The organism is Pseudoalteromonas sp. SS15, assembly GCF_049257195.1.
Classification (GTDB): Bacteria; Pseudomonadota; Gammaproteobacteria; order Enterobacterales; family Alteromonadaceae; genus Pseudoalteromonas.
In genome coordinates this window covers 57,672-102,440 of record NZ_JBMMUD010000012.1, presented here as the reverse complement: position 1 = coordinate 102,440, position 44,769 = coordinate 57,672, and the positions used below count along the sequence as shown (strand labels likewise).

Sequence of the window (44,769 nt, the reverse complement as noted above, 5' to 3'; positions counted from 1 at the left end):
TATCGGTGCAGCTATGAGAAAGCTTGCTCATATCTGCTTTGGTGTTGTGAAGAATCAAACTGAATATCAGTCTCAAGTTGTTTAAATCAAACTTGAGACTGGTTAGGAGAGATGGTATCTACACACAAAAAACTCAACTTATGCAAAAGTAACCTTGCTATGCAATGTTGCTTTTGCACTTCTCAAATCTTTCTTCTAAATCCCCCACATCACAAAACCCCAACGCCAAAGCAAAGGCTTCATTATTGTCATTCACATAAAACAACGCAGGAAAGCCGCTCACTCTAAGCTGTTGCACCAAACCCAAATGCTGCTGTAACTGACTTTCAGTTTCAGCCAATAACAGCACTTTTTCAAACTCTGCACCATCCAAACCTATGTCTACTGCACATTCAACAAGCGTTTGTTGTAAAGACGGGTTTTGTGCTTTTTGGTAATACGCAGATTGAATGGCTTTAACCATGAGCTCTGCACTGTTGGGGCTTAAGGTTTCTGCTGTAATCACAGCGCGACACGCAGGATAGGTAGAGCGATAAGGGGTGTTTAACTGCCAGTAGTCATGATTAAAGCTCACTTGCGTACGCTGCTCTATTTGCTGCCAATAGCCGGCGATTGCGGTGCGCAGGCTTTCATCCATTGGTTGGTCATTATCAGGGGCGAGACCGCCCATGATCCAGTCAACTTTAATCTCTGGGTGCTGCTTTAAAAATGCCGCAAGCTCAGGCGCAAAGCCATAACACCATGCGCACATGGGGTCGACCACATAAATAAACCGCATTGTTTTTACTTTCCTTTTAGCTTTTTATCTAGATTTTTAACTTAGAAGACAGTGTTCGAGTCGGTAAAGATTAAAACACTTTCTCAAAGCGTATCTTGTTGTCGAGTGACGTATCACCGGGCTCAATATCAATGATGTGGTAGTTGTTTTTCACTAACATGGCGAGCATGGCTCGAAAGCGGTTCATAGTTTTCACTTGCACCGCTTGATAGTTGTGCGCTTTTAACCAAGCTTCTTGCGCGTTGAGCATTTTCTGTGCAAGACCATGCCCTCTATGTTCAGGCATAACTGCACCTAACCAACTATAAAAAACCGTGTCACTCAGCGCATAACCCAATTTATATCCCACAGGTTGCTCGTTGTGATAAGCCACCAGCAGTAAATAGGTTTTATCTGCTAGCCTTTGGTTTATGACTTCTAGCGTTTTTGGTGTGCCAAACTCAGGGATATTGGTTTCGATAGCCAATATATCACTGAGTTGACCTTGTTTAATTTCGTACATATTTGCTCTTCGATTAAAGCCACAATCTTTAATTCTTATCTTTCGATTTGTCGTCTGATTTTGACGACGTGTCTGGGCGCTCAATTTTGCCACTTTTTACAAGTGCTAGATATAAGTCTTCTAATGGCTCTGGAATATCATCATGATATTCAGGTTTCTCTTTAAGTAGCTTAATTAATGCGCTTTGGGCGCCTGCTTCATCTTTGTTTTCTAGCTTTGCCAAAATATCTTTAAACATGGCGTTTGGCTCATTGTTTGGCTCAGACAAATTAATGCCATACATAACTGGTGAGACAGCCTGAACAGCTCGCGCTTTTTGCTCTGGCGCTGCGCGCTCAATTCTCGCGCCTGTGACTTCTATTCGTTCCATTTGCACGTCTTCAGCAAGTATCTCTACTCGCTCAATTTGAGGGGCACTTTCTTGTGCTTGCTTCGCTTTTGGCATCGCAGGCACTTCAGCTGATTCAACTGAAACTAACATAGGATCTTGGTAATACTGCCAAGGCGCTAACACGGCTACGGCGACGATGGCGGCTGCGAGTCCTGAGTATTGCCACCACCTGCTTGAGGTTTTTGTCGCTTTATTCGCTCGCCCTTTACTCTCTAAACCTTTGTTACCAGGTACTTTTTTATCAAAAATTCCATTTTCACCACTAACGGCATCTGCAGCACGCGCTAAAATAGCGTCATCGATATCTTTAGGCGGCATTGCGTCGTTATTTTGCTGATAAAGCTTGATGAGTTCGTTATCACTTAATTGCTTGCTCATGCTTGTCGTGCGCCTCCTGTTTCTGATGAATCTACTTTGCGTTGCAAACAATCTCTTAACTGTGACATGGCATAGCGTAATCTTGTTTTCACGGTTTCGGGTTTTGCCTCAACAATTTCACATACTTGGCTTGCACTAAATCCAGCTTCATGGCGCAGCAAAAATGCGTCTCTTTGCTGTGGTACCAGTAACTCTACACAGTGCTTAATGGCCCGTTGCAAGCAGTCATTATGTATCTCGCTTTCGTGATTGTCTTGGCTTGAACTAAGCACTACCGGTGATTCACTTTCATTATTATGCGCCTCATCAACCAGTACTAAATGCTCACCCCGAGATGTGTGTTTTCTGTGTTCATCAATCAACAAATTATGAGCGATGCGGTAAAGCCAAGTGCTGAACTTAGCCTCAACCGTATAACTGGCCCGATTGTCGATGACTCTAAGCCACACTTCTTGAAATAGCTCTTGAGCTTTAGCCTGCTGCTTTGCACCCAATTGACGACACACATAGCGATACATTGGCCCTTTATGTCGGCTGTACAACTCGGCAAAGGCGGCTTGGCTGCCTTTGCCATAGCTGAGCATCAGCGCTTCGTCCGTGTCTGATTGTAATTGCGCGATTCGAGTCATAAATAATATAGTTTCTATGCGTTACATTGAACTGGCCAGTTCGACCAAGTTAACAAATTCACCGCGATAGTTAAACGGATCATCCCCTCTATTTGCCCTCGCAATACTGGCAATATCTTGATAGTTCATGTCACCAAGGTACTGGCTTTGTTTAAGCTTTTGAGCAAATGCAGCCACCGAGGTTGCAAATTTAAAGTCGGAGCTTGCGCTATTAAAGTCTGGTAACACCTGCTGTTTATTGACCACTTGGCTGATCAGTTTACTCTCGGTGTCGCCCGGTAATTTATAGCGAATTTTCACATAAAGTAATTCATCACTGGTACTGACCATTTTCTTTTGCTGATAACGCAGCTCATCCACTTGCCCTTTATTACCTACTAAGGTCAGTTCGTATAGTGCAGTTACGGTATGGCCGACCCCAATTTCACCCGCATCGACTTTATCGTTATTAAAGTCTTCGTCTTTTAATAAACGATTTTGATAACCGATCAGACGATACTCTTTAACCTGAGCGGGGTTAAACTCGAGCTGAATTTTTACGTCGTTGGCGATGCTTTGCAGTGTGCCACTCATTTGTCTTAACAAGACTTTTTGTGCTTCATGTAGGGTATCAATATAAGCGTGATTACCATCACCTATGTTGGCTAATTGCTCCATCATGGCGTCGTTGTAATTGCCTCGCCCAAAGCCCAGAGTGGTTAACGAAATACCTTGCTTGCGCTGCTCTGCGATCAAGTCTTTTAACGCTTCTATGCTTGTGGTACCAACATTAAAGTCACCATCAGTCGCCAAAATCACTCGATTCACACCGCCCTTAATAAAGGCCTTTTTCGCTTCTTGATAAGCCATTTTGATACCACTCTCACCATAGGTGCCGCCCCCTGCTTTGAGTTCTTTTAAGGCATTTATGATGGTTTGCTTTTCTTTGCCTTTAGTAGGACTTAACACCACCTGCACATTACCGGCGTAAGTCACTAAACTCACGGTATCGCGGGCTGATAGCTGCTTTACCATCATAGTTAGGCTTTGCACCAATAAAGGCAGTTTATTTTTTTCGTGCATCGACCCCGATACATCGACTAAAAACACCAGATTCGATGGTTTTCTTTCACTTGCCGGTAAGTCATAACCTTGTAGGCCGATACGCAAAATGTGACGTTCATCATTCCAAGGAGATGGGGCCAACTCAGTGAAAGTCGCAAACGGCTGCGATTTGTCTTCTGGCACGCTGTAGTTGTAATCAAAGTAATTAATAAAGGCTTCTTCACGTACAGCATCGGTCGGTGGCATCTGCCCCATATTTAAATAGCTGCGAATATTGGCGTAACTGCCCGTGTCTACATCCACCGAAAAGGTCGATAATGGCGTTGTTGCGGCCTGAAATACCCCATTGCTGTCGCTCGGTAGGTAATTATCGCGATCCTCAGGATGAGCAAAAAACTCAGGGGCTGGCGGTGCAATTCTTTTTCGCATTGCAGGCGCGGCCATTAAAGGCTGTGGTTGACTAATCTGCATATATTCAACCGCAGTACCAATGGCTGAGCCATCAGCTTGCACCTTTTCAACACGACTGCCCGTCACCGTAATTTTTTCTACGGCTTCTTGGGCTGATTTACGTTCTTGTTGCGATTGTTCTTGGTTTTTTTGCGCTGTTTGTTCACTTTTGCTGTCTTGGTTCGAGCAGCCAGTGATTAACAAAGAGCTAAACAAGGTGCTAAGGGTTAATGCAATTAAGGTTTTGTTGGTTTTCATATTCTGTCTCTTTTTATAGAAGGTTTACTGCTATAAACGGACGACTATGAATTAGGGGGTGAAATATTTTTAAATTTTTTCACCCCAGTTATTTTTGTTTTGATTAAGCCTATAAAAACAGGGCTTTAACTTGCTCTACAAACCATCTATTGGCCTGATTACTGGCTTTTAAAGGGTGCCAATAAAGCTGTAAAAGATAGTCAGGCACCGTGATTGGTGGTGGAAGTCGTGTTAGTTTTTGCCCTTGCTGTACTTGTTTGGCAACTTGTGTCGGCAAGGTTAATAAATACTCGCTGCCTGCCACTAGGTGCGGGGCTACAAGTACACTGGTTTGCTGACACGCGACATGACGCGTATGACCTAAATTCGCCAATACTTGGTCGACAATACCTTGTGACTCTCCCCACGGTGCGATACGTATATGCTGCTCTTGTAAAAATTGCTCAAGAGACAAGGCATTTTTTATTCTCGGGTGCGCTTTACACACTAAGGTACTGTAACTGTCGCTGAACCAAGCAAGCTGCTCAACACCGGCTTGCGGGTGTTCGTCATGCTGAAAGCCTAGTACGAAATCTAAGTTTCGCTGCTCCAACTGTTCTTTAATTGGTAAAGGGCTGGCTGGCAAGATCTCAATCTGAATATACGGCGCTTGTTTGGCAAAGTGCCGAGTTAATTTAGGCAAAAAACAAAACTCAGTGTAATCGGTCGCGGCGATACGGAATGTTTTCTCACTGTGACTTGCGTCGAACCCGCTTGCTTGACCAAGCCCGAGCTCTAGTAACGGCAAGGCTTGCTTTACATACTGGGCTAATTGTTCAGCTCTTTCAGTCGCCTGCATTTGATTATTCACTCGAATAAATAAAGGGTCGTCTAGACGCTTTCTCAGCCTTGCTAAGCCATGACTAAACGCAGACTGACTTAAATATAACGACTCTGCGGCCTTTGAGACCGACCGATATTGATAAAGCTTATCGAACAGCAGTAATAAATTGAGGTCAAACTGTTTGAGATCCATAAACCTGCACCATATTCATTTAGCTATGAACATTATGCACTGGTTTCATTTTTTTGTTCGGTTAATATATTTAAAAAAGTAAATACCGAGCGAATACGCTCTAAGAGGAAGCGCTATGTCACAACTTACCATTCGAGCAGCAGAAGTCACCGACATCGACACTATTTTATATTTCATTAAAGAGCTCGCTATATATGAAAAAGCAGAGCACGAAGTCTTAGCCACACCTGAAACCATTAAGTCGAGCATGTTCGCAGAGCACAGTGGTGTGCATGGTTTAATTTGTGAGTTAGACGGTGAAGCCATTGGTTTCTCAGTGTATTTCTACAACTACTCAACTTGGCTAGCAAAACCTGGACTTTATCTTGAAGATTTATACGTGTCACCAGAACACCGAGGCAAAGGTGCTGGTATTGCACTACTCAAACGTTTAGCACAAATCGCCGTTGAAAAAGGCTGTGGCCGATTTGAATGGAGCTGTTTAGATTGGAATACGCCATCACGCGAGTTCTACGAATCATTAGGCGCAGAGCCACAACATGAGTGGATTGGTTATCGCATGAGTGGTGAAACGCTGGTTAATTTTGCACAGAAGTAATTAAACAAAATGAGGCATAAAGCCGCGCCTACAAGTTGAGATTGAGTAGGTTGCTGTTTTGTATGCGCGATTTTATTTCGCGCAGATTGGTGTTTGGCTCGTAACCACAAAACATGGAACCTGAAATAAATTCAGGGTGACAGGGATCGGGTATGTTTTTGTTAAGCGCGGCATAAAGCCACGCCTACAGGTTGAGATTGAGTATATTACAGCTTTGTAGGTGTGATTTTACATAGCGCAAAATAGATAAACTGGATGACTAAGTTGTGTCGCGCTAAAGCACGGCCTTCACGACAATAGAGCACGGTTTAAAACCGCCGCTACCAATTAAGTTACACGTAACAGCGGTTAAACTTGCTTATTTCACGTTGCGCAAAAGTAACCTTGCTGCGCAACGTGTATTTTGCACTTAGAACCCAAACGGGATGTTGAACGCGAAGAACGCGATTAATAAGCCAGTCCAGAATACTAAGAAGGTCAGTGAGTATGGGATCATCATGGTGATCACATCACCGAAACTCAGGTTTTTATTGTACTTACGCATAAACGCTAAAATAACACCCGCATATGTCATCATCGGAGTGATGATATTTGTTGATGAGTCTGCAACTCGATACGCTGCGGCGACAAGTTCTGGCGTCATGGCTGGGTTTACTGCATACAGCATAGGTACGAATATTGGACCCAATAGCATCCACTTTGACGTAAGACCACCAACGAATAAGTTAATCAGTGCTGTGGTTAATACAAAGCCGATAATCAACATAATTGGAGAATCTTGTAGCCCCATCGCAGATAAACCGCTTGCACCTAAATAAGTGATGTATGTACCTAAGCCTGAGTAACCTAAAATACCTAAGAAGTTATAACAGAAGAAGGTAAGGACTAAGATGTAGCCCATGGTATTCATTTGCGCGACCATGGCTTTTACCACGTCCATCAGGCTTTTGAATTTACCGGTTGCGACACCAAAAGCAGCACCTACTGAGGTAAAAATAAAGGTGATCAACAAGATCACATTATTTAGGTAAGGCGTCACGGTTTTGCCCGCGTCATTTTCGTATGGAGCTAGCGGCCCTAGCGCCAATAAAACCACCACGCCAATTGAAGCAAGCAGGCCCCAAAATGCAGCACGAAGACCTTTCTTCTCGTCTTCGGTCACTGAGAAATCAGACAAGTCCATACCCTCAGGTAAGTCATAAGGCATGTCTTTAAACTTAGGTTCGATGAACTTCTTGGTTACCCAAGCGCCTAAACCCACCAGCATGAAAGTCGAGACAAAAATAAAGTAGTAATGCATGGTTGCTGGCGTAAGCGCACTGCCATCTGCCGCTTGAAATGGAATGCCTTGAGACTCAGCAAAAATTTGTGCATTCAAACCAATAATCACATCCACTGGCGTTGCTGGGATTAAGTTGGCACTGAACCCCGCTGATACACCGGCAAATGCAGCAGCCATACCTATCATTGGGTTTTTACCAAGGCCGGCATATAAGAGACCTGCCAAAGGAATAAGAATAAGGTAGCCCGCATCGGTTGCGATTGAGCTCATGATCCCTAAAAAGATAAGCGCTGGCGCTAAGAACTTCTCGTTTAAACGTGTACCAATTTTCTTGATAAGGGCATTGAATAAGCCAGAGCTTTCAGCCACCCCTACACCTAGCATCACGATTAAGATAACCCCTAATACGCCGCCACCAAAACCGAGCCAGTTATTCAGCAGGGCATTATCAAATACCCAACGGACATGTTCGGCTTCTGTCATGTTTTTGATGGTATGGGTTATGGCGCTGCCATCGGCGCTTTGCGTTTCGAACGTTAAGCCGCCTATTAATGCGGTTAAGGCAAATACGAATACCAAGAACCACATAAAAATAATGATGGGATCGGGTATTTTTTTACCTGCCTTTTCTATAAATGCGATGACACCACCGCTGCTCGGCTGAGCTACTTCACTTGTCGACACTTTTTTACTTCCTATTTTGTTATTTTAATTATGCTCTTTGTTCAGCATTAACCCACTTAGAGCACTAATAGCGTAAATAGTTTAATGATTTTGTCACAAATCAGAAACAAACAAGATAAAACCACATAAAAGCGAGATAATGTAACAATTATACCAATCCTCTTAATTAAGCGATCTATTTTGAGGCAAGAAAAACTTGTCGGTAACGAGGCAAAAATTTTGCTATTTAGTTGTTCTAAATAAGGAATTTTTAACAAAGTTAGCGTCAGTTTTAGTCCCTCAAAATGATTGAGTATTATTGAGGATTGGTATTAACAGTTCATTTACTTGTAAATTGACTTACAACTTTGCAAAGAAAAGCGGCTATTTCCTGCGAAGTAGCCGCTTTAATTTACGATTTACGTAAAGTTAGATTTATGGTTTTACCGCTGGGGTTGAGTACTTAGGCGGCTTAATATTAAGTGGCGACTTGCCTTCAAGCTCTTTCATTAGCTCTGATACTGCGCGCTCTAGCTGAGGGTCTTTACCTTGCGAAAGCGAACGTGCATCTTGATACACCTTAATATCTGGCGCGATCCCTTTATTTTCACCTACCCACTCATTGTTGATAGGGTCAAACACAGCATTGTCTGGTGCTGTCAGTGCGCCACCATCAACAAGCGGATAATGCACCGATGACTTCACTACGCCACCCCAGGTAGTTGCACCAATCAGCTTGCCCACTTTTTGCTGTCTAAACGCCCATGGGAAGTAGTCACCACCCGAGCCGGCTAGTTCATTGATAAGCAGAGCTTTTGGCCCCTTTATACCCGCAGGTAATAGCATAGGTTTGCCGTTTGGTACTTCATTGGTTATCGCAGCACGCAGCTTGCGGTTCATTAAATCAACCATGTAGTCATCTAATAAACCACCGCCATTAAAGCGCTCATCGATCACCGCCCCCATTTTGTCCTGTTGCGCAAAGAAGTAACGGTTAAATGACGTAAAACCAGGTGTTGAAGTATTTGGTACCCACACATAAGCAAGTTTGCCGTCTGACAACTTATCAACTAAGCGACGGTTGTCTTCAACCCAAGCACGCTGACGAAGGCCATACTCACTTGAAATCGGCTCAACAATCACTTGATGCGCCCCTTCATAGTCTGGCTTGTCGTTTACTTTCAAGGTTGTTTGTTTACCCGCAGTGCCATCTAATAACGCATAAGGATTATCGTTTGCTGTAAGCGGCTGGCCATTAATCGAAACGATATATTGCTGCTCTGCCACTTTTAGATTTGGCTGATCTAGTGGACCTTTTAGTTTAGGGTTCCAGCTTTCTGAGGTATAAATTCGGTCGATTTTCCAATAACCGTTATCTTGAACTAAGTCTGCACCCAATAGGCCCGCTCGACGTTTTTCAACATCTGGCATATCACCACCGAATACAAAGCTGTGACCAACAGACAGCTCACCGTTAACCATATCAAGTAAGTAATTTAAGTCCGAGCGGTGTTTAACATGCTCAACCAAAGGCTCATAACGCGAAAACACTTCATCCCAATCACGACCATGCATATCAGGGTCGTAGAAGTAATCACGCTGATAACGCCATGCTTCAACAAACATCTGACGCCATTCTGCTTGACGGTCTAGACGCGTTTCTAAATCAACTTTAAGTGGCTTACCTAACTTTACAGATGGTTTAGTTGCATCGACCACATGCCAACTGCGACCTTTTTTAACTATGAGCTTTTTGGTATCAGCAGAAATGTTCACATCGCTGATACCGCTTACATATGGCTTTGCTTCACGTTTCTTAACGCTGTATTTATGCAGTGAGAACGACCAACCTTTGTCGGCACGTTTAGCAAAAAACACACTGCCTTTTGGACCATGTATCACACCGCTGTAAAGGCCTTCAGGCATAGGTAGTGGCATGATACGACGTTCAATGTTATCAAAATCTATGCTAACAGCGACGCCATCTTTCTTTTTGTCTTTGCCTTCTTTTTTCTCAGCCGCATCTTTTGGCTTATCTGAAGATTCAGCTTTTTCCGCTTTATCTGCCTTCTTATCTGCCTTCTTATCTGCATCTGCTTTACCTTCGTCAGGCTTAGCTTCTTTTTTCACCTTTTCTTCATCGCTACGCAGTGCAAAAGGTGAATCTAGATCTTTGGCAAGATTGATAATGTAAGGCGCATACTCATGATCTGCCGACATTGAGCTGGTATTTGCCCAACCACTGTCTAGGCCATAATCTGTGCTGGCTAAGAAGAATAAGTGTTTACCACTTTGATCCCATGCAGGTGAAACTGAGTTAGCCATGCGATTTGTAATGGCACGGCTTTGCCCTTCTTCTAACGACCAAATTTTGATTTGTTTAAAGCCATTATCTGCTTGCTTGGCATACGCTAGCCATTTTGAGTCGGGTGCCCAAGTTAAACCTGTGCGGCCACGTTCTAAATTGTTACCACCAACATCAATTGTCTTAATGGTTTCTGATTCTAAATCAACTAAACGGTAACGCACATCGTCATCAACAAAGGCAATGTACTTACCATCTGGTGACCATTGTGGTTCCCAGGCCATTTTAGACTCACCAATCGAAATGATTTTACGATCACCCATACCATCTTGGTTTTGTAACACTAATTTATAACCTTGCTCACCTTCATCAGAGAACCAAGCAATTTTATCGCCTTTTGGTGACCAGATAGGCGCTCTATCGGCTGAGCTATGATCTTTGGTTAAATTACGCGTTGAGCCATGTTCGACAGGCACTGTGAATATTTCACCACGCGATTCGAATAACGCGCGTTTGCCTGAAGGCGATAAAGAGGCATTTTTAGCGCTGCTAGCAACGTTTTGCCACTTAGTTTCTGCCCATGGGAAGTCGGCTTGAATGCTAATGTCGAGCTTTTTAGCACGTTTACGTTTTACATTATAAGTATACAAATAGCCGTCTTTTTCAAACGCTAATTGCTTACCATTGCTGGCGAGTTGCTTAATGTCACCACCTTTAAATTGGGTGATTTGTTTGGTCTTATTGCTTTTTGGGTCATATTCCCAAATATTCGATACCCAATCTCTATCTGACAAATAATACACTTTGCCTTTAAGCCATACCGGCTCAATATCTGTTGACGTCTCGAAGTGAGGTAGTTGTGTTTCTTCTTGTGTTTCTAAGTCAAGTAGCACAAGTGGGGTATTCTGACCGCCTTTGTAGTTACGCCACTCGCTATCCCAGCGACTCATACGGTCAATAATGAGTTTGTCTCCGTCTTTAGAAAATGCGCCATTAAAGCCCCATTGATGCGTGACAAGCTCTGGAGCTCCGCCATCGACAGACACGGTCCATAAACGTTCATAACGCTTTGGTGCGGTACCACGAGAAGAAGCAAATAACACCTTTTTGCCATCGGGCGTCCAGCCTCTTACATACGCGTTGTTTGCATGCCAAGTGAGGCGTTTTGGCTCTCCCCCCGCAACAGGCACAATATAGACAGATTGCTGACCGTTTCGATTAGAGCTAAATGCAATAGTCTCACCATCAGGTGATAAATGTGGTTCAGTCTCAACTGCTTGCGTACTGGTAATTCGCTTAAGGTTTTCACCTTTGAGGTCTGACACCCAGACATCTCCACCATAAACAAACCCGATATGAGAGTCGCTAAGCGTCGGTTGTCTTAAAAGTCGAGTTTCATCTGCCGCATTGGCTGAAAAAGCACTGATCACACCCAGTGCAACGGCTGAAATAATATTCTTCATTGTTATATTTCTCTATTTTCCTTATTGCTTGTTACCTAACAGAGTAAAAAATGATAATTTTTAGACAGTTAGCTACATATTGATGCTAACACAAAAACCCATACCAGGAACAAGCGGTATCAAATGCCAAATTATAAACAGGCACAAAATTAGAATTGAAAGGAAGCAATTGTAATAAATTGCTTCCTTAAGACCTGAGCCCACTTAATATTCTATGATTTCAGTCTTAGAAGTAGTTAGGCTTTCTGTGTTGAAAACTGCTCCCAGGGACCTGTAATAGCGAGGGTTTTGGTTGGGGAGTAAAGATTTACAAATAGCGTTTTCCCGTCATGAGAAAAGCACGCGCCTGCAGGCTCTGTTTGAATGTGAAGTTTTGCAAACGGATACACTGCGCCTTTTGGCGTCACCCCTCTTAAAAAGTTTCGGGTTACATCGGTGTATTGGTCTTCACATACTAATAGATGGCCTTGGGGTGTCACCGTTAAGTTGTCACCAAAGTTATACTGGCTACCATCAGTACTCTCAACAAATAGCTGTAATAAACCTGGGTGCTGAGATTCTTGCGCTGTGCCCTCAAAGGCTGATGGCTGGTATCGCATTACTTGACCAAATTGTTTTTGCCCCCCGTTAGTACAGCAGAAATACAATTCATTGCTGCCAAAATGAATGCCTTCACCGCGCGCAAACAGCGCTGCGCCCGCTTCATAACCTTGCTCACGTAAATCATCATTAGGACTTTCAGGATTTGAGAGCGTGATCCATTCAACTTCTAACCAATCACCCAATGCCATGCTGTTTTCAGCCCAGTTTCGAGTATCAAACTGTGGCTTTTGCTTAACGACAAGGGCTTGTAATGTTCCCCCTTCACTTAACTGGCCTTTTACTTTTGGAATAAAGCGATAAAGTAGACTATCTCCCCTGTCTTCTGTCAGATAAATAATGCCGGTTCTTGGGTCGACAGCCGCCGCTTCATGGTTGAAACGACCCATAGCGACTAATGGTTTGGGCTCTACCAACCCATTGGCCTCTGCGGGTACTTCAAAAATATAACCATGATCTTTCGAAATATTGCCATCGGGGCGATCGACTGACTCTTCACACGTTAGCCAAGTGCCCCAAGGGGTTGTACCGCCCGCACAATTTCTGATAGTGCCGATCAGGCTCATGTATTGTTTTTCTAATGCTTGCGTTTTTAGGTTGTAAACCAGTGTTGAAGTGCCGCCCGGTAAAGCTGTACCAGACTTTAAATTGTCGTAACTTTTATTCGATTGGAAAGATTGCCATGGCACAGCTGACTTTTTTATGTGCTTTTGAGCCAGCTCATGATTTCGCACCAAAGCAACACGGTCTTCATCTAATTTGATACACCCCATACCATCTGCATTGTCTGGTACTGGCATGCCATCATCCATTTTATCGCCGAGTTGTGAGATCACTCGATAGCTAAACCCTGGCGGCAAGTCTAAGATGTTATTTTTGTCGGACACTAAGTCGCCATACCCAGGTGACAGCGGCATGTCAGCCAAGGCATCAGAATTGCCATCTTTGCTGCGACAGCCCATCATGTTGACGGTTAACCCAGAAAAAGCCAGTGCCGCAGCACTGAATGTAAATTGTCTACGTGAGACCATTCCTTCCCCCCAAATTTAAATTCGTACAATTACTCTAACGCACATTGTGATAATGTAACAAAACCACTTTGTTATCAACATTGTTTTTACCTCTTAAATATAGGCGTTATATGCAAAGCATATGAAAATAATCGAATTTTATTTTGATATCGTCAGGTTAGATTTTATAGATGAGGTAGGAACATTGAGATAAAATTGCGTGGTCTGTGCTGTGTTCACTGTGCTCCACAATGAAACAACGCTTTATTATTCGTGCTTAATTTATTGAGGTCATCATGTTTACTGATACGCTTTTAACGATCCTCGTTATCTACTCTTTTGCTTTTTTCATTACTGGTATTTTGATGATTATTTTAGAACCTAAAGGTGATGAAAATCGCTACCAACAGAAGGTGACTGAATACACTATGTTGGCGATTGGATCGGTAGCTACTTTGTCATTTTCATTTTTTGGCCTGACAAGCTTTTAAATAAGTAAAAGTCTAAATGGGTTAGGGCGTACTAAAATTACTTAACCTGAGCTTTAGTTGCTCAAAGTTATCAATAATATACACGCCCTAATTTGTTATGCGCATTCAAGTTTCATCTCGACCAATGAAGGGGTAAAGCCTAGCTTTTGATAAGCATTGATGGCTGCTTGATTTTCGGCGTACACATCTAAGTAAAATATGTTTACACCATGTGCTCGCCCCCACCCCATTAACGCATCCATGACCAGTCTATTTAAGCCTCGACCACGAAAGTCTGGTGCAACATACATAAAGCCAAGGTAGCCATGTTGTTCATGAGACAGAGATTGCTTACTTGTTCTGATCTGAATATAGCCCGTCGCGATGATCTGATCTTTTTCTTCAAGTACGAGTACTTGGCTGTTTGTTTCACTTATCAACGCAGGTAAATCATAATATGTCGCGTTGTTCGCTTTAATATGACTGTTGTAAGGTCTTTCAGCCTCAACGACGGCTTGCTCTAGGTGTAATAAATCGTTTATATCGTCCTGAGTTGCGATTCTTAAATGCATCTGCTTACTTCTTACTTTTTAATTCTTAGTTAAATTGAGCCAAAAATTTATCAAATTGGCTGTAATCGCCAATGTTCTCATCAACCCACTGATCATCATGGTAAGTATTTAAATATCTTTCGCCGCTATCGCATAAAAGCGTCACGATTGCACCTGACTGCCCCTGCTGTTGCATCTCCAAGACCTTATTCAAGACGCCAAACATATTGGTCCCTGAGGAAGGTCCTACACGCTTACCTAGTTTTTTACTAAGCCAATGCATGGTGGCAATACTGGCGGCATCGGGTACTTTTTGCATCTCATCTACGACTCCAGCAATAAAAGAAGGTTCAACGCGCGGTCTGCCAATGCCTTCAATTCGACTGCCTCGACTGAGCGTGATGCTGTTGTCACGGGTTTGAAAATAGTCGAAAAATACTGAGTGCTCGGGGTCTACAACCAATAAATTTGTATCGTATTTTTGAAAACGTAAATAACGCCCAAGCGTCGCTGAAGTGCCTCCAGTACCTGGGCTCATGACTATCCAACTTGGTATAGGATGAGGCTCATCTTGCATTTGCTTAAAGATACTTTCTGCAATGTTATTATTACCGCGCCAATCAGTCGCACGCTCAGCATAAGTAAATTGGTCCATATAATGACCGTTTAACTCATCGGCTAAACGCTGCGACTCGCTGTAAATTTGATCTGTTTGTTCAACCAAATGACAGCGGCCACCATAAAATTCAATCTGTTTGATTTTTTCATGTGCCGTAGACTTTGGCACTACAGCAATAAAATCAAGACCGAGTAACTTTGCAAAATAGGCTTCCGAGACAGCTGTGCTGCCTGATGAAGACTCTATGATGGGAGTATTTTCTGTAATATGGCCGTTACATAAGGCATATAAAAATAGTGAGCGAGCAAGGCGGTGTTTTAAAGAGCCGGTTGGGTGTGTACTTTCATCTTTTAAATACAAAAGCACGTCAGGGTGAGACTTAAGATCTAAACGAATTAAATGTGTATCTGCAGAGCGCGTGTAATCTGCTTCAATGGTTTTAATTGCCCAATTAACCCAAGGTCTGTGCATACGATTTTACCTTTAGCTCATCAACTTTTATTACTTGCGTTCACTGTTTCGGAACGCACTATCACACAAGAGTGGTGCTTTAGCCAAGCACCACTCTTAGAAAAAGCTTAACAAAATATTACTGCTCTTCGAGTAGCCCCCGAGTTGGTGACTTTAACTGCCTGAGGGACATGACAATACCTGTGATTGCTATCATTGTTGCCATCACTAGAGCTTGCGTTAACACGGCAAAAAAGTTTGCTTGATAAGGCATGGCCAACTCATATTTGTAAAAACTAGCAATCGATAAGTAAACACACAAGGTGGCAACCAGTGCTGGCAACAAAGTAATAATTGCCCACTCATAAAATATCAGTAACTTTTGCTTTGTTTTATCTATACCAAATACAGTCAATAAACCATTACGGGCTTTATCTTGTTTTTGATGCACCGAAATTGCCGCCGCTAAAAGTAAGTTTGTAAGAAGTGCAATAAACACACTGTAAATCACCACTATCATGATTAAAAAGTTCATGTAAAAACGTATATCAGCCAGCATAGTATCCACCGACATCATGCGCATACTTGGATGTGCTTGCCAAACTTGACCAAGGTTTGCCAGCGCTTCATCACTCAGTTGTGCATCGCCCATATAAAATGTCTCAACGTCTTCAACCGCATCATTGCTATGTCTCACAAACCAAAACGTCGTATTACTGCCGCCCGAAACAAAGTCGTGTTTAGCAGCAACAAGTAACTCCACCGACTGCTCACCCATGCGCATTTGCAATACATCACCCAATTTAAATTGCATGTCTTCAAACACTTCACTTTCGATAGAAACCGGCCACTGATTTGCTTTAAGAACTTGGTCACTTTGCCAGCTGCCTAATACAACTTCATTGTTGCTTGGCACTTGCGCTTGCCAGTGCAGACGAATTGGTCGCTCTAAACGCGCTGATGACTCACTGGGTTGCAGCCCGGTCTCGTTAAGCTTTACTTGATTGATATGCGTTAGCTGCGCGTATTGAAAAGGTGCAATATGGTTAATTTGCCCTTGGTATTGGGTTAAAAACTTTTCTAATACTTGCTGCTCAGTTTTAGTTACCTGGCTTATCACCACATTACCTTGGTCTTTATAGGTAAGTTGCTCGAGTATATTGGTAACATCTTGCGTGATCCGCAGTGATAATAACAGTAAGGTCAGACTCAAACCTAAGGCAATGATCTGCGCGCCTTTTACATAAATGCGTTGCTGCATAAGGTAAAGTGCAAAACCAAATAGCTGAGCGCGCTTTGATAGCCCCCACTTACCCAAGCCAAGTACACACCAAGTCAACAAAACTAAACCGAATAGGCAAGCCGCCAGTGTGCCGACGACCATGACGGTTAAAGTCCAATTGTCTGAGTACCATACAATAAGTGCAATAATAGCGACGACAGGCATCATAATCGTGAGCCATTGCTTACGCTCTGGCGCTTGATAGCTCATAAGTAAACGCTTAACCGGTGAAGTGAGTACCGAATACCAAGCAGGCAGAGTGAGTGCAATATAAAGACTGAGTGCAATGACTATCACCTCTAACAGCACCGTCCACTGCCAATCAAGCGCAATCACAATGTGGTAATTTTCTAGCCATTGCACCGCAACATAAGTGGTCGCTGTTGCCAATAAAACACTTGGAACTAGGGTAATTGCAGTCGTAAATAAACACCCAAAAATAACCAACCATTTACTGGCCTGTTTTGCTAAACCATTCGCCATGCAAATAGCGCTGAAGGTTTGTAATGGTTTAATGACGTTTTGATTGCTCAATGCCAAAATGATACTCGCCAAAATGACCAATAACACAGACACTAACCCCATAAACTTTTCGACTCGCTGCCAGCTTTTAGCTAAAGGATGATTACCCAAGGTTTGACTGATGAGTGCCGCGCCATCAATGTCATCACTTGCTGAAACTAGGCTTTGTAATTGTGTTTCATCATGTGCCATTAAGTATCGATATGATTTGGCTTCAAGTGTATTGCCTTCTATTAGCTTTGCAAGGGAGGCTAAGTGCACCATGGCACGCATATCACTGTTATGCCCCTCACTTAATCTGTCAGGCTCTGAGATTAAATAATGAGTGAATCTCAAGGTTTGCCCAGCGATTTTAATTTCATCATTGATCTTAAGTGACAAAGCTGCGGCTAAGCGTGACTCTAACCAAATCTCATCTTGGCTTGGTCCTTTTGTATACTCTGTTGTAGTTAATCCTTGTTCCTCACTCACACCAAGCGTGCCAAGTACTGGATAATTATCGTCAACGGCTTTTAATCTCACTAATTGGGCCAAATGTTTATCTGCGACTTGATGAGTCAGCGTGACATTAAAGGTTTGGGTTTCGCTAAGCTCATGGCTATGTTGAATAAACGCCGAACGCTGTTCTTGATTTAAAGCTTGAAAGGTTTGTACTACCGAGTCTGCACCCAGCAGTTGCTGCAAGTTTTGTTTTAAATACCCTTGTACACCATTGCCAAGCAATGTTGTGAAACTCAAATAGAAGAATAAGATGAACAGCGTGAGTAGCTGAACTAAATTGACGCGTGAGCGAGTTTGCTGCCAATGAAATTGCCAAGAGAGCGCCCATAACGACTTAATAGAGTAGCGATTGCCTGACTCTGGCGCGCGTTTATCTATAAGATTTGAAAGTGCATTTACGAGCATAGCTGCAACCTCCCATGTTCTAGTTTATAAACTGTATCGAGCTGTTCAGCTAAAGCTTGGTTATGGGTAATTAACACTAAGGTTGCGTTAGTCTCGCGACAGCATTGCAACATCAATTGGCTGATATGCTCAGCGGTTTGCTCATCAAGATTACCCGTTGGCTCATCAGCAAAAATAAGTGCAGGCTCTGAGACAAAGGCCCGTGCGATAGCTACACGCTGCTGCTCCCCGCCACTGAGCTTACTGACCGAGAAGTCTGCACGCTCAGCAAGACCGACTTTAGACAACCAATTGCGCGCTTTTTCAAATGCCTGTTTATCGCCTTTTAATTTCAAAGGCAGTGCCACATTATTCAATGCATCTAACTCAGGAATTAAATGGAATTGTTGGAACACAAAACCACTATGCTGATTGATATCGCCTGAGCTAAGCGCTACCTGCTGTTTTATAAAAGACAGTTCACCACTTTGCAGCGGCTCAAGACCTGCCAAAATGCTCAACAAAGTCGTTTTACCACTACCGGATGCGCCCACTATGGCAACTTGTTCAGCTGCTTTAATTTGCAATGATGCGTCTTCAAGTAATGCTAAGTTTAAGTCCTTATTAACAGGAATATGGTGTGTCAGGTTCGTTAAGTTGATTGCGATGCCCACGGTGAACTCCGTTTATTTTTTATGTCTGGGCTTAGTATTGATGATTGGCTGTGAAAGGAATGTGAAGAAACTTTTTCACACCTTTGCTTACAATTTTAATTTGCAAGATTGCACAGACTACTTTTCATGTTCGCTGTTTTAAATTAAGTTACCCAATCAGAAACAAGGACTTGGGCGTTTAAAGTATGTTAAAAAAAATAAAATCAAATAAAAAATATTGGCTGTTAGGCAGTGCTTTACTCGCTGCGGTAGGGTTTTCAGGTTTTAAGGCCTATCAATATAACAAATACTATATGTCTGACTTTGAAGACCGCGTGATTGAGTCTCAGGTGCTCAATGAGTCTCGAAAAATATTTATCCGCCTGCCCGAAAATTATTCTGCTGATAAACAATATCCCCTCATTATTCGCTCTGACGGCAACTTTAATCTAGCCCGTTGGGACGCTGTACTGGACGAGTTTGCCGAGCAAAAAACTTACCCCGAAGCAATTTTAGTGTCTATTCCTAATCAGTTTTGGACCAATACCCGCAACCGAGATTTAGTGCCCCCTTATGCGCGTCGCGATGTAAATATCGAACCTCGCCCTGCAAGCGATAATGACCCTGAGATATTTGGCAAAGCTGACTTGTTTTTGTCATTCATAGAGACCGAAGTACTGCCCTATATGCATAAACATTATTCTCTCAGTGGCGAGCGTATTTTAAGTGGCTTTTCTGCTGGTGGCAGTTTTGTTATTTATACTATGGTCACCAAGCCCAACTTATTTAACGGTTACTTTGCTTTTAGTCCCGCAGCTTGGTATGACGACTCTGTAGTAGTTGAGCAATTTCGAAAAGACATTCAACAATTAGCTGGAAAACCTAAATTCTTTTATTTAAGCCTAGGGGCAGAAGAGAACAACATAATAACAGGGTCATTTAATGGCTTAGTGAACGCACTTGAGCAAGAAGGGCCTGCCAACCTCACTTGGCAGCATAGCTTTAGCCAAGGTGCAGGACATGGCGAGAATCCTGTTATGTCAGTCCCCAAAGCGCTGTCTGCCTATCAGGCTTTTAGAACCACACATTTATAAGTCGTTTATTGAGTATAGAGGAGCAAATATGTACGCCGTCATTTTTAAAGCCATCGCCAATCAACAAGATTCTGACTATTCGAAAATGGTCAAAGTAATGCGAGAACTTGCTTTTGAAAAGTACAACTGCCAAGACTTTTTAGCAGTACAAGAGGGGGAACAAGAAGTCGCGATTTCTTACTGGGTAAACGAAGATGACATAAAACGTTGGCACCAAGACAGCCAACATGCCGTTGCTCAGCAGTTAGGTCGAGATAAATGGTATAAATCTTATGTCGTCGAGGTTGTTGAGGTTAAAAGACGTTATAGCTTTGACTAAACTATAAACCTATTATCGAATGGGAATATCACTGAGCAAACACGCTTTGTGGTATTTCCAGCCTTGATGTAAATACACGCCTTTATCGATCAAGTAATCGGCTTGTGCTTGAGTTTCGACCCCTTCTGCCACGACATCTATCTTAAAGGTTTTTGCAAGCTCAATTAGGGCATCTAACATAGTCGCAAGTTGTGATTCAGTGCCAATGGCCGCCACATAACTTTGATCAATTTTGATAATATCTAACGGTAACGACTTTAAATATTGTAAGCCCGCATAGCCCGTCCCAAAGTCATCTATCGCCAATAAAATACCTTCGGCTTTAAAGTCTTGAATGGTTTGCATAATTTGCTGATTATCAAACTCTAGCAGCTCATTTTCGGTCAGCTCTAGTACTAATAAAGGAATAAGCTGATTTAACTCTAAAATAAGAGTTTTAAAATGCGCGTCTTTTAAATGCTCTCCTGTGATATTGATATTCACCTTTTTAATTTTATGCTGCTGAGTGAGCACTTCGGCGTCTTGTATCAGTGTTTTTATGATTTCATAGGTCATTTCTTTGAGGAGGTTATTGGCTTCAATATCTGCCAAAAACAAGTTGGGGGTTAATATGCCCTCAATCGGATCATTTAAGCGTACTAAGGTTTCTGCACCGATAAAACCACGGATTCTGGTATCCCAAATGAGCTGATAGAAATTAGTCACTTGCCCTTGTGCAATGGCATCTTTGAGCTGACTTTTACGGCTTTGATAATATTTTTGATAGTTTTTAACTAATAAAAACAGTAGTAGAAATGTCACCCCATAAATGACTAAGCTGATAGTAGATGGCTTATAGACTTTTTTATAAAGCGCATCTTCATTGATGGCTAACAACAACGACAAGGATGACAAATTCTCAAGTGGAGATGCCACCAGCACGTGCGACAGGCCATCATCAAATAAGCTACTTTCGAGCGTAATTGGCTCATTTATAGGAAATAGCTGATTGTCTACGGGCAAGCTGTAATCCCCTACTTTAAAAATCGGCACACCTGACTTTGAGTCAGCAATCACAATGTAGTTATAAGGTCTGTCTAAGTCATCTAAGTGGCGATTTAATATGGATTGCGGTAACAGTGCGTTTATCTCATAGCCGTCGCTGCGAGTTTTCGCGATAACCAGTGCAGCCTCGCCAATAAAGCTAGTGTGAATTGGCCCAAAGAAACGTAACTCTGCCGAACGAGCCGGTTTTGGCCCCGCGGTTTTAATAGGAGTACTTAGCTTGCTCCAACTGGTACAAATCAATTCACCATTAGGGTTCACAATGCCCATTTCGGCAATATTTGGGATTTTAAAGTGTGCACGGCGTAGCTCATATAAGGTTTGCTCAGTGCAAGCCGCGTCTAAGTCGTCATGCTCTATAAAGAAGTGATTAAGTTGTTCGAGCTGTTGGTTTAAATCTCGCAATAGCCAATTAAAGTCAGATTGTACCTGAGTGAGCAAAGCTTGCTTTTTATTGGCAATTTCTCTTGGGTAAAGTACTGCGATGACGATCAGCATCCCTGCCAGCGCAATACTGAATGCTTTGAATTTATATCTGAATTTCGGCACTTTACCCAACCTGACTTTGCCGCCACCTCAGCAAGTTTACTGATAACTTGCTATAACTTTGAAGGCACTGACATTACTACAGATTTATTTCAGATATATTACATTTAGGTACAGATATTCTCTTAAAGGATCAAAGTCATAAAACACGAATGCGGGTCAACCTCATAATCACCAAATGGCCCACATGGTTCAAAACCATTTTGACCATACAATTTGCGAGCAGGCACAAAGAAATCCATGGTGCCGGTTTCTAGACTCAAGCGTTTTACACCGTTGAGTTTGGCATACTTAATAACATGCTCAAGCAATTGACGACCCACTCCTGTACCTCTTGCTTTGTTGCTGGTGCGCATTGATTTTATTTCACAGTGATAAGGTGATAAATACTTGATCGCGACACATCCTACGGCTTCATCACCGCGCCATGCACTCCAAAATTTAATGGTGTCACTTTGTAGTCCATTAATATTTAGAGTATGCACGCACTCTTCTGGTGAGGTTGCATACATATCAATGATATGTTCTTTTAGTAGTTTGATAACTTGTCGCTCTTCAAGCCCACCTATGCGTATTTGAGCTGGTAAAAAATGCAGAGAAGCTGTGTTTTGGTAACATAATGCCGCTGTCATAATAAAGTCACTTTTAAAATTATCCGACAGCTTACAAGCAACTCCTAGACCATGTTTTTCGCTATGATTTTATTGAGAAAAATTCACTGCTATTTTTGTGTTGCACCAATTTAGTATTTTTAACTGGCTATAACAGTGCAATGGCTTTCAAAACCTTCATATATGCACTTTTCAGCCTGTCGGATTCTTTTGCTTTTTATATCACCTCACCTTTATCTTGGCGTTATCAAGAATAAAGGGACACTCTCATGAATAAATTATCTCTCGGCTTAGGCGCCATAATCTCTGTTGTTTTACTTGGCTGCCAAGTTACAGACTCAAGTAAACTGGATGAAACGCAATGGCGTTATGCAACCGATCCTCACGGTAGCCAAGCTATTTTGAATGGCTCACTCGTCACCACTGAGCGTGTAGAAATTGCTTTTAAACGAGTTCCTCGAGTAGACAAGCTGAACAACTCTTGGGTTGAGCTCATTTACGACCTCCCAAGCAAGCAGTTGCCTGAGCAGGCTAGTATTACTCTGACCTATCAAAGTGATAAAGATATGGTCATCAAGTTATCGCAAAAAGACTATGGGGGAGAAGGCGATAAAACATATGCTCATTACCAAACTGTTTTACCTGCAGCCAGTGCTTGGACGACTCAGACGGTCACCCTGAATGATTTTCAACGACCAAGTTGGACCCCCGCTTCTTCAATCGATAAAGGCATTATTACAAAGCATGTCTCTGCGCTGTATTTTGTCCCAGATTTGACTGATGCTAAAGGTGGTGAGGCTTACATTAAAATACAAAGTGTGAGTGTTAAATAATACATCAGGCAGCCTACTTCCACATTCTATTCAAAGTTTGGTGATAATTTATTAAAAAACGCGAATTAGGGTAAGAATGTGGAAGACCAAAAAAACTATTTAAGCCGAGGTACCTGGCTACTCGTTTTCTCAATCATCTTTGGTTATGCAGCTGATTATTGGTTCAATGTCACCTTAAGTCAGCACTTAGAAGCACATCAATATGGTGACTATAAAGTCGCATACAGTATCACTATGCTTGCATCAGTATTAGTTTTACTTGGTGGAGATAGGCTTGCCCCGCGAATTTTATCTAAGCATATCGCTAATAAAGATAACTCAGCGGTATCAGCGTATTTAGCATGCTATATAAAACGTGCGTTTATCATTTCAATTTTTATTATCTCATTGATTTGGTTTTTAAGTTATTTCCATGTCATCCACTTCGATGCTGATGGCCACCATGCCCTATCTTTAATGATTGTGGCAGTACCCATTATTGCGCTAGGCGCCCTACTAAGCCGAGTACTACAAAGTGCCAAACTACTGGCTTTTTCTAATTTACCATGGCGTGTTGCTCTCCCTCTTTTAAAAACATGCGCAGTCCTAGCGTTAGCGTACTTTTATATTGATATCAGTGTTGAGCTTGTCATTTTTGCGGGGATCATGATCGTGATTGTCATTGTGGTATGGCAAATATGGTTATTATTTCAAAAGAATATCATTACTCTCACGCCTTTTGAGCCCGCCACTCCTGACAAAACATTGCTAAAACAATCAATTCCTATGATGTTAGCTATGTTGGTAACGCTAATGTTAAATCAAACTGATTTATTAATGCTTGAATGGTTGGCAAATGAGCACGATGTTGGGCATTTTTCTGCAGCCAATACCCTTGCGCATATCATTCCTGTGACGCAGGTTACAATTGCCAGTTTATTTCTGCCACTCATTGGCAGACAACTTGATAATAATCCAGATTTAGCTAGCAAACTTTTTGGTAAAGCACGGTTTATTACTCTAGTCATGACCACTGTAGTCGGTTCATTACTTTGGTTTATCTCTGATGACTTATTGAAACTGTTCGGTACAGACTATTCTGATGCGAAAAATGCCCTACTGATTTTAATTCCAAGTTATGCGATAACGGCTGTTGCGGCGATCACTGCAACTTGGCTGCAATATACTGGGCAAGGTAAGCAAGTTGTGGAATTTGGTATGATTGCAGTTGCAATAAATGTGATTGCCAATATGTTGTTTATTCCTAAATTTGGTTTAACTGGTGCTGCGCTTGCCACGGCTCTCTCGTTATCGACATGGAGTTTGGCTATTCTTTTGCATCACCGCTTAGATAATAATAAATTGCTCAGTTCCGTTGAGAGCTAAACCAAAGAGAGCGCGGTTTTAATCTGCGCTCTCACTCTAATATTTCTGGTGCTTCGCTACTCTTTCTTGTCGGACTCTATCACATCATCAAGTACCGACCAGCGGGTTTCTTTTGACTGGGTGCCTTGCCCTAAAATCCAATAATTGTAGGCATTATCAATGCTGCCATTGGTTTGTTGAATAGCCAGCCAAGCATCGACATAACTCAATAAGTCTAGATTGCGTTTTGCAACGGCAAAACCAATCGGGTACTTTTGCATGCCGCCTTCAGGTACAACCACGCCATATTCAGGGTAGAACATACTCCATGCAAACCCAGCTTCAGCACTAATGACTAAGCCATCAAACTGCTCTGATGATTTAAAGTATTCTTGCAAAGTTGATAGCTGTTTAAACTGAATTGAGCTGGTGCGCTGGCTCACCTGCTTTAACAAAGGGCCATATTCCATATGCGCAAAGTTTAAATCACCTGAGCTTCTAATTTGCTCAATGCTTTTAAAACGCGCGAGTTCATAGTCTTTCGCTAAAATTGCCAATTGCAGTTCTAACACCTTGTGGCTGAAACGCACTTTTGTTAAGTCGGCTACATTTATCTCGAGGCCCGACATCGCAATATCGAAATAGCCTTTATTAAGGTATTCGCTCAATTGATACTTTTTGAATGGAATAAATTCGACTTCAACATCTAAGTCACTGGCTAATTTATGGGCCAGGCTAATGTCAAAGCCTACAAGTTCATTTTTCTGATTGAAATAGCTAAACGGTACATTATCGACTACATAGCCAATACGCAGTAAGTTACGTCTCTTAATAACGTCAATATTTGTTAAAGACAATTCACCGCTTTGATAAGCTTTTGGCACATGGTTTAACACATGTGCTGGCACTTTGTCTGACACCACCATGTTCGCTATAACTTCATTCGCTGCTTTGCTGCTCGCAGCCAGTTGAGTGTTAAGGATAAAACTGGCCAGCATAAAAGCAGGCAATAGCGCCGATGGCAAAATAACATAATAAGCCGCTCTTAACCTTTTAAAATGCAGCTGTTTTCGACAATAAAAAATACTCAATAGTACAAAGGCAAAGATATACACCACAGTGGTTGGCGAGACAACTTTGGCACTCAATACCGACATAGATAGATAAAGCTGGTAGCTGTCGGCTGGAATGCGCAGCGTATCAAGCATAAATGGAATGGCAATGTGCACATTGGCAAAATAACTGAGCATGGCCGATAAGGTCACATTGGGAATATCGGTAAGACTCACTGGGTTGCCCGTTAACCAAGCCGCGAACATCACAAACATTAAGGTGGTTAGTTTACCGAGGCTTGGAAATGTATAAGCAATCGGCACCAAGACTTCGGCAATATGGTCGGCTTGCTCGTCGGCACGACCAATTTTACGTAAATGCGCTTTAATGCCTTCGGTGATCACCGGTAAAACAATAAACACATTACCGGTACTGAACGCTGTGATCCACGCATTGCGCATCACATAAATAAGATCTCGATATTTAACGGGGGTTGCAGCGGCCACCAGCATGGGCATGAGTACCAGCATCAAATACAAGCCCAAACATAACACCAACACCCAGTAGACTTGCAAGTTATGAAGCTGCTCGACACTGAGCGTACCCGCCGTACTGGCTGTCATGGCAAAAATACCAATTGGGAAAATCGCAATTACCTTTTTAGAGATCACCGTTAAGCCTTGCCCAACGACTTCTAAAAAGTCGAGTACTTGCCCTTTGCGCTTGTTGGCAATCAGTGACATACCGAGCGCAATACAAAATATCACAATGGCTGGTACGTTACCTTCGGCCAAAGAGGCAAATGGATTATCGGGAATATATTGCTCAACAAAGTCGATTGACCCTGCCGGAGATATCAGTGCAGGTGAAAAAAACGTGCCCGCATCATGCTGGGGGAGTGTGAACGCAAAACACCAAATTGCGGCCAAGCCTAACACCCACAGCATCACCATGACTGTCGCTGCTTTAACTAAAATGCTGCGTACTTGCTCGGGGTTAAACTTACCTAAACCTACAATTAAGCTGACCACAATATAAGGGAAAATCGTGATCTGCATGAGCTTAACAAACCCAGTACCTATGGGTTGTAAAAATGCCACCCGCTCACCAAAAATAAGCCCAGTTGCCACGCCTAGCAACAGCGCCCACAACATCCAATTTCGGTTACCTAAAAAAGCCCATAAGGTTTTCACAATATCGCTCACTACTTATTATTCTTTAAATCGTAATTTAAATTTAGGAAAAGAGCGGGATTATAGGAAATTTAACTGACTTAAGAATGAATAGACCGTTTATCTAGCATAAAAAAGCCGAACTCAATGGCTCGGCTAAAGTATTTAAGCGATGAGTGGGCTTAATCGCCAAAATCACCCGCATGACCTGGGAACACCACAGGGCTTTCAAACCCGTCTTTACTGACACTGGCAACGCCAAAGAAATAGTTATCAATCACTACGTTTTTCAGTGTATAGCTATTAACTTTGCCAACGAACTTGCTGTATTGCCATTGCGGTGCATCAGTTAGTCGCCAATAAATTTTATAGCCTGCTAGCTGTGGGTTTTCTTTGTTATCTGCCAGTTGCCATGAAAGCGTGGTGTCGGGTGAAACAGCGCCTTTTATGCTGACTTTTGCTGGTGGCGTCGGTGCCCAAGCCATACCAGCAAGTGAGACGGCGTTGAGCGCGGTTAATTTAGCCGCATAATCGAAGTTTACGCCATCAATGGTATCACCATAGACAATGCCGTTTTCAGTGCGTAAATCTTGATGTTGTCGGTTGTAGTTTTCATTGGTTTCCATAATGCGCACCCCAGGGAAACCTAAATCGTTAAACGGACGATGATGTCCGCCACGGCGAAATCTATCTAAACGATACACCACCATGGTATCTAGGTTTGGAATGTAGCGGTCAGCCATCCAGTCTATGTAACGAGCCAGATTACGGCTTGGCGAGTCAACTTCGCCTCCACGAAAACGGCGATTGCGAATATCGTCTTCACTTTCTGTTTGTCGAGTGCCTTCGGCGAATATGCGTGCGGTAGTGTTATTGATCACCCCATTCACGCCTTCAATGTTGCCGATCATGTCGTTATTCAATACCGCTTTTAATCGCCAGCCGTCTGCTTTTGCTTGCTTGGCCATGATCTTGCCTCCGAACAACCCCTGCTCTTCACCCGCGAGCGCTGCATAGACAATGCTGCCATTAAACTTATATTGACTCAGTACACGCGCGGCTTCTAGCGTGCCAGCTAAGCCCGAAGCATTATCGTTTGCACCCGGTGCATCATCAGTGAGATTCATCACATCTGTAATGCGAGAATCTATGTCACCCGACATCATCACATAGCGATTGGGATCTGTTTGCCCGCGCTGTATGGCAATCACACTCACGACTTCAGTTGGGTTAGGGATGCGTTTTTCGCCGCTGATAACCTCTGATTGGTAATACACTTCTAAGCAGCCACCACAGGCGTTTGAAATTGCTTCAAACTCCGCCTTTATCCAGCGCCTTGCTGCACCAATGCCGCGAGTATCCGACTTTGTTTCTGACAGCGTATGGCGCGTGCCAAAGCTGACAAGCTTTTTGATGTCTTTTTCAATATTCGCCGCCGATACGGCTTGATTGATGTCATGAAGTTTTTGTTGATCAATGTATTCTATTTGCGTGTTTGCATTGACTGTTGTCGCAACCAGAATGAATAACGATGACAGTGCAATGGGTATGAATCTCTTCATGTATTGTCGCCTTTTTTATTGTTCTAACCTTTAAGTTATGCCTTTATGGCAAGTCTCACAAGTGGAGTCATCTTGCTATACGGTGAGTTCATCTTGTACGTTTTCATAATGGAAACATTTTTATCGATGCACTGTCTGCATCATTTAAAATTAATAATAAAGGATGTTTTTATATGTATTCTAACGACAATAGTTGCAAGTTCTAAAAATTAGGTGCAGATTTAGGAACTTGATAATGATTCTTAATAAACTTTTTGATAGGACGTCTCTTTTAAATGGCAAAGCAAGTCTTTAAACCAAGCTCATATTTTTTAGCTGCGTTTTGTTTTTTGGCTTTATTGGTATTCAATATGATTGAAGATAACATTTATAGTGTGATGTTGTTTTTCTGCTTATTTTTTCTTTCTCTGCTATTTGGTATTAACCAACGTTTTAACCTACTTAAATTTAAAGAGCAAAAAACGAAAAAGCCCACTTCGTTTAACACCTTTCAATAGGTGAACAACCTAGTCCTAATTGTTGCTTCTTAAAGCAGTCCTTTATATTCTTTTCAATGGTTTACTTGATGTTGCTTATAACTTGTTTAAAGCAATTTTCTCACAGCTAAGGTTTAAGCATGCAATTTTTGAAAATACTCAGCTTACTTTTCATTTTCTTTTTAACAGGATGCAGTGATGCCCCTAAGTTAACTCGTTTGCAGCAGCATGATGTTATTCTGGCCTTCGGTGACAGCTTAACGCAAGGTGTTGGCGTGTCGAAGCAACATAGCTACCCAAGCGTGCTTGAATCGCTCTCTGGTGTGAAAGTAATCAATGCCGGAGTGTCAGGAGAAACAACCAATGAAGGGCTAAATCGATTTGCCGATGTCATTGAGCAACATGCGCCTAGTATTGTCATTTTATTAGAAGGCGGCAATGATATTCTACAAAATAAAAACCTCGATGAAACCCAAGCAAACCTCAATGACATGATAGGCATAGCGCAAAGCTACGGCGTTGAGGTTGTGCTCATTGGGGTGCCTCAAAAAAGTCTTTTTTCGAGCTCCGCGCCGCTTTATCAAGCTCTAGCAGACAAGCATCACATTGTATTTGAGCCCTCATTAATCGCTAAACTAATGAAAAAGCCATCCATGAAGTCTGATTACATTCACTTCAATAGGGCAGGTTATGCAGCGATGGCTGAATCTATTCATCAACTTCTAAAAGACAATGGGGCATTGTAACCACTAGCTTTTAAAACTGCCTGAATCTAAAAACGACAATAAAAAAGGAAGCTTATCGCTTCCTTTAATGGTTGGATTTCGACTTAACTTTTTTGTGTTGCTATCCAAGCATCAACATCACTTTCAACAATGGCCAGTGGGCGTGCACCTTTAAGCAAAATCAAATCATGAAATGCTTTAATATCAAACTTCTCACCAAGCTCTGCTCTAGCTTTATCACGCAATTCAACAAACTTAATCATACCTAACTTATAACCTAGCGCCTGGCCCGGCCATGCGATATAACGGTCTATTGCCGGCACCACATCACTCATCGCTGAGCCTGTCGCTTCTGCGAAGTATTCGATTGCTTGCTGACGCGTCCATCTTTTATGATGTAAACCGGTATCAACCACTAAACGCGCCGCGCGATAAGCTTCTGCTTGCAGGCGGCCTAAGTCACCAAATGGGTCATTTTCGTACATGCCCATCTCATAAGCGACTAGCTCAGAATACAGTGCCCAGCCCTCAATGAAACCGTTAAATGATGCATTTTGACGCATTAAGCCAATATCTGTTTGCAACATATTTAACGCTATTTGGAAGTGATGGCCTGGTACAGCTTCATGATAAGTCAATGTTTTTAAGCCAAAGCTTGGGACTGCTTTCATGTCTTTTAGATTAATCGCAAAAATACCCGGGCGACTACCATCCAGTGATGGTGCATTGTAGTAACCACCTGGTGCTCCGGCTTCAACGGCTTTAGGAATGCGTTTTACTTCAACCGCTTGAGGAGGTAAAGATGAAAATAGATTGAGCGCTTTCTCTTCTATGGTTTTAATTTCACCACGTAAAAACGTTAACAGTTCCTCGCGACCTTCATCGCTGTCAGCAAATAAGAAGCGCGACTCTTCGCTTAGCTTTTGCATACGCTCGCCAACTGAACCTTCTGTATAGCCGTTCGCTGTTAGAATCGCATCCATCTGCTCTGAAATACGTTTAACTTCAGCCAAACCCACATTATGAATTTCTTCTGCTGTCATAGTTGAGTCAGCTAAATAGGTGATCTCATGTTGATAAAATGCTTCACCGTTTGGCTGTGCCCAAATACCGACTTTTGTCGGCGCAATTGCCTCAAGTGTCTGCATATCTTGGCTTACTTTCGCAAAAGCTGGGTAAATCTCAGACTCAACAATATTTGCCGCTTTTTTAACTAAAACAGCTTTGGTTTTATCATCAAGCGTTTTGAGCTCATTAAGTTTCTCAGCAAAACTACTCACCAATGGGTGTTCAGATGCATCTGGCGCTGTGAAATTATTTAAATATCCTAAGGTGTTTGGGAAAAGTGGTTTAGGTAAGATAATGCCTTTGCTAGCATCGTCTGCCACCTTGCTGCGTACCTGCTCTGTTAAATTTGCAAACGCAGACAAACGCTTAAGATAATCTGTTGCATCTTTTTCTGACGTAACACCGTGCTGATCTTTTAATATATTTGGAATATCAATTAATGGGCCTGAGATTTGATTTACCACATACGGTAAATGCCCGCCCCACGTATCAATATAACCACCACTGAATTGCTTATCGCCCGCATAATAACGAGCTATCACTTCATTTACGGCAACATGTAAGCGATCTTTATCCGAGAGGTTTTTACTCTGCAATGCATTAAGTTGCTCTGCCGCTTTATGCATATCTATTTGCAAGGCTTGCATGCCTGCCAATGAGTAATTTGGTAAACGATTTGCGTACTGACCAAACTCAGCGCTATCTAGTTTTAAAGACGTTGCTAAAGCTGGCTGATGATTGATAAAGTTTTTCGTGTAGGTATTAACCACGCTGTCGACTTCAGCTCGACTTACTTGAGCTTGTTGTGCTGCTACTGACTTTGTTTTTTGTGTTGTCTCAGTAGAGCAGCCGGCGAGTACTGCACAAACAGCAAGCGCAGTTAGTGTATGTTTGATCATATTTTGCTCCAAGGTATTCTCGTCAATATCCAGATTTTATTTACCTGTGAATATTGGTAGTTTTTATTATTTAGCTTAATTTGCACATTGTATACAATTAGAATTGTTGTGCTAGTACAATAAGAGAGTACTTGTTGCTTTTTTGCTTAATGAAAAACAGTTAGAATGACGCTTCATTAATTTAACGAGATTGGCTGCATACGCCCCCAACTATGAATAGACGTAAGAAAATCTACGAAAAGCTAAAGAAGAAAGACAAAAAAGCAAATGAAAAATTGCATAAGAACAATAAACCAAAGTACATTTCTAAAGCTGAACGTGCCAAGTTAGAGGCCGAACAACAAGCTCAAACTGACAGTTCAACAGAAATTTGCGATTAGTGGTCATTCATGTTTAATATGCGCTAATCAAAATACGTTTTATGCTGCTTTTAAGGATGAATAGCACAATGAAATTTAGTCTATTTTCTTTTACCTTTTTACTTATCACACTTGTATCTACCTCAGGTTGTAACAGCACTTTAGGGCTAAAAAAACAACAAACCAATCGTGCACCTCACTGGTTTATCAAACCGGTTCATAATCAAACCATCGGATTCATTGGTGCAGCAGCAAAGTATGACAGCCAAGGTAGAATTAATATCTCTGGCAGCAGAAAAGCGGCCTTAGTCAAATTACAAAGCCATCATCAATTCGCTATAACAGAGATAGACGCTAAACAACTTTCGAGCACCGCTAAACTTCGGTTACCTGAAGGCCACTCAGTACGGTTTATGCCTGAGTTTTTCTATCAAGGGGTTATTTATAGTTACGCAACATTAGAGCAAGATGCATTTGCCTTGAGCCAACAACAAACCCTCACTGATTTATCCAGGTGCCAATTTAAGCAATGTAATCCAACATGGCTATGTGATGAGCAAGCAAACACCATTACTGGTGTGAGTTTTTATACCAGCTCACCCCATCAGCAGCTTTCTATGGCGCAACAAAATGCCAACTTAATCGCTAATTTACTGAGTAATAGCCAAGTACGTGCAACTGAATTTATCAGCCAATCTTCGGACTCTCACTCGAATCGGCACACTGCCAGTTTTAATCAGCAAAGTGATGTGAAAGCAAAGGTGGATCAGAATCATGGCATGATTTTAAATGAGCTCTGTGAATATAATGGCACGCTGATCGGGAATTTTGTATTGCCTACTAACTCAATTGAACTAGAAGAACATTGGCAATCTCAAGCTGTTTACCAAGACCGAAGCTTGATCCAAGGCAGCTTTGGTCACGGGGGGACTATGTCTTCAGATTTGTTACTCAGTACAGCCATTGAGTTAGCCATTAAAGACGCCTTGATAGAGCTGGCAAAAATTAAAGGGATCGCCATTGAAAATACCAGCACCCTGTCATTTAACGATGGATTTTATTTTCTCTCGAAAAGTAAAATGACAGTCAGTGAGCGTGTCTCTGGACAACTCCTCGATATCAAAATCAGCTATCAAAAAGAAACCCCCATCGTGAATGTCTGGGTTCTTGAAGCGATTAACCAGCTTTAAACTCCGTGTGGTATCTATAAATAACACACACCAAAAAGTAACCAAATACGGTTACATTTGAATAAGTAACTAAATTAGGTTACATTAAATAAAGTTACTTTTTTTGGTTACTTATTATGCCGATTTCACAAGAAGACAATACAGGGGTGATCACCGCCGACATTGTGAGCTCACAATCACTCAATCAAAGTGATTATGAGCAACTGCTTGTTCAATTAAAGTATTACCTAACCGCTTTAAGGGCTGAATTTGGCGCAGAGTTTCATATTTTCCGTGGGGATAGCTTTCAAATCGCCCTGCCAAAAGCACAAGCCTTATTCAAACAGGCCATTGCGATAAGACTATTCTTTATACAGCAAGGTTTAGATGTAAAAGTGAGTCTCGCTCAGGGACAAATTAAGTTATCACAAGGGGGTCTTGCCACCGCAACAGGAGAAGCACTGGTAAAAGCAGGTCATGGCCTTGATAACATCAAGAATCAACGCTTGGTCTATAACAATGCCTGTGACGAAAGCTTTTTACTGAATATTCAATTTATAGATCTATTGCTGGGTAAATTAAGCCGTAAACAAGCCCAAGCACTACTTTTATATCTACAACAAGATAAACCTGAGCATGCGCTGCTTGCAGAACAACTCAGCACCAGCAGAGCAAATGTGACTAAATTACTTAATTTAGCCAACTACACCTTAATTGATACGTTTATCACATTGAGCGAGTCTTATACTTTCTGCAAGGAGACGTAATATGGCTGACTGGCAAACCCTTTTATTATGGCTAGTCATTGGCCATGTTATCGCCGACTTTTATCTGCAACCCATGAGTTGGGTGCATGACAGAAATAATCGGCACTTTAGATCAACTAAAGTCGTGTGGCACAGTTTAGTGCATGGTGTACTTGCCTTTATTGCACTGGCAGTATGGCAACACAACTATGACTTTGGGATCAGTAGTGCAGCTTTTGGTTATGCGACGCTTGTTACAGTTAGCCACTATTTGATTGATATCGGTAAATCATATTCGAGTAAGGGAGTGATACCGTTTTTGCTCGACCAACTCGCGCATTTGTTAGTGATTTTACTCATAACCCTTAATTTATCTGAGCCATTCAATGCAAGTAAGCAGTTACTCTCATTCATTAGCACACCGGGCAACCTCATCATTGGGCTTGGCTATTTATTGGTACTGACCCCAGCCTCTGTAATGATCAGAATGCTACTTGAGCGCTGGGCATACATGGGAAACGAAGAAGAAAGCTTGCCGCAAGCAGGGAACTTAATTGGGCAACTTGAGCGGGGGCTTTTACTAACTTGTATTCTTATTGATAGCTGGGCGGCTGTTGGCTTTATTTTAGCGGCTAAATCTGTATTTCGTTTTGGCGATTTAACCGCAAGTAAAGACAGAAAGCTCACTGAATATGTGATGCTAGGCACGCTTGTGAGTATTTTAGTTACATTGAGTGTGGCAGGAATGATAAAACTTTTCATATAACTTAGCAGACTAGACCTGAACATTATGTGCTTTTTATTAAAAGCCTCTCATTAAGAGCCTTCATAGAAAGCACATATTCTCTCAACAATGAAACAGCCCATATAAACTCCGCTTAAGTTTTATACTCCGTTTAAAAAAGACGTTTATTTCTCAACAACAATTCAACTTTATGAATGCAACAAAAGATATGATGGTAAGTTAAAATCAAAAACAAACTGTATACAATATATATTATCCATGTTAAAAAATTACCCCTCTTTAATACCAAGTACTAAAAAACAACAAAAAAAGAGAGTAAAAATGAATAAGAAAAGATTACTTAGCTTGTGTATCGCTTTAGCATTAACAGGGTGTAATGGCAGTGATAATGATCAACCTGAGATACCTAAAGTCGAAGAACAATCTGATTCTGGATCAAATTCTGGTAACTCAGGATCAGACAGTGAAAACTCAAGTGAAAGCAGCTTTCCATACGCAGATGAGCCTAGTTTAACCTTAGATATGGTTAAAAAAGGCCTGTCGACATCAGAACCCATAGGCTTTTACATCGACCTAGAAGAAGCAGCACCAAGCTTATTAATAAGTTTAGGTCGTGGCGAAACTGGCTTAGACCTGGGTGATCCAGATGTTTACATTAAATACGAAGGCCTTCCTGAAGCTGGTGACGCCCCCGTGTTTGACTGCGTGTCTTTTAATAGCCCTAATAGCCACGAAACTTGCATAATCGATAACCCTCAACCGGGTCGATACAACATTCTCATTGACGCTTATAAAGACTCGGCTGTAAATGATGCGACTTTATTCGCAACGACTTCGCTTTTTGCTAGCAGCGAATTATGTGCTGATATGGTACAAGTTCGCATTCAAGAAACAATGAATGAAGAAGCAAAAAAGCGTATTTGTGACACCTTGATAGAAACCAAAGCTCGTTTCGAAACAGTACTTAATGACAAGCTGTCAGCGGATACTGGCGTACCTGTACCGAATGACTTAAACGAGATCACCAATATAAATATCTTTGCGAGTCTATCGAATCATATGAGCTGGGTTGAGCACTTATGGGACTCAGATAACAGCAGTGGTATTTATTTTGAAACTGCGCCGACCGAATGGTATCACGATTCAACCATCCTTACTTTTAACGCCCTAGAGTGGAGCGGTGGCCGCTCAGTTGTGCGTTCACTAGCTCATGAATATGTACATGCGCTTGATGGCCGATATAACAAAGAAGGTGGTTATAACGGCGACCTTGGATGGTGGACAGAAGGGTTAGCTGAGTATGTAGGCACTTATTACCAACGCCCATACCAAATGCTACTCGATGCTAACCAAGAGACAAGTTATTCGCTCAGCGATATCACAACCCCTACCATTAGTTACAGCTCATTTTATGATTGGGGCACTTTAGCCGTCGCTTACATGATTGAGCAGCACCCAGGTGAAGTTAAAACACTCATTGCGAATATGCGCGCTGGTGAATGGGAAACAGTGAGTACCCAGTTAGCAGAGTTTTCAACAGCCTACGAAGAAAGCTTTAAAACATGGCGTACAACGACCTTAGTTGAGAACTTTAAAGCAAGCGCACAACCTTTAACCTTAGGTGAAGCGATGCCAATTAACGGGCGTGGTGGCTGGGTATATAGTGTCACACTATCAGAAGAGACATCCGTGTTAACCTTCAAAACGTCTGGTGGCTCGACCAACGTAGACCTTTGGGTGAGCAAAGACTCACCTGCACACCCAGCTATAGATCAGGCTGTGCTTTGCAGCTCAACCACCGAGTCATCCAATGAAGAAACCTGTACGCTTGAAACACCAGAACAAGGCACTTACTTTGTCACAGTTGGCTCTGATTTCGCTGGCGCAGATATTCTAGATCTATATTTAACGGCATGTACGGGCACAGACTGTACTGTAGATTTACCAGCACCTATGCCACTGATCACACCTGTCGAACCATACTTACCTCACTGGCCAGAAAAAGGCACATTGGGCAGCTGTAATTTAGTTGAAACCTATGGCCGAAGCCGCCAGCAGATTGAAGGTTTCACCGTCAATAATAGCTCTGACAAAGATATTCAACTTTATTGGATCAACAACTACTCGGGTACTCAGCCAAGCTCTGCATTCCAAACATTACCAGCAGGTGAAACATTCAGTGCAGATAATTGGGTGATCGGCGATCGTATGATGCTAGGCGATGCTGCGGGTAACTGCTTAGGGGTTGCCATCGTCAACGATACTGATAATAGCTTCGAAGTGGATGCTGAGTTTGTAAAAGATGCAGTGAGCGAAGCCCCTATTCCTGTCGCAACCGCTGAAATTGGCAGCTGCGAATTACTCACCACATATTCTCGACAAAGTAACTATGCGCCTGAATTTGCAGTACATAATCAGTCTGAGACACCAGTGACATTGGCATGGGTTAACAACAGTGATGGGTCTTTATATTATGGTAACTATGGCACGCTCGAATTTGGCGACAGTTACGCTAATAGTAACTGGGTTGTAGGCGACCGTATGGCACTGATGGGCAGTGATGGCCAATGTTACGGCGTGCTCGACCTAAATGACAGCAGTAACATTTATGTGATTGATAAAAGCTTATTTAAAGAATAACGCTTTTTAAACACAGACCTACTTTGAGTCACTTGGAAATAGGTGACTCACACAAATCAAAAGAAACAAGGATGTTCTTTTCTGACAAATGAAGTGTTGCATACCCTGATCATGTTTAATCAAATGACCAGCTCTGCATCTCTACTAAACGACTTTTAGTTCGCTCAAACGCAAAGGCCAATTGTTCACCCACATATAATTCGTTTAAATCACACTGTGCATCGATTACCAATAAACAACACTGCTCGTAACACTCGTCAACCAGCGCAATAAAACGTCGCGCTTCGTCATCAAAACGGGCATTTTGAATGCTTGAATGTGCGCGTTGGTAACCGTCTTCTATACCTTGAGTTACTTGCTTTTCATCTGGTTCAGCGCCCATCTTTGGCACTTTGCTGACAAATATAATTCGGTGATTTTTCGCCAGCTCGATATAATCTGCAGTTGCTCTTGGGGTTGAGCACAAGGCCATAAAATCAAACAAGTAGCCATGTTCACTTTTACCTAATACTTCGACTTCTCTGCGGCATATCTCTATTTGTGTAGTTTCTAACACACCATGAGCGCGTTCAAATTGAGTTAAAAGCCTTGCCTGATCCTGCACAAAGTAATGAGTGTAATTCGCACCATAAGCAAAACGATGATCAACCTCTCCTGCCACATTAATGACTTCACACTTCGAGAGTAATAGATCTATGGTCGGCAAAAACCGTTCTCGCGCTAAGCCATTATGATAAAGCTGAGACGGGTGTGCGTTTGAAGTCGTGACCAACACAACACCTTCTTTAAATAAGGCTTCAAATAACCTTGCCATGATCATGGCATCACCAATGTCAGTGACAAAAAACTCATCAAAGCACAATACCTTGGCTTTACTGGCCCAATCTTTTGCAACGTGTTGTAAAGGGTTGAGCGTGCCTTGAAGTGCGTTAAGTGCTTGATGCACTTGCACCATAAAGTGATGAAAATGCAGTCTTTGCTTGGTCACCCCCGATAAATGTGCAAAGAACAAATCCATCAGCATGGTTTTGCCTCGCCCAACTGGGCCATACAAATACAAGCTTTGACATGACTTGCCCTGCTCAAGCGTAGTCGCCAACGTATCTAAGGCATTCAACGCGATAATTTGGGCAGGATCCTGAGTCAGCTTTTGAGATTGAATTTGCGAAAAGTAACTATCAGAGAGAGTTGTCATATCAGAGCGAAATGGAATAAAGATTATCTATCGATTATTTTACAGCTTTTGTTACGAAGATAAGACTATTTTGATTTATTAAAAAGAAAAAAGCGCCGGGGGCAGCCGGCGCTTTTAGATTCGTATTCAAGGGGAATTGAATACCTTTACTCTCAGTAATTTAACCAGTATAGATGAAATCACTAAAAGTCCAGTAAAGTATAGGTCGTTTTACTTATACTTGACTAAGACCACTGTGCTCAGTGCCGGTACATCAATTCCCTCTGCTGTAATTTTTGTCTCTTTGACCACAGGGTCATGACCCTGTTTTAACACTGGATGTAACTGGTAATCTTGACTTTCGACAACTTTGAATGAATTTTGTTCATTATTAGCGTTGAAGATCACCAAAATACGCGAAAATTTATTATCTACAGCCTCACCCTGAGTATCATCTAACTGCATAACAATTAGACCTGATTGATGATTTTTATCATTCACTGATTTTTGCGTATTTAAAAATTGGACTTTTTGCTGAACTTGATCTGCGGTTGCGAGACGGAATAACTCAGAACTATTTCTGATTTTTAGCATATCGATAAACATGCCTTTTGCCAATTGAATATCTGCTGTATTTACATCATCTCGGTCTTGGTGACCAGCAAGTACCGTTTTGATTAAAGGCCAGTTGTCTTTGTCTTTATCGGCAGGGGGTAGACCTACATCATAGTTATTTCTTTGTCCCGCAAAGTCTGTGGCATTAAACCAGTCGCCATAATCATAGCTATCTCGTAAAAATGACTTTGAACGTAATAGCTCAGATCCCATATGAATAAATGGAATACCTTGCCCATACATCACATAGCTCATGCTTTGTGCATGCAAACGCACACGTTCAGTAGTCGTTAAATCAACCGCTAGGCGGTACTGGCTGTTGTCCCAAAGTGTTTGGTTATCGTGCTTAGACACATAGTTAATGGTGTCTGCCGGGTCAAACGCATAACCTGTAGGTTGATTGCCATAAGGTACGTCTTTACCTAAACGTTTATCTAACCCATTGTATTTATTTGCTAAGTCATATTCAGCGAGATTACCCGCCATACCGATGCGCACTTGATCCATCGCCACAAAATAACGTTGTTTGCTTTGTGCGTCAGTTTGTAATTCGTTAGGTAATGTCAGCAGACCATTACCCACACCTTGCGTGTCACGGGTATTGTTGCCAGGGCCTCGTACTGCATCGCGAAGACGATCGCTAAATGTGCCAATCTCAGTGCCACCCAACTCTAACTGACTAGCCTGCACAAATTGTGCATTATTGGCTACTTCGCCGAAGTTCCAACCTTCACCGTAAAAGTAAGTATCTGGATCAACTTCACGTACTAGCTCTCGCGCTTGTAGCATTTCAGCTTTTGGCTGATGCCCCATTAAGTCGAATCTAAAGCCATCAATCTTGTAATCACGGGCCCAAGTCACTAATGAATCATTCATCAGCTTTGCCATCATGGTGCGCTCAGTTGCAGTGTTACCACAAGTGTAACACGTTGATTGTTCTACAATGCCTGTTGTTGGATTTAAGCGGTGGTAATATCCCGGCACAATTTTGTCGAGCACGGAATTTTTCGCTAAACCGAACTGATGGGTATGGTTGTAAACCACGTCCATGATCACACGAAAGCCCATTGAATGAAGGTGCTGTACCATTTCTCTAAATTCAACAATACGCGTTACGCCCATCGAATCTGTCGCATAACTGCCCTCAGGCACAGTGTAATGGAATGGATCATACCCCCAGTTATAGTTATCAAATTGACGTAGTGCACTGACAAGCTTTTGCGCTTTAGCTGAGTCTGTTGGATAACTTTTTAACACATCGACGACGCGTGTGTCTTCTTCCCAAGTGTTTTGACATTCGTCTAGCTTTGGCAACTGCTTACACACAAACTGCATACTTGAAGTATGGTCGATAACCGTTGCTGTATCTTCGTTGATACTGCCTAAATCATAAGTCGGCAATAGATGAATATTATTTAAGCCGGCATCTCTTAACGCCCTTAAATGCTTCATACCATCTGAGTTCATATCGGTAAATGCCACATATTTACCACGCCAAGCACTGTTGCTCAGCGCTTTATCGCTGGCACTAAAATCGCGAATGTGGGTTTCGTATAACACATTGTCTTCAGGCTTATTGATACTCGGCACCGAATGACTTGCCCACCCCGTTGGTTGCGTGGCTTTATCATTCAAGTCAACAACTTGGGCATGAGTACTGTTTGTCGACAAACTCAATGCATAAGGATCTGTCGTAACAATGGTTTCGACTTTTTTCGTTTCAGGATGATAAACGGTGATCTCATACTGATAATAATCAAGCGCAGCGACATTGTTCGCATTTACCTGCCAAACGCCAGTGCTTTTGTCTTCTTGCATCGGTATTTTATTAGCCGGGTTATGAAGGCTATTACCAAATGCTAGTAAAGATACCTTTTGCGCTGTAGGTGCCCACAGCTTAAATTGCACAGAATCTGCCAGTACGGTGGCACCTAGATCTGACACTTCATTGGCATCATTCGCCGTTAAAGTATAAAGCGAATCTAATAGCTCACCCTGCTGCACAAAGCTTATAAGTGCGCCTTTGCTATCAACCACACTGACCTGCCCTTTCGCCCAGCTTTTCGCTTGTTGATTGGTAAGCGCAACTTTATATGCTTTGAAATCAGCTAAGTGTGGGTAGCTAGCGGCAACCCAGGCTGGTAGTTCAACTGCATCTAATGCCATTTGCTGTGACATTTGTCCTTCAAGTAAGGCGCTTTTTAGCTGTAAGTTAGATTTTGCAACTGAAGGCGCCAGTAATAGTAATTCTGAGGTTAACCAGTGCGCGCCATAAGTCGCTTGTGTTGCGAGTTGCTCGGCTTGTTGTTCAAAAGCTTGCTGTGTGTTTACCAATTGGCAAGCACTTAAAGATGCCACAAGCGGGATTATTGTCATTTTCGGAATTAAACCCAAAGACTTTGTTACTTTGCGCATTGGCGAGTCCCATTATTTAAGAAGTATTTTCAACTAGGTCATACGTTACTGAATGCCCTATATTTGACACAACTAAATGAATAGCTTTTGCATACGTATTCAACGAGCCTAGTCTAAACTGGTAGCTATGAATACGTATGCATTAACTATTCATCAACACAACACGGCTATATATTAAGCTCCGACAACCCATAACATGTTGGCATGACCGAACGATTACATAAGTTACTATAAAGTTTGGCATGTTAACGGTATAACCGAACACCTATGGCAACGGGGATAAAACAAATGCAAAAACTAAAACCAAGCAAAGTGACCTTGGCACTTTTAGCAAGTGGCTTTGCTGCAATGAGTGCACCAATGTTTGCAGCTGCACAAGATGCAGAGCAAAAAGCACAAAAAGACGTTGAAGTTATCGAAGTAAAAGGCTTCCGCCGCTCGCTAGTTGAATCTATCAACGCTAAACGTTTTTCTACCAGCGTAGTTGAAACCATTTCAGCTGAAGACATCGGTAAACTACCAGACTCTTCAATCGCAGAATCTTTATCTCGCCTGCCAGGTCTTGCTACACAGCGTTTAGATGGCCGTGCAAGTAAAATCTCTATCCGTGGTTTCGGTGAGAATGAAAGCGGCACAACATTAAATGGCCGCGAACAGGTTTCTATCAGCGACAACCGTGGCGCTGAATTCGACCTTTACCCATCTGAAATCATGAGCGGCGTAACCGTTTATAAAACACCTGATTCAAGCATCGAAGGTGAAGGTATTGCAGGTACAGTTAACCTACAAACAATCAAGCCATTAGACCAAGATGGTCGTATCATTCAAGTTAATGGCGTTATCGAGAAAACCAGTTTCGAAAAACTAAACCCAGACGGTGAAGACAAGGGCCATAAGGCAACATTCTTCTACCTAGACAAATTCGCTGATGACACAATCGGTGTGGCATTTGCACTTAACACCATGAGCTCTCCGAACCAAGAAAAGCGTTGGAATGCATGGGGCTACCCTGAGTTTGAAAAAGATGGCAAACAGTACTCAATCCTAGGTGGTGCTAAGCCATACGTTCGCTCTTCTGAGCTTGAACGTGATTCTATGATGTTCGTACTAGAAGCTGCACCGCGTGATGACGTACGTATGACATTCGATGCGCTATATGTAGACTTTTTAGACAAGCAAATTCTACGTGGTATTGAAATCCCATTCGCATGGGGCCAAGGTGAAAAGAGTGCAAACTCAGTAGACGATGCGTCAGGCTTTATTACTTCTGGTACAACAGCGGGTCAGCGTGTTGTAGTTCGTAACGACTATAACGAACGAGACGCCGAGATGAAATCACTAGGCTTCAACACTAAATGGGATGTAAATGAAGACTTACGTTTAGATTTCGACGTTAGCTACTCAAAAGTAGAAAAGAAAATCGTTGGTATTGAGAGCTATGCCGGTACTGGTCGTGGTGACAACCGTGGTGAAGCTGACACATTAAGCTACACGCTTGACGGTGGTAACACGGGCGCAAAATTCAATCACAACCTTAACTACGCTGACTACGACCTAATTCAATTAGGCGGCCCTTTAAGCTGGGGTTGGAGTGGCGCTTTAAATGATGCGTTCAACGTAACAGGTACTGATTTTGAAAACCAACTACAAGATGGTTTCATCAATACACCTGAAGTTGAAGACGAACTTAAGTCACTGAGATTTGCAGCAACGCAAGCGATTGAAAATGACTTCATCTCATCAGTTTCTGCGGGGATTTCATACCGTGACCGCGAAAAGGCGAAACTGTCTGAAGGTTACTTCTTAACACTTTCAAGCTTCAAGTACCCGAGTAACACCGGCATGATGGTCGTACCTGAGCAATACCGTCTAGGTACAGCTAACCTAGATTTCATTGGCATGGGCGAAATGATTGCTTATGACGTGAATGGCCTTGTTCGTGACGGTTATTACTATGGCCTTCAAGAAAGCTTAACTAACTCATCTCACGCAACTAAGTCTTGGACTGTACGTGAAAAAGTAACCTCTTTATTCGTAAAAGCAGATATCGACACTGAAGTCGCTGACATGCCATTAAGTGGTAACATGGGTTTACGTTATGTGCGCTCTGAACAGTCATCACAAGGTAATGCGTTTAACACAGTGGATGGTAAGGTAGTTACTTCACCGACTGACATCAGTCATGACTATAACCACTTGTTACCTAGCTTAAACTTAACGTTAAAACTAGACGACGACCAATCAGTACGTTTTGGTGCAGCGAAAACAATTTCTCGTGCACGCCTTGATGAAATGAATGCGTCTTTTAGCGCTTCATATAACCAACAGCCTGATACTAACGGTAATAACTGGTCAATTGGCGGTGGTAACCCTGAACTTGAGCCAAAAGAAGCGTTCGGTTTAGACCTAACTTATGAAAACTATTTCAGCAGTGAAGGTTACTTTGCAGTTGCATTATTCCATAAAGACATCACCAACTGGCACTTCGACGGTCAATATGCGGTTGATATGACAGGTGTTGCAGATCCTGCAACTGGCGCTATCCCTGCGAACCCAAATGGTACAGGTAGTGGTAAAGTGAATGGTGGTGAAGGTACGCTTTGGGGTTATGAACTGTCTGGTACATTACCGCTTAACGTGTTTTCTGAAGCATTAGACGGCTTCGGTATTATTGCAAGCTACACAGGTGTTGAATCTGATCTGAAAAACCCTGAAGGCGCTGAATACAAGATTCCAGGTCTTTCAGAAAGTATTTCAACATTCACTTTCTACTATGAAAACCACGGTTTCTCAGCTCGTGCTAGCATGCGTAAGCGTGATGACTTCAAAGGTGACGTAAACGGTATCGGTTACACAGCAACTCAAGTAGACATCATGGGCGAGACAATTTGGGATGCACAAATTGGCTATGACTTTGGTGAAGGTGGTTTCAAAGATCTTGAAGGTCTATCTGTATTCCTACAGGGTTACAACCTAACTGAAGAACCATTCACTACGCTAAGCGGTGACAATGCGTTACAGGTGCGTGATTACCAAGATTACGGCCGTAACTACTCGTTAGGCTTCGCATATAAGTTCTAAACGAGCGTGATAAAGCTAAGTTAGTTATGATAGCCCTTGCGATGTAAATCCAAGGGCTTTTTTATGCGGACTTTTGAGAGTTGGCGAGTTGGCGAGTTGGCGAGTTGGCGAAAAGAATACCATCTATCCACTGAGCCAAAACACGGTAGCACCGACTTTATGTCGGGTCTAAAGCGCAGCTTATTAACGTGCTATACAGGGTAAATTATGCAAAACAAAATTAACGATGTCGTTATTGTTGGTGGCGGCACTGCAGGCTGGATGACTGCCAACTTACTCGC

General features: G+C 42.3%; 34 protein-coding genes (1 of these 34 cut by a window edge). 14 read left to right on the top strand and 20 right to left on the bottom strand.

Annotation, left to right across the window (positions count from 1 at the left end; genetic code table 11):
* Window positions 1-157: 157 nt before the first annotated feature.
* The 6 genes from AAEU28_RS19555 to AAEU28_RS19530 form a co-directional block, all read right to left on the bottom strand.
* Entirely contained in the window at window positions 158-778 is a 621-nt protein-coding gene (locus AAEU28_RS19555; RefSeq protein WP_421965604.1) for a DsbA family protein, read from the bottom strand.
* Between the two features lie 70 nt (window positions 779-848).
* Complete coding sequence (locus AAEU28_RS19550; protein ID WP_421965603.1) at window positions 849-1,280, bottom strand: GNAT family N-acetyltransferase; 432 nt, start codon at window positions 1,278-1,280, stop codon at window positions 849-851.
* Window positions 1,281-1,308: 28 nt separating this feature from the next.
* Window positions 1,309-2,049 (bottom strand): hypothetical protein, encoded by a 741-nt coding sequence (locus AAEU28_RS19545; protein ID WP_421965602.1) that lies wholly within the window; start codon window positions 2,047-2,049, stop codon window positions 1,309-1,311.
* Window positions 2,046-2,678 (bottom strand): sigma-70 family RNA polymerase sigma factor, encoded by a 633-nt coding sequence (locus AAEU28_RS19540; protein WP_421965601.1) that lies wholly within the window; start codon window positions 2,676-2,678, stop codon window positions 2,046-2,048. The genes AAEU28_RS19545 and AAEU28_RS19540 overlap by 4 nt, the downstream gene beginning before the upstream one ends.
* Before the next feature lie 21 nt (window positions 2,679-2,699).
* Entirely contained in the window at window positions 2,700-4,430 is a 1,731-nt protein-coding gene (locus tag AAEU28_RS19535; RefSeq protein WP_421965600.1) for a vWA domain-containing protein, read from the bottom strand.
* 109 nt (window positions 4,431-4,539) lie between these two features.
* Window positions 4,540-5,445 (bottom strand): LysR substrate-binding domain-containing protein, encoded by a 906-nt coding sequence (locus tag AAEU28_RS19530; protein ID WP_421965599.1) that lies wholly within the window; start codon window positions 5,443-5,445, stop codon window positions 4,540-4,542.
* Between the two features lie 115 nt (window positions 5,446-5,560).
* On the opposite strand from AAEU28_RS19530, the gene AAEU28_RS19525 reads away from it, so the two are divergent.
* Window positions 5,561-6,043, top strand: a complete 483-nt coding sequence (locus AAEU28_RS19525) for a GNAT family N-acetyltransferase (protein WP_421965598.1) — start codon at window positions 5,561-5,563, stop codon at window positions 6,041-6,043.
* A 409-nt stretch (window positions 6,044-6,452) separates the two neighbouring features.
* Here the strand turns inward: AAEU28_RS19525 and AAEU28_RS19520 are convergent, their stop codons facing one another.
* The 3 genes from AAEU28_RS19520 to AAEU28_RS19510 all read right to left on the bottom strand — a co-directional run bounded on the left by AAEU28_RS19520 (window position 6,453) and on the right by AAEU28_RS19510 (window position 13,387).
* Entirely contained in the window at window positions 6,453-8,009 is a 1,557-nt protein-coding gene (locus AAEU28_RS19520; protein ID WP_138483902.1) for an AbgT family transporter, read from the bottom strand.
* Between the two features lie 414 nt (window positions 8,010-8,423).
* Window positions 8,424-11,756 carry a S41 family peptidase gene (locus AAEU28_RS19515; protein ID WP_421965597.1) on the bottom strand — a complete coding sequence of 1,111 codons (3,333 nt, stop codon included), beginning with the start codon at window positions 11,754-11,756 and terminating at the stop codon, window positions 8,424-8,426.
* A gap of 236 nt (window positions 11,757-11,992) precedes the next feature.
* Entirely contained in the window at window positions 11,993-13,387 is a 1,395-nt protein-coding gene (locus tag AAEU28_RS19510; protein WP_421965596.1) for an alkaline phosphatase PhoX, read from the bottom strand.
* Between the two features lie 275 nt (window positions 13,388-13,662).
* Between AAEU28_RS19510 and AAEU28_RS19505 the strand changes: the two genes are divergently transcribed.
* Window positions 13,663-13,857 carry a hypothetical protein gene (locus tag AAEU28_RS19505; RefSeq protein WP_421965595.1) on the top strand — a complete coding sequence of 65 codons (195 nt, stop codon included), beginning with the start codon at window positions 13,663-13,665 and terminating at the stop codon, window positions 13,855-13,857.
* 95 nt (window positions 13,858-13,952) lie between these two features.
* Here AAEU28_RS19505 and AAEU28_RS19500 read toward each other — a convergent pair whose 3' ends face one another.
* The 4 genes from AAEU28_RS19500 to AAEU28_RS19485 all read right to left on the bottom strand — a co-directional run bounded on the left by AAEU28_RS19500 (window position 13,953) and on the right by AAEU28_RS19485 (window position 18,819).
* On the bottom strand, window positions 13,953-14,408 hold the full coding sequence (locus AAEU28_RS19500; RefSeq protein WP_421965594.1) for a GNAT family N-acetyltransferase: 456 nt from the start codon (window positions 14,406-14,408) through the stop codon (window positions 13,953-13,955).
* Window positions 14,409-14,433: 25 nt separating this feature from the next.
* On the bottom strand, window positions 14,434-15,477 hold the full coding sequence (locus AAEU28_RS19495; protein ID WP_421965593.1) for a PLP-dependent cysteine synthase family protein: 1,044 nt from the start codon (window positions 15,475-15,477) through the stop codon (window positions 14,434-14,436).
* A 118-nt stretch (window positions 15,478-15,595) separates the two neighbouring features.
* Window positions 15,596-18,166 carry an ABC transporter permease gene (locus AAEU28_RS19490; RefSeq protein WP_421965592.1) on the bottom strand — a complete coding sequence of 857 codons (2,571 nt, stop codon included), beginning with the start codon at window positions 18,164-18,166 and terminating at the stop codon, window positions 15,596-15,598.
* Entirely contained in the window at window positions 18,157-18,819 is a 663-nt protein-coding gene (locus AAEU28_RS19485; RefSeq protein WP_421965591.1) for an ABC transporter ATP-binding protein, read from the bottom strand. Before AAEU28_RS19485 ends, AAEU28_RS19490 begins: the two co-directional genes overlap by 10 nt.
* 185 nt (window positions 18,820-19,004) lie before the next feature.
* Between AAEU28_RS19485 and AAEU28_RS19480 the strand changes: the two genes are divergently transcribed.
* Both AAEU28_RS19480 and AAEU28_RS19475 read left to right on the top strand, forming a co-directional pair.
* Window positions 19,005-19,892 carry an alpha/beta hydrolase gene (locus AAEU28_RS19480; protein ID WP_421965590.1) on the top strand — a complete coding sequence of 296 codons (888 nt, stop codon included), beginning with the start codon at window positions 19,005-19,007 and terminating at the stop codon, window positions 19,890-19,892.
* A 28-nt stretch (window positions 19,893-19,920) separates the two neighbouring features.
* Window positions 19,921-20,211, top strand: coding sequence for an antibiotic biosynthesis monooxygenase family protein (locus AAEU28_RS19475; RefSeq protein WP_421965589.1), 291 nt, complete (start codon window positions 19,921-19,923; stop codon window positions 20,209-20,211).
* 12 nt (window positions 20,212-20,223) lie between these two features.
* Here the strand turns inward: AAEU28_RS19475 and AAEU28_RS19470 are convergent, their stop codons facing one another.
* Together AAEU28_RS19470 and AAEU28_RS19465 are read right to left on the bottom strand one after the other, a co-directional pair.
* Entirely contained in the window at window positions 20,224-21,804 is a 1,581-nt protein-coding gene (locus tag AAEU28_RS19470) for an EAL domain-containing protein (RefSeq protein WP_421965588.1), read from the bottom strand.
* Window positions 21,805-21,926: 122 nt separating this feature from the next.
* Window positions 21,927-22,433, bottom strand: coding sequence for a GNAT family N-acetyltransferase (locus AAEU28_RS19465; RefSeq protein ID WP_421965587.1), 507 nt, complete (start codon window positions 22,431-22,433; stop codon window positions 21,927-21,929).
* Window positions 22,434-22,681: 248 nt separating this feature from the next.
* On the opposite strand from AAEU28_RS19465, the gene AAEU28_RS19460 reads away from it, so the two are divergent.
* Both AAEU28_RS19460 and AAEU28_RS19455 read left to right on the top strand, forming a co-directional pair.
* On the top strand, window positions 22,682-23,245 hold the full coding sequence (locus AAEU28_RS19460; RefSeq protein WP_421965586.1) for a hypothetical protein: 564 nt from the start codon (window positions 22,682-22,684) through the stop codon (window positions 23,243-23,245).
* Window positions 23,246-23,323: 78 nt separating this feature from the next.
* Window positions 23,324-24,610: an oligosaccharide flippase family protein gene (locus AAEU28_RS19455; protein ID WP_421965585.1), complete on the top strand. Its 1,287-nt coding sequence runs from the start codon at window positions 23,324-23,326 to the stop codon at window positions 24,608-24,610.
* 56 nt (window positions 24,611-24,666) lie between these two features.
* Here AAEU28_RS19455 and AAEU28_RS19450 read toward each other — a convergent pair whose 3' ends face one another.
* Complete coding sequence (locus tag AAEU28_RS19450) at window positions 24,667-26,796, bottom strand: cation:dicarboxylate symporter family transporter (protein ID WP_421965606.1); 2,130 nt, start codon at window positions 26,794-26,796, stop codon at window positions 24,667-24,669.
* 200 nt (window positions 26,797-26,996) lie between these two features.
* The gene (locus tag AAEU28_RS19445) at window positions 26,997-28,376 is read right to left on the bottom strand and encodes a M28 family peptidase (RefSeq protein ID WP_421965584.1); all 1,380 of its coding nucleotides are present in this window, start codon (window positions 28,374-28,376) and stop codon (window positions 26,997-26,999) included.
* A 616-nt stretch (window positions 28,377-28,992) separates the two neighbouring features.
* On the opposite strand from AAEU28_RS19445, the gene AAEU28_RS19440 reads away from it, so the two are divergent.
* Window positions 28,993-29,598: an arylesterase gene (locus tag AAEU28_RS19440; protein ID WP_421965583.1), complete on the top strand. Its 606-nt coding sequence runs from the start codon at window positions 28,993-28,995 to the stop codon at window positions 29,596-29,598.
* 83 nt (window positions 29,599-29,681) lie between these two features.
* Here AAEU28_RS19440 and AAEU28_RS19435 read toward each other — a convergent pair whose 3' ends face one another.
* Window positions 29,682-31,544 (bottom strand): DUF885 domain-containing protein, encoded by a 1,863-nt coding sequence (locus tag AAEU28_RS19435; protein ID WP_421965582.1) that lies wholly within the window; start codon window positions 31,542-31,544, stop codon window positions 29,682-29,684.
* Window positions 31,545-31,756: 212 nt separating this feature from the next.
* Between AAEU28_RS19435 and AAEU28_RS19430 the strand changes: the two genes are divergently transcribed.
* From AAEU28_RS19430 to AAEU28_RS19410, 5 genes are all read left to right on the top strand, one after another.
* Window positions 31,757-31,924 (top strand): DUF2986 domain-containing protein, encoded by a 168-nt coding sequence (locus tag AAEU28_RS19430; RefSeq protein ID WP_421965581.1) that lies wholly within the window; start codon window positions 31,757-31,759, stop codon window positions 31,922-31,924.
* A gap of 68 nt (window positions 31,925-31,992) precedes the next feature.
* Window positions 31,993-33,093 (top strand): hypothetical protein, encoded by a 1,101-nt coding sequence (locus AAEU28_RS19425; protein ID WP_421965580.1) that lies wholly within the window; start codon window positions 31,993-31,995, stop codon window positions 33,091-33,093.
* Window positions 33,094-33,209: 116 nt separating this feature from the next.
* Window positions 33,210-33,839 (top strand): hypothetical protein, encoded by a 630-nt coding sequence (locus AAEU28_RS19420; protein WP_421965579.1) that lies wholly within the window; start codon window positions 33,210-33,212, stop codon window positions 33,837-33,839.
* A gap of 1 nt (window position 33,840) precedes the next feature.
* On the top strand, window positions 33,841-34,584 hold the full coding sequence (locus AAEU28_RS19415) for a DUF3307 domain-containing protein (protein WP_421965578.1): 744 nt from the start codon (window positions 33,841-33,843) through the stop codon (window positions 34,582-34,584).
* A gap of 300 nt (window positions 34,585-34,884) precedes the next feature.
* A complete protein-coding gene (locus AAEU28_RS19410) occupies window positions 34,885-37,203 on the top strand; it encodes a collagenase (protein ID WP_421965577.1) in 2,319 nt (772 codons plus the stop codon).
* Window positions 37,204-37,318: 115 nt separating this feature from the next.
* Here the strand turns inward: AAEU28_RS19410 and zapE are convergent, their stop codons facing one another.
* Both zapE and pulA read right to left on the bottom strand, forming a co-directional pair.
* The gene (gene zapE, locus AAEU28_RS19405; protein WP_421965576.1) at window positions 37,319-38,398 is read right to left on the bottom strand and encodes a cell division protein ZapE; all 1,080 of its coding nucleotides are present in this window, start codon (window positions 38,396-38,398) and stop codon (window positions 37,319-37,321) included.
* Between the two features lie 210 nt (window positions 38,399-38,608).
* On the bottom strand, window positions 38,609-41,407 hold the full coding sequence (gene pulA, locus AAEU28_RS19400) for a pullulanase-type alpha-1,6-glucosidase (RefSeq protein ID WP_421965575.1): 2,799 nt from the start codon (window positions 41,405-41,407) through the stop codon (window positions 38,609-38,611).
* Window positions 41,408-41,695: 288 nt separating this feature from the next.
* Between pulA and AAEU28_RS19395 the strand changes: the two genes are divergently transcribed.
* Complete coding sequence (locus AAEU28_RS19395; protein ID WP_421965574.1) at window positions 41,696-44,488, top strand: TonB-dependent receptor; 2,793 nt, start codon at window positions 41,696-41,698, stop codon at window positions 44,486-44,488.
* 207 nt (window positions 44,489-44,695) lie between these two features.
* On the top strand, window positions 44,696-44,769 hold the start of the coding sequence (locus tag AAEU28_RS19390) for a tryptophan halogenase family protein (RefSeq protein ID WP_421965573.1). Its footprint extends 1,426 nt past the window's final position; 74 of the gene's 1,500 nt are visible here — the first part of the coding sequence; its start codon is at window positions 44,696-44,698; the stop codon falls past the right edge of the window.

What these genes read in the sequence shown, in the direction of transcription:
- AAEU28_RS19510 (WP_421965596.1), bottom strand. Translation starts at nt 13,387, where the DNA reads ATGGTCTCACGTAGACAATTTACATTCAGTGCTGCGGCACTGGCTTTT.
- AAEU28_RS19500 (WP_421965594.1), bottom strand. Translation starts at nt 14,408, where the DNA reads ATGCATTTAAGAATCGCAACTCAGGACGATATAAACGATTTATTACAC.
- AAEU28_RS19495 (WP_421965593.1), bottom strand. Translation starts at nt 15,477, where the DNA reads ATGCACAGACCTTGGGTTAATTGGGCAATTAAAACCATTGAAGCAGAT.
- AAEU28_RS19435 (WP_421965582.1), bottom strand. Translation starts at nt 31,544, where the DNA reads ATGATCAAACATACACTAACTGCGCTTGCTGTTTGTGCAGTACTCGCC.
- pulA (WP_421965575.1), bottom strand. Translation starts at nt 41,407, where the DNA reads ATGCGCAAAGTAACAAAGTCTTTGGGTTTAATTCCGAAAATGACAATA.
- AAEU28_RS19425 (WP_421965580.1), top strand. Translation starts at nt 31,993, where the DNA reads ATGAAATTTAGTCTATTTTCTTTTACCTTTTTACTTATCACACTTGTA.
- zapE (WP_421965576.1), bottom strand. Translation starts at nt 38,398, where the DNA reads ATGACAACTCTCTCTGATAGTTACTTTTCGCAAATTCAATCTCAAAAG.
- AAEU28_RS19430 (WP_421965581.1), top strand. Translation starts at nt 31,757, where the DNA reads ATGAATAGACGTAAGAAAATCTACGAAAAGCTAAAGAAGAAAGACAAA.
- AAEU28_RS19420 (WP_421965579.1), top strand. Translation starts at nt 33,210, where the DNA reads ATGCCGATTTCACAAGAAGACAATACAGGGGTGATCACCGCCGACATT.
- AAEU28_RS19530 (WP_421965599.1), bottom strand. Translation starts at nt 5,445, where the DNA reads ATGGATCTCAAACAGTTTGACCTCAATTTATTACTGCTGTTCGATAAG.
- AAEU28_RS19460 (WP_421965586.1), top strand. Translation starts at nt 22,682, where the DNA reads ATGAATAAATTATCTCTCGGCTTAGGCGCCATAATCTCTGTTGTTTTA.
- AAEU28_RS19440 (WP_421965583.1), top strand. Translation starts at nt 28,993, where the DNA reads ATGCAATTTTTGAAAATACTCAGCTTACTTTTCATTTTCTTTTTAACA.
- AAEU28_RS19415 (WP_421965578.1), top strand. Translation starts at nt 33,841, where the DNA reads ATGGCTGACTGGCAAACCCTTTTATTATGGCTAGTCATTGGCCATGTT.
- AAEU28_RS19410 (WP_421965577.1), top strand. Translation starts at nt 34,885, where the DNA reads ATGAATAAGAAAAGATTACTTAGCTTGTGTATCGCTTTAGCATTAACA.
- AAEU28_RS19525 (WP_421965598.1), top strand. Translation starts at nt 5,561, where the DNA reads ATGTCACAACTTACCATTCGAGCAGCAGAAGTCACCGACATCGACACT.
- AAEU28_RS19515 (WP_421965597.1), bottom strand. Translation starts at nt 11,756, where the DNA reads ATGAAGAATATTATTTCAGCCGTTGCACTGGGTGTGATCAGTGCTTTT.
- AAEU28_RS19465 (WP_421965587.1), bottom strand. Translation starts at nt 22,433, where the DNA reads ATGACAGCGGCATTATGTTACCAAAACACAGCTTCTCTGCATTTTTTA.
- AAEU28_RS19550 (WP_421965603.1), bottom strand. Translation starts at nt 1,280, where the DNA reads ATGTACGAAATTAAACAAGGTCAACTCAGTGATATATTGGCTATCGAA.
- AAEU28_RS19395 (WP_421965574.1), top strand. Translation starts at nt 41,696, where the DNA reads ATGCAAAAACTAAAACCAAGCAAAGTGACCTTGGCACTTTTAGCAAGT.
- AAEU28_RS19535 (WP_421965600.1), bottom strand. Translation starts at nt 4,430, where the DNA reads ATGAAAACCAACAAAACCTTAATTGCATTAACCCTTAGCACCTTGTTT.
- AAEU28_RS19545 (WP_421965602.1), bottom strand. Translation starts at nt 2,049, where the DNA reads ATGAGCAAGCAATTAAGTGATAACGAACTCATCAAGCTTTATCAGCAA.
- AAEU28_RS19505 (WP_421965595.1), top strand. Translation starts at nt 13,663, where the DNA reads ATGTTTACTGATACGCTTTTAACGATCCTCGTTATCTACTCTTTTGCT.
- AAEU28_RS19555 (WP_421965604.1), bottom strand. Translation starts at nt 778, where the DNA reads ATGCGGTTTATTTATGTGGTCGACCCCATGTGCGCATGGTGTTATGGC.
- AAEU28_RS19540 (WP_421965601.1), bottom strand. Translation starts at nt 2,678, where the DNA reads ATGACTCGAATCGCGCAATTACAATCAGACACGGACGAAGCGCTGATG.
- AAEU28_RS19450 (WP_421965606.1), bottom strand. Translation starts at nt 26,796, where the DNA reads ATGTTGTGGGCGCTGTTGCTAGGCGTGGCAACTGGGCTTATTTTTGGT.
- AAEU28_RS19480 (WP_421965590.1), top strand. Translation starts at nt 19,005, where the DNA reads ATGTTAAAAAAAATAAAATCAAATAAAAAATATTGGCTGTTAGGCAGT.
- AAEU28_RS19490 (WP_421965592.1), bottom strand. Translation starts at nt 18,166, where the DNA reads ATGCTCGTAAATGCACTTTCAAATCTTATAGATAAACGCGCGCCAGAG.
- AAEU28_RS19475 (WP_421965589.1), top strand. Translation starts at nt 19,921, where the DNA reads ATGTACGCCGTCATTTTTAAAGCCATCGCCAATCAACAAGATTCTGAC.
- AAEU28_RS19445 (WP_421965584.1), bottom strand. Translation starts at nt 28,376, where the DNA reads ATGAAGAGATTCATACCCATTGCACTGTCATCGTTATTCATTCTGGTT.